The 56,013-nt window shown below is 69.2% G+C and carries 51 protein-coding genes and 1 riboswitch (2 of these 52 cut by a window edge); of the genes, 34 read left to right on the forward strand and 17 right to left on the reverse strand.

Annotated elements, in window-relative coordinates; all coding sequences use genetic code 11:
* The 4 genes in view from AC07RM_RS10725 to AC07RM_RS10740 are tightly spaced (at most 10 nt apart) and all read left to right on the forward strand, a layout consistent with a single transcriptional unit that may run on beyond the window.
* Positions 1-252 carry the final stretch of a KpsF/GutQ family sugar-phosphate isomerase gene (locus tag AC07RM_RS10725; protein ID WP_261212095.1) on the forward strand. The gene continues 750 nt to the left of window position 1, outside the view, so the window shows 252 of its 1,002 coding nt (coding positions 751-1,002); the start codon falls outside the window, past its left edge; it ends in the stop codon at positions 250-252.
* Positions 252-800 carry a KdsC family phosphatase gene (locus AC07RM_RS10730; RefSeq protein WP_093343582.1) on the forward strand — a complete coding sequence of 183 codons (549 nt, stop codon included), beginning with the start codon at positions 252-254 and terminating at the stop codon, positions 798-800. The genes AC07RM_RS10725 and AC07RM_RS10730 overlap by 1 nt, the downstream gene beginning before the upstream one ends.
* Complete coding sequence (gene lptC / locus AC07RM_RS10735; RefSeq protein WP_093343580.1) at positions 797-1,444, forward strand: LPS export ABC transporter periplasmic protein LptC; 648 nt, start codon at positions 797-799, stop codon at positions 1,442-1,444. The genes AC07RM_RS10730 and lptC overlap by 4 nt, the downstream gene beginning before the upstream one ends.
* A 10-nt stretch (positions 1,445-1,454) precedes the next feature.
* Positions 1,455-2,243 carry an SDR family oxidoreductase gene (locus tag AC07RM_RS10740; RefSeq protein WP_495334434.1) on the forward strand — a complete coding sequence of 263 codons (789 nt, stop codon included), beginning with the start codon at positions 1,455-1,457 and terminating at the stop codon, positions 2,241-2,243.
* 71 nt (positions 2,244-2,314) lie between these two features.
* Here the strand turns inward: AC07RM_RS10740 and rbp are convergent, their stop codons facing one another.
* Entirely contained in the window at positions 2,315-2,851 is a 537-nt protein-coding gene (gene rbp, locus AC07RM_RS10745) for an RNA-binding regulator (RefSeq protein WP_495334435.1), read from the reverse strand.
* 266 nt (positions 2,852-3,117) lie between these two features.
* Positions 3,118-3,225, forward strand: a riboswitch (yybP-ykoY riboswitch).
* 90 nt (positions 3,226-3,315) lie between these two features.
* On the opposite strand from rbp, the gene AC07RM_RS10750 reads away from it, so the two are divergent.
* The 4 genes from AC07RM_RS10750 to AC07RM_RS10765 all read left to right on the forward strand — a co-directional run bounded on the left by AC07RM_RS10750 (position 3,316) and on the right by AC07RM_RS10765 (position 6,384).
* Positions 3,316-3,879: a TMEM165/GDT1 family protein gene (locus AC07RM_RS10750; RefSeq protein ID WP_057597363.1), complete on the forward strand. Its 564-nt coding sequence runs from the start codon at positions 3,316-3,318 to the stop codon at positions 3,877-3,879.
* A 156-nt stretch (positions 3,880-4,035) separates the two neighbouring features.
* A complete protein-coding gene (gene metX, locus AC07RM_RS10755) occupies positions 4,036-5,196 on the forward strand; it encodes a homoserine O-succinyltransferase MetX (protein WP_208508942.1) in 1,161 nt (386 codons plus the stop codon).
* Positions 5,193-5,780, forward strand: coding sequence for a methionine biosynthesis protein MetW (metW, locus tag AC07RM_RS10760; RefSeq protein ID WP_057597361.1), 588 nt, complete (start codon positions 5,193-5,195; stop codon positions 5,778-5,780). The genes metX and metW overlap by 4 nt, the downstream gene beginning before the upstream one ends.
* 16 nt (positions 5,781-5,796) lie before the next feature.
* Positions 5,797-6,384: an IMPACT family protein gene (locus AC07RM_RS10765; RefSeq protein WP_296775609.1), complete on the forward strand. Its 588-nt coding sequence runs from the start codon at positions 5,797-5,799 to the stop codon at positions 6,382-6,384.
* Here the strand turns inward: AC07RM_RS10765 and AC07RM_RS10770 are convergent.
* Positions 6,329-7,282 carry an ion transporter gene (locus AC07RM_RS10770; protein ID WP_495334436.1) on the reverse strand — a complete coding sequence of 318 codons (954 nt, stop codon included), beginning with the start codon at positions 7,280-7,282 and terminating at the stop codon, positions 6,329-6,331. The genes AC07RM_RS10765 and AC07RM_RS10770 overlap by 56 nt on opposite strands.
* Positions 7,283-7,548: 266 nt before the next feature.
* Here AC07RM_RS10770 and AC07RM_RS10775 point away from each other — a divergent pair, with 266 nt between their 5' ends.
* A complete protein-coding gene (locus tag AC07RM_RS10775) occupies positions 7,549-8,070 on the forward strand; it encodes a bactofilin family protein (RefSeq protein ID WP_256222563.1) in 522 nt (173 codons plus the stop codon).
* Positions 8,071-8,101: 31 nt separating this feature from the next.
* On the opposite strand, the gene AC07RM_RS10780 is transcribed toward AC07RM_RS10775, so the two are convergent.
* Positions 8,102-9,004, reverse strand: a complete 903-nt coding sequence (locus AC07RM_RS10780) for a DUF72 domain-containing protein (RefSeq protein WP_495334437.1) — start codon at positions 9,002-9,004, stop codon at positions 8,102-8,104.
* Positions 9,005-9,099: 95 nt separating this feature from the next.
* On the opposite strand from AC07RM_RS10780, the gene AC07RM_RS10785 reads away from it, so the two are divergent.
* Both AC07RM_RS10785 and AC07RM_RS10790 read left to right on the forward strand, forming a co-directional pair.
* Positions 9,100-10,611: a M20 family metallopeptidase gene (locus AC07RM_RS10785; protein ID WP_093343569.1), complete on the forward strand. Its 1,512-nt coding sequence runs from the start codon at positions 9,100-9,102 to the stop codon at positions 10,609-10,611.
* A complete protein-coding gene (locus AC07RM_RS10790) occupies positions 10,608-11,471 on the forward strand; it encodes an alpha/beta hydrolase (protein WP_495334438.1) in 864 nt (287 codons plus the stop codon). Before AC07RM_RS10785 ends, AC07RM_RS10790 begins: the two co-directional genes overlap by 4 nt.
* Positions 11,472-11,481: 10 nt before the next feature.
* On the opposite strand, the gene AC07RM_RS10795 is transcribed toward AC07RM_RS10790, so the two are convergent.
* From AC07RM_RS10795 to AC07RM_RS10820, 6 genes are all read right to left on the reverse strand, one after another.
* Positions 11,482-14,418 carry a DUF4132 domain-containing protein gene (locus tag AC07RM_RS10795; protein WP_495334439.1) on the reverse strand — a complete coding sequence of 979 codons (2,937 nt, stop codon included), beginning with the start codon at positions 14,416-14,418 and terminating at the stop codon, positions 11,482-11,484.
* 54 nt (positions 14,419-14,472) lie between these two features.
* Positions 14,473-15,642 carry an MFS transporter gene (locus tag AC07RM_RS10800; RefSeq protein WP_495334440.1) on the reverse strand — a complete coding sequence of 390 codons (1,170 nt, stop codon included), beginning with the start codon at positions 15,640-15,642 and terminating at the stop codon, positions 14,473-14,475.
* Positions 15,643-15,775: 133 nt separating this feature from the next.
* Entirely contained in the window at positions 15,776-16,237 is a 462-nt protein-coding gene (locus AC07RM_RS10805; protein ID WP_495334441.1) for a YidB family protein, read from the reverse strand.
* A 99-nt stretch (positions 16,238-16,336) separates the two neighbouring features.
* Positions 16,337-17,704 carry a M20/M25/M40 family metallo-hydrolase gene (locus tag AC07RM_RS10810; protein WP_495334442.1) on the reverse strand — a complete coding sequence of 456 codons (1,368 nt, stop codon included), beginning with the start codon at positions 17,702-17,704 and terminating at the stop codon, positions 16,337-16,339.
* A gap of 109 nt (positions 17,705-17,813) precedes the next feature.
* Positions 17,814-18,548: a 16S rRNA (uracil(1498)-N(3))-methyltransferase gene (locus AC07RM_RS10815; RefSeq protein WP_495334443.1), complete on the reverse strand. Its 735-nt coding sequence runs from the start codon at positions 18,546-18,548 to the stop codon at positions 17,814-17,816.
* A gap of 87 nt (positions 18,549-18,635) precedes the next feature.
* Positions 18,636-19,754, reverse strand: a complete 1,119-nt coding sequence (locus AC07RM_RS10820; RefSeq protein WP_495334444.1) for an aminoglycoside phosphotransferase family protein — start codon at positions 19,752-19,754, stop codon at positions 18,636-18,638.
* A gap of 235 nt (positions 19,755-19,989) precedes the next feature.
* On the opposite strand from AC07RM_RS10820, the gene AC07RM_RS10825 reads away from it, so the two are divergent.
* Genes AC07RM_RS10825 through rsmA form a run of 3 tightly spaced genes read left to right on the forward strand, consistent with a single transcriptional unit; the run spans position 19,990 to position 24,814 of the window.
* A complete protein-coding gene (locus tag AC07RM_RS10825) occupies positions 19,990-22,602 on the forward strand; it encodes an LPS-assembly protein LptD (protein ID WP_495334445.1) in 2,613 nt (870 codons plus the stop codon).
* 21 nt (positions 22,603-22,623) lie between these two features.
* Positions 22,624-24,036: a peptidylprolyl isomerase gene (locus tag AC07RM_RS10830; RefSeq protein ID WP_093343557.1), complete on the forward strand. Its 1,413-nt coding sequence runs from the start codon at positions 22,624-22,626 to the stop codon at positions 24,034-24,036.
* 10 nt (positions 24,037-24,046) lie between these two features.
* A complete protein-coding gene (rsmA, locus tag AC07RM_RS10835) occupies positions 24,047-24,814 on the forward strand; it encodes a 16S rRNA (adenine(1518)-N(6)/adenine(1519)-N(6))-dimethyltransferase RsmA (RefSeq protein WP_495334446.1) in 768 nt (255 codons plus the stop codon).
* 97 nt (positions 24,815-24,911) lie between these two features.
* Here rsmA and AC07RM_RS10840 read toward each other — a convergent pair whose 3' ends face one another.
* From AC07RM_RS10840 to AC07RM_RS10855, 4 genes are all read right to left on the reverse strand, one after another.
* Entirely contained in the window at positions 24,912-25,169 is a 258-nt protein-coding gene (locus tag AC07RM_RS10840; protein ID WP_143129161.1) for a hypothetical protein, read from the reverse strand.
* Complete coding sequence (locus tag AC07RM_RS10845) at positions 25,148-25,573, reverse strand: barstar family protein (RefSeq protein ID WP_093344142.1); 426 nt, start codon at positions 25,571-25,573, stop codon at positions 25,148-25,150. The genes AC07RM_RS10840 and AC07RM_RS10845 overlap by 22 nt, the downstream gene beginning before the upstream one ends.
* 50 nt (positions 25,574-25,623) lie before the next feature.
* Positions 25,624-26,040 (reverse strand): guanyl-specific ribonuclease, encoded by a 417-nt coding sequence (locus AC07RM_RS10850; protein ID WP_093344141.1) that lies wholly within the window; start codon positions 26,038-26,040, stop codon positions 25,624-25,626.
* Positions 26,041-26,241: 201 nt separating this feature from the next.
* Positions 26,242-28,590 carry an NADP-dependent malic enzyme gene (locus AC07RM_RS10855; RefSeq protein ID WP_093343554.1) on the reverse strand — a complete coding sequence of 783 codons (2,349 nt, stop codon included), beginning with the start codon at positions 28,588-28,590 and terminating at the stop codon, positions 26,242-26,244.
* 180 nt (positions 28,591-28,770) lie between these two features.
* On the opposite strand from AC07RM_RS10855, the gene AC07RM_RS10860 reads away from it, so the two are divergent.
* The 11 genes from AC07RM_RS10860 (at position 28,771) to AC07RM_RS10910 (ending at position 46,820) form a co-directional block, all read left to right on the forward strand.
* Positions 28,771-29,820 (forward strand): SPFH domain-containing protein, encoded by a 1,050-nt coding sequence (locus tag AC07RM_RS10860; RefSeq protein ID WP_495321339.1) that lies wholly within the window; start codon positions 28,771-28,773, stop codon positions 29,818-29,820.
* A gap of 103 nt (positions 29,821-29,923) precedes the next feature.
* On the forward strand, positions 29,924-31,417 hold the full coding sequence (locus tag AC07RM_RS10865) for a DUF4178 domain-containing protein (RefSeq protein ID WP_495334447.1): 1,494 nt from the start codon (positions 29,924-29,926) through the stop codon (positions 31,415-31,417).
* Between the two features lie 63 nt (positions 31,418-31,480).
* On the forward strand, positions 31,481-31,699 hold the full coding sequence (locus AC07RM_RS10870; protein WP_019653703.1) for a DUF350 domain-containing protein: 219 nt from the start codon (positions 31,481-31,483) through the stop codon (positions 31,697-31,699).
* A complete protein-coding gene (locus tag AC07RM_RS10875) occupies positions 31,696-33,261 on the forward strand; it encodes a polyamine aminopropyltransferase (protein WP_495334448.1) in 1,566 nt (521 codons plus the stop codon). Before AC07RM_RS10870 ends, AC07RM_RS10875 begins: the two co-directional genes overlap by 4 nt.
* A gap of 19 nt (positions 33,262-33,280) precedes the next feature.
* Positions 33,281-34,912, forward strand: a complete 1,632-nt coding sequence (locus AC07RM_RS10880) for an FAD-dependent oxidoreductase (RefSeq protein ID WP_495334449.1) — start codon at positions 33,281-33,283, stop codon at positions 34,910-34,912.
* A complete protein-coding gene (locus AC07RM_RS10885; protein WP_495334450.1) occupies positions 34,909-36,027 on the forward strand; it encodes a saccharopine dehydrogenase family protein in 1,119 nt (372 codons plus the stop codon). Before AC07RM_RS10880 ends, AC07RM_RS10885 begins: the two co-directional genes overlap by 4 nt.
* Positions 36,024-36,401 carry a DoxX-like family protein gene (locus tag AC07RM_RS10890; RefSeq protein ID WP_296795632.1) on the forward strand — a complete coding sequence of 126 codons (378 nt, stop codon included), beginning with the start codon at positions 36,024-36,026 and terminating at the stop codon, positions 36,399-36,401. Before AC07RM_RS10885 ends, AC07RM_RS10890 begins: the two co-directional genes overlap by 4 nt.
* Positions 36,398-36,874, forward strand: coding sequence for a DUF2269 family protein (locus tag AC07RM_RS10895; protein ID WP_208513843.1), 477 nt, complete (start codon positions 36,398-36,400; stop codon positions 36,872-36,874). The genes AC07RM_RS10890 and AC07RM_RS10895 overlap by 4 nt, the downstream gene beginning before the upstream one ends.
* Before the next feature lie 115 nt (positions 36,875-36,989).
* Complete coding sequence (locus AC07RM_RS10900; RefSeq protein ID WP_495334451.1) at positions 36,990-43,013, forward strand: alpha-2-macroglobulin; 6,024 nt, start codon at positions 36,990-36,992, stop codon at positions 43,011-43,013.
* 20 nt (positions 43,014-43,033) lie between these two features.
* On the forward strand, positions 43,034-45,391 hold the full coding sequence (pbpC, locus tag AC07RM_RS10905) for a penicillin-binding protein 1C (RefSeq protein ID WP_495334452.1): 2,358 nt from the start codon (positions 43,034-43,036) through the stop codon (positions 45,389-45,391).
* Positions 45,392-45,464: 73 nt separating this feature from the next.
* A complete protein-coding gene (locus AC07RM_RS10910; protein WP_495334453.1) occupies positions 45,465-46,820 on the forward strand; it encodes an esterase-like activity of phytase family protein in 1,356 nt (451 codons plus the stop codon).
* A gap of 9 nt (positions 46,821-46,829) precedes the next feature.
* Here the strand turns inward: AC07RM_RS10910 and AC07RM_RS10915 are convergent, their stop codons facing one another.
* The 4 genes from AC07RM_RS10915 to AC07RM_RS10930 all read right to left on the reverse strand — a co-directional run bounded on the left by AC07RM_RS10915 (position 46,830) and on the right by AC07RM_RS10930 (position 49,272).
* Positions 46,830-47,357 carry a Mor transcription activator family protein gene (locus tag AC07RM_RS10915; RefSeq protein WP_495334454.1) on the reverse strand — a complete coding sequence of 176 codons (528 nt, stop codon included), beginning with the start codon at positions 47,355-47,357 and terminating at the stop codon, positions 46,830-46,832.
* Between the two features lie 286 nt (positions 47,358-47,643).
* Positions 47,644-48,255, reverse strand: a complete 612-nt coding sequence (locus AC07RM_RS10920) for a DUF3164 family protein (protein ID WP_093343537.1) — start codon at positions 48,253-48,255, stop codon at positions 47,644-47,646.
* Positions 48,256-48,304: 49 nt separating this feature from the next.
* On the reverse strand, positions 48,305-48,757 hold the full coding sequence (locus AC07RM_RS10925; RefSeq protein ID WP_495334455.1) for a hypothetical protein: 453 nt from the start codon (positions 48,755-48,757) through the stop codon (positions 48,305-48,307).
* Positions 48,754-49,272 carry a hypothetical protein gene (locus AC07RM_RS10930; protein WP_495334456.1) on the reverse strand — a complete coding sequence of 173 codons (519 nt, stop codon included), beginning with the start codon at positions 49,270-49,272 and terminating at the stop codon, positions 48,754-48,756. The genes AC07RM_RS10925 and AC07RM_RS10930 overlap by 4 nt, the downstream gene beginning before the upstream one ends.
* A gap of 350 nt (positions 49,273-49,622) precedes the next feature.
* Between AC07RM_RS10930 and AC07RM_RS10935 the strand changes: the two genes are divergently transcribed.
* The 9 genes from AC07RM_RS10935 to AC07RM_RS10975 all read left to right on the forward strand — a co-directional run.
* On the forward strand, positions 49,623-50,303 hold the full coding sequence (locus tag AC07RM_RS10935; protein ID WP_177239340.1) for an XRE family transcriptional regulator: 681 nt from the start codon (positions 49,623-49,625) through the stop codon (positions 50,301-50,303).
* Between the two features lie 126 nt (positions 50,304-50,429).
* Positions 50,430-50,999 (forward strand): lysozyme, encoded by a 570-nt coding sequence (locus AC07RM_RS10940; RefSeq protein WP_208513531.1) that lies wholly within the window; start codon positions 50,430-50,432, stop codon positions 50,997-50,999.
* Positions 50,996-51,640 carry a hypothetical protein gene (locus AC07RM_RS10945; RefSeq protein WP_495334457.1) on the forward strand — a complete coding sequence of 215 codons (645 nt, stop codon included), beginning with the start codon at positions 50,996-50,998 and terminating at the stop codon, positions 51,638-51,640. Before AC07RM_RS10940 ends, AC07RM_RS10945 begins: the two co-directional genes overlap by 4 nt.
* Positions 51,637-51,906 carry a hypothetical protein gene (locus tag AC07RM_RS10950; protein ID WP_281078879.1) on the forward strand — a complete coding sequence of 90 codons (270 nt, stop codon included), beginning with the start codon at positions 51,637-51,639 and terminating at the stop codon, positions 51,904-51,906. Before AC07RM_RS10945 ends, AC07RM_RS10950 begins: the two co-directional genes overlap by 4 nt.
* Before the next feature lie 189 nt (positions 51,907-52,095).
* Positions 52,096-52,587, forward strand: a complete 492-nt coding sequence (locus AC07RM_RS10955; RefSeq protein WP_495334458.1) for a hypothetical protein — start codon at positions 52,096-52,098, stop codon at positions 52,585-52,587.
* 231 nt (positions 52,588-52,818) lie between these two features.
* Entirely contained in the window at positions 52,819-53,748 is a 930-nt protein-coding gene (locus AC07RM_RS10960; RefSeq protein WP_479671167.1) for a phage tail tube protein, read from the forward strand.
* A 37-nt stretch (positions 53,749-53,785) separates the two neighbouring features.
* On the forward strand, positions 53,786-54,136 hold the full coding sequence (locus tag AC07RM_RS10965) for a hypothetical protein (RefSeq protein ID WP_093343522.1): 351 nt from the start codon (positions 53,786-53,788) through the stop codon (positions 54,134-54,136).
* A gap of 17 nt (positions 54,137-54,153) precedes the next feature.
* On the forward strand, positions 54,154-54,504 hold the full coding sequence (locus tag AC07RM_RS10970) for a DUF1799 domain-containing protein (protein ID WP_479671166.1): 351 nt from the start codon (positions 54,154-54,156) through the stop codon (positions 54,502-54,504).
* Positions 54,505-54,594: 90 nt separating this feature from the next.
* Positions 54,595-56,013, forward strand: the 5' portion of a protein-coding gene (locus tag AC07RM_RS10975) for a phage tail length tape measure family protein (protein ID WP_495334459.1). The gene runs 795 nt beyond the window's last position; the window shows 1,419 of its 2,214 coding nt (coding positions 1-1,419); it begins with the start codon at positions 54,595-54,597; its stop codon lies off the right edge, out of view.

Here is a 56,013-nt window from a genome sequence, read left to right on the forward strand (position 1 = left end):
GGCCGCGCCATCGGCATCTTCACCGACGGCGACCTGCGCCGCAGGGTCGAGACCGGCGGGGACCTGCGCGGCCTTACCGCGGCCGACGTCATGCACCGCGGTCCGCGCACCTTGCGCGCCGACGCGCTGGGCGTCGAGGCGGCCGAGCTGATGGAACAGCATCGCATCACCAGCGTGCTGGTGGTCGACGCCGAGGGCCTGCTGATCGGCGCCCTCAGCATCAACGACCTGATGCGCGCGAAGGTCATCTGATGCCCTTCGAATTCCAGCCAGAGACATTGCTCGCCGCGCAGGACATCCGCATCGCCTTCTTCGACATCGATGGCGTGCTGACCGATGGCGGCGTCTACTTCACCGAGCACGGCGAGACCCTCAAGCGCTTCAGCATCCTCGACGGCTACGGCCTGAAGCTGCTGCGCAAGGCGGGCATCCTGCCCGCAGTGATCACCGGGCGCGATTCCAAGCCGCTGCGCGTGCGGCTCGAGGCGCTCGGCATCGAGCACGTGCGCTACGGCACCGAGGACAAGCTGCCGGCCGCCGAGGCCATGCTGCAGTCGCTGGGCTTCGGCTGGCCGCAGGCCGCGGCCATCGGCGACGACTGGCCCGACCTGCCGGTGCTGGGGCGCGTGGGCTTCGCGGCGGCGCCGGCCAATGCCCACGTCGAGGTGCGCGACGCCGTGCGCTACGTGACCCGCGCGCGCGGCGGCGAAGGCGCGGCGCGCGAATTCTGCGATCTGCTGGTCACGGCCAGCGGACAGTACCGGCGCCTGCTCGACGTCGCACGGAACACCGCCCTATGAAGCAGGCCTGGAACCTCCTGCGCGACGTCCTCGATCGCGTCACCATCTACCTGCCGATCATCCTGACGGCCGCCGTCGCGCTCGGCACCTACTGGCTGGTGCGCAATGCGCCCAAGCTGCTCGAGCCGACCGCCAAGGTCGCGCCCACCCACGAGCCCGACTACTTCATGCGCGGCTTCGTCATCAAGAACTTCCTGCCCAGCGGCGACCTGCGCAGCGAGCTGTTCGGCAAGGAAGGCCGGCACTACCCCGACACCGACACCATCGAGGTCGACGAGGTGCGCATGCGCTCGGTGTCGCCGCAGGGCTTCACCACCCACGCCACCGCCAACCGCGGGCTGTCGAACTCCGACGGCAGCGAGATCCAGCTGTTCGGCAACGCGGTCGTCATCCGCGACGCGGCCGTCGGCGCCAACGGCAAGACCTCGCCGCGCCTGGAGTTCCGCGGCGATTTCCTGCATGCCTTCCTCGACACCGAGCGCGTGCAGTCGAACAAGCCCGTCACGCTGATCCGCGGCACCGACCAGTTCACCGCCGACACGATGGACTACGACAACCTGACCGGCATCGCCAACCTCAACGGCCGCGTGCGCGGCACGATGGTGCCCTCGGCCAAGGCGGCCGGTGCCGCGGGCAAGCGCTGAGCGCCGCGCCATGACCACCGCGCCGTCGCCCCTCGTCTTCATCACCGGCGCCTCCAGCGGCATCGGCCAGGCGCTCGCCGCGCGCTTCTACGACGCCGGCTACCGGCTGGCGCTGGTCGCGCGTCGCACCGGCGAGATCGAAGCCTGGGCCAACGCGCGCGGACTCGACCGCGGCCGCTACCTGATCTACAGCGCCGACGTCGCGCGCACCGACAGCATCGTGGCCGCCGGCGCCGCCTGCATCGAGCGCCAGGGCGTGCCCGACGTGGTGATCGCCAATGCCGGCATCAGCGTGGGCATCGACACGGCGGAGCGCGAGGACCTCGACGTGCTGACGCAGACCTTTGCCACCAACAACGTCGGGCTGGCCGCCACCTTCCATCCCTTCGTGCGCGCGATGGTGCGGCGCGGCAGCGGGCGGCTGGTCGGCATCGCGAGCGTCGCGGCCATCCGCGGACTGCCGGGGCACGGCGCCTACTGCGCGAGCAAGGCCGGCGTGGTCGCTTACTGCGAGAGCCTGCGCGGCGAGCTGCACGGCAGCGGCGTCAAGGTCGTGACCCTGCTGCCCGGCTACATCGACACCCCGCTCACGCAGGGCAACCGCTACGGCATGCCGTTCCTGATGAAGCCCGAGGCCTTCGCCGACCGGGCGCTGGGCGCGATCGAGAGCGGCGCCAGCTATCGCGTGATTCCCTGGCAGATGGGCGTGATCGCCAAGATCATGCGCATGCTGCCCAACGCGCTGCTCGACCGCGCGGTGCAAGGACGCGGGCGGAAGAAGCGGCGCGGCGAAGGCTGAACCCGAGGCCGTACCGGCCGCGGCAACGAAAAAGGCTCCCGAAGGAGCCTTTTGTCTTTTTTGGAAAGCGATCAGTAGCCGCTGTTGCCGCCGCCACCGTAGCCGCCGCGACCACCGCCGCCGCCGCCACGCGGGCCGGCGCCGTAGGGGCTGCGGAAACCGCCATCGCCACCACCGCCGCCGCCGCCACTGCGGCCACCGCCGCCGTAGCCACCACCGCCGCCGCTGCGACCGCCGCCACCACCACCACCGTAGCCGCCACCACCGCCGCCGCCGTAGCCACCGCCACCACCGCCGCCATAACCACCACCGCCGCCGCCGTAGCCGCCGCCACCACCACCGCTGCGCGGGGGACGTGCTTCCATCGGACGGGCTTCGTTGACGACCACGCTGCGGCCGCCCAGGGGTTGGCCGTTCATGCCGTTGATGGCGGCCTGTGCTTCCGCTTCACTGCCCATCTCGACGAAGCCGAAGCCCTTCGAGCGGCCGGTATCGCGTTCCATCATGACCTTGGCGCTGGTCACAGCACCGAACTGACCGAATGCCTGCTCCAGATCACCGTCGCGCACCGAGTAAGGCAGGTTGCCGACGTACAGTTTGTTGCCCATCAAGGGACTCCTATAAACACATCAAGAAAAGCGATGGAGTCCCGATTAGCATCACTCAAACGAGAGCCGCCGAGTCGCGCGAAACTGTCCGATCACCCAGTGCCTCCAACCCGAAATGAAAAGGGAGGCTCGTGCATTATGGGTGAAATACAAGAAATGCAAGCAGGAATTTGCTTCTTGCGGTAGCACAGATTTTGGCTCTTGGAGTTAGCGCACGCTTACTAACCAGGCCCCGAACTGGGCCTATGACACTTAAGGGTTAGAATTCGCCCGTCATTGGGGAGTAGCCGCCTTCCGTCTACGAGAAGGGCCCGCGTCAACAGACTTGTCCTGCCCCACACAGGACATGGCGCGGGCAGTGAAGAACAACACCTGGCGAGACCATTGACCGTGCAACTTCGGGAAATTTGGCCGAAGGTGTTGCACGGTCAATTGCGTCCCTTCGGCCAAGGAACCGTTTTTTCATGGAAGCTTTTCTCGTCGCGACCGGCGTCGTCGCGCTCGCCGAAATGGGCGACAAGACCCAGTTGCTCGCCCTCCTGCTGGCAGCCCGTTTCAGAAAACCCTGGCCGATCGTGGCGGGCATCTTCGCCGCCACCGTCATCAACCACGCGCTCGCGGGCGCGGTCGGCAACTGGATCACCCACTGGCTCGGCCCCGACATCCTGCGCTGGATCCTCGGCGGCTCCTTCATCGCGATGGCGATCTGGATGCTGATCCCCGACAAGCTCGACGACGACGATGCCCCGCGCTCCTCGCACTTCGGCGTCTTCGGCACCACGGTGGTCGCCTTCTTCCTCGCCGAGATGGGCGACAAGACGCAGATCGCCACCGTGATGCTCGCGGCGCGCTTCACCGAGGCCTATTTCTGGGTCGTGGTCGGCACCACCTTCGGGATGATGCTGGCCAACGCGCCGGTGGTCTGGCTCGGCGACCGCATCGTCAAGCGCGTGCCGATCAAGCTCGTGCACTCGATCTCGGCCGTCATCTTCCTGGTGCTGGGCGTGGTCGCGCTGATCGGCTGGTAGCGCCGCCGTCCAAAGCCCGGGGCCTGCCGTCCCGGGCCCGCGGCGATATACTGCCGCTCGCGCCGATTTGCTCCAGCTTGCGGGCGCTTGATAAATACAGCTAAAGACGGATGCCGTGACCCGGCTCGTTTTTGGCGAGGCCGGGTTTTTCATTTCATGTCCTCGTTGGTCGTCACTCCCCAGTCGATGCAGTTCGCGGGCCCGCTGGCCCTGCGCAGCGGCGCGACCATCGGCAGCTACACGCTCGCCTACGAAACCTACGGCACGCTCAATGCCGAGCGCAGCAATGCGGTGCTCGTGTGCCACGCCCTCAACGCCTCGCACCACGTCGCGGGCGTCTACGAGGGCCAGGCCCGCTCCGCGGGCTGGTGGGACAACATGGTCGGGCCCGGCAAGCCGCTGGACACCGACCGCTTCTTCGTCATCGGCGTCAACAACCTCGGCTCCTGCTTCGGCTCCACCGGGCCGATGCACGTCAACCCCGCGACCGGCCGCGTCTACGGTGCCGACTTCCCGGTGGTCACGGTCGAGGACTGGGTCGACGCCCAGGCCGCGCTGCTCGACGCGCTCGGCATCCGCACGCTCGCGGCGGTGATGGGCGGCAGCCTCGGCGGCATGCAGGCGCTGTCGTGGACGCTGCAGTACCCCGAGCGCGTGCGCCACGCGGTGGTGGTCGCCAGCGCGCCCAACCTCACGGCCGAGAACATCGCCTTCAACGAGGTGGCGCGCCGCGCCATCGTGACCGACCCCGACTTCCACGGCGGCCACTTCTACGAGCACGGCGTGATCCCCAAGCGCGGCCTGCGCATCGCCCGCATGATCGGCCACATCACCTACCTCAGCGACGACGTCATGAACGCGAAGTTCGGGCGCCTGCTGCGCAACGCGGTCGAGGGCGAGGCGGCCCGCGACGACGCGGCCTACCGCTACTCCACGCAGGAGATCGAGTTCCAGATCGAGAGCTACCTGCGCTACCAGGGCGACAAGTTCAGCGAGTACTTCGACGCCAACACCTACCTGCTCATCACGCGCGCGCTCGACTACTTCGACCCCGCGCGCGAGCACGGCGGCAACCTCACGGCCGCATTCGCACGCGCCAGCGCCAAGTTCCTGCTCGTGAGCTTCAAGACCGACTGGCGCTTCTCCCCCGCGCGCAGCCGCGAGCTGGTGAAGGCGCTGCTCGACAACCGCCGCAACGTGAGCTACGCCGAGATCGACGCCCCGCACGGCCACGACGCCTTCCTGCTCGACGACGTGCGCTACATGGGCGTGGTGCGGTCCTACTTCGAGCGCGTGGCCCAGGAGATCGCATCGTGAGCGACAACGACATCCAGCGCCACATCGCCGCGCTCGTGCCCGAGGGCTCGCGCGTGCTCGACCTCGGCTGCGGCGACGGCGCCCTGCTCGCGCTGCTGCAGCGCGAGCGCGGCTGCACCGGCTACGGCGTCGAGATCGCCGACGGCAACGTGCTGCAGTGCATCCGCCGCGGCGTCGACGTGATCCAGCTCAACCTCGACGAAGGCCTGGCGATGTTCGACGACGCCACCTTCGACGTGGTGCTGCAGATCGACACCCTGCAGCACCTGCGCAATGCCGAGGTGATGCTGCGCGAGACCGCGCGCGTGGGCCGCTTCGGCATCGTGGCCTTCCCCAACTTCGCGCACTGGCCCAACCGCATCAGCGTGGCGCGCGGCCGCATGCCGGTCACGCGGCGGCTGCCCTACCAGTGGTACGACACGCCCAACATCCGCGTGGGCACCTTCAAGGACTTCGAGGTGCTCGCGCGCAAGAACAACCTGCGCGTGCTCGATGCCTTCGGCCTGCAGGACGGCCGCGACGTGCGCTGGCTGCCCAACGCGCGCGCCAGCACCGCGGTGTTCAAGTTCGAGCACGGGGGCTGAAGGCGCCCCGCCGCCCATGGCGTTCACGCTCGCCCAGCCGGTCCACAGCGAACTGCTGATCAAGAAGAGCCGCTTCATCGGCTGCGTGCAGTCCGTGCCCGACCGCGAGGCGGCGCTGGCCGTCGTCGCCGCGCTGCGCGCCGAACACCCGGGCGCGGCCCACGTGTGCTGGGCGCTGATGGCCGGCGGCCAGTCGGCCGCCAACGACGATGGCGAGCCGGGCGGCACCGCGGGCCGGCCGATGCTCGAGGTGCTGCGCCACCAGCAGATCGAAGGCGCGCTCGCGACCGTGGTGCGCTACTTCGGCGGCGTGAAGCTCGGCGCGGGCGGGCTGGTGCGCGCCTACACCGACAGCATCGCGCAGGCGCTGACCGGCGCGCGGCTGGTGCCGCTGGTGCGCCTGCGCACGCTGCGCTGCGAAGTGCCCTATGCGCTCGAGGGCCTGGTGCGGCGCGAGCTGGCCGCGGCCGGCGCGGTGCTCGAATCGGTGGCGCACGCCAGCACGGTGGCCTTCGTCTTCGCGCTGCCCGAGACCGCGGCCGAGGCCTTCATCGCGCGCCTCGACGATGCTGCCCAAGGGCGCGTCGCCTGGCCGCGGGCGTGATCCGCTTGCGCGGCACGGCCGGCGCATCGGCCGCGTCGGGCGCCAGCGCCGTCATCGCGAGCACGCCGCGCGCCGCCAGCGGCAAGGCCGCCGCGCCGCCCTCGTCGTCGAAGGGCCGTCGCGCCATCTCGGCCGTCACGATGCCGGTGGGCACCGCGAGCACGCCCCAGCCCAGCAGCATCATCACCGAGGCGATCGCGCGGCCCAGGTCGGTCTTGGGCACCAGGTCGCCGAAGCCCACGGTGGCCATGGTCGAGATCGCCCAGTACACCGCCACCGGGATGCTGGTGAAGCCGTGCTGCGGGCCCTCGACCACGTACATCAGCGTGCCCATCACCAGCACCACCAGCATCACGAAGCCGACGAACACGGTGATCTTGCGGCGGCTGGCCGCCACCGCCGAAACCAGCGCGCGGTATTCGGCCGAATAGCGCGAGAGCTTGAAGATGCGGAACACGCGCAAAAGCCGCAGGATGCGCACGTCGATCAGGTAGGCGAGCTCGGGCGTGAGGATGGCCAGGAAGGTCGGCAGCAGCGCCAGCAGGTCGATCACGCCGTAGAAGCTCAGCGCATAGCGCAGCGGCCGCTTCACGCAGGCCAGGCGGCCCAGGTACTCGAGCGTGAAGAGCGCGGTGAAGAACCATTCGAGCACGCTGAAGGTCGAGCCCCAGCGCTGGTGGATCGGCTGCACGCTGTCGAGGATCACCACCGCCACGCTGGTCACGATCACGGCGATCAGCACCAGGTCGAACAGCCGGCCCGCGCGCGATTCGGATTCGAAGATCACCGAGAACAGCGAGCGGCGCCAGCCGTGCGCGGGCTTGCCGAAGCGCGCGTCGCCGGCTGCGGCCTCGGCCGTGAGGGAAGCGATGGTGTCTCTCGAGAGGAAGGTCGTCATGGTGGCGGGTCGCTGGTGGGCTGCGGCGCATTGTCGATGCGCACGTGCATCGTTCGGGTCGGAGTCCGTCGCATACGGCGCGAACTGCGGGAACTTCCCGCGCTTCGCGCACCCGTGAAAGGACATCGTCCTTTGTGGTTGGCACCGCCAGCGAATCGGGCGATGATGGCGCGCGACCGATTTATTCGGTTACGCCTCTTGCGCAATGAAGTGCAGGAGGCCTCCAGCGCATTCTTACGATAGTCCTTTTCATGAGGAGCTCTCTTTTGGCCACTTCTTCCTCCCCTTTCTTCGGCAAGCGCGAACGCGAAAACGATGCATTGACCTCCAGGCCCGCGCCGCTCGTGGGCTCGGGCACCAACCTCTCGGGCTCCCCCGTCAATCCCTCCTCGTTGACCGCCCAGGCCGGCCTCAATGCCGCCGCCGCCGCACCCGCCGTGAAGGAAGGCGGCAGCAAGCTCACCGTCGGCCCCAACATCAAGCTCAAGGGCGTCGAGATCACCGACTGCGACACGCTCGTGGTCGAAGGCCTGGTCGAGGCCACGATGGACTCGCGCCTGATGCAGATCGCCGAACAGGGCGAGTTCAAGGGCTCGGCCGAGATCGACATCGCCGAGATCCGCGGCGTGTTCGACGGCAACCTCACGGTGCGCGAGAAGCTCGTGATCCATTCGACCGGCAAGGTCACGGGCAAGATTCGCTACGGCAAGATCGTGATCGAGGAAGGCGGCCAGATCTCGGGCGAAATCAGCTTCGGCGCGAAGCCCGCGGTGCAAGCCGCGGCCTGATCGGCCGTTTCCGATCGCCGCGCGGGCCGGGTCAGGCTTTCTTCGAAGCCGCCCCGGTCTTCTTTTTTTTGGCCGCCGTGCCCGCCGCCTTCTTCGCGGCAGCCGGCGGCTTCGGCGTTTTGGGCGCCTTCGGTGCCGCTGCCGGTTCTTCCGCCGGTGCCGGCGCTTCCCAGCCCAGGCGCTTGAGCAATTCCGCCGCCGCCGCTGGTGCGCGCTCCTTCGCCCCGTTGATGAAGTAGACGAACACCTCGCGCGGCTTCGCGCTCGTTCCGGCCCAGCCCTGCGCGCGTTCGGCCCAGTCGTCGAGCGCCTTCGCCGCATAGCCGGTCTTCTGTTTCGCGTCGGCCATCATGAGCCGCGCATAGGCGAACTCGCCCTCGGGCTCCTCGAAGGACGGAAACTTGTCGGCGTCGGTGAAGACGGTCGACACCTTGTGCTTCTTCGCGAGCGCCTTGTAGGCCGGCACGATGAAGCTCTCGTGGCGCACGTCCATCACGTGGCGCAGCGGCGTGCTGCCCTCCTTCTTCGGCAGCAGCTCGAGGAAGGCCTCGAAGTCCTCGGCATCGAACTGCTTGGTCGGCATGAACTGCCAGACGATCGGCCCGAGCTTGGGGCCGAGCTCGGTCACGCCGCTGTCGATGAAGCGCCGGATCGATTCGCCCGCGGTGGAAAGCAGCTTGCGGTTGGTCGCGAAGCGCGAGGCCTTCATCGAGAACACGAAGCCCTCGGGCGTGTCGTCGCGCCACTTGCGGAAGTTGTCGGGCTTGAAGGTGCTGTAGTAGGTGCCGTTGATCTCGATCGCGCTGACGTGGCGGCTCGCGTAGTTCAGTTCCTTCGCGTGCGCGAGCCCCTTGGGGTAGAAGTTGTCGCGCCAGGGCTCGTAGGTCCAGCCGCCGATGCCCACCTTGATCCGAGTCGTCGATGCCTTGCTCACGTCGCCCTCCAGGTTGATCGACCGCACTCTACGCGCCCGCGGCCATGGGCGCAAAATGCGGCTTTTGTCTCGCCACCCCACCGCGGAGAACCCCGATGAACGCTCCCCTGCACCGCGAAATTCCCGCCGGCCTGCTCGACGCCGAGCGGGCCCTGTCCGACGTCACCGCCCAGTGGGACGGCGACATCGTGCGCCAGCTCACCGACTACATCGCCATTCCGGCCAAGTCGCCGGGCTTCGACAAGGACTGGTCGGCCCACGGCCACCTCGAGACCGTGCTGCGCAATGCCGCCGCCTGGGTCGAGGCGCAGAAGGTCGAGGGCCTGAAACTGGAGATCGTGCGCCTCGAGGGCCGCACGCCGGTGCTGTTCTTCGAGGTGCCCGCCACCGGCACCGACATGCGCGAGACCGTGCTGATGTACGGCCACCTCGACAAGCAGCCCGAGTTCACCGGCTGGCGCAACGACCTCGGCCCCTGGACGCCCAAGTACGAGAACGGCCTGCTCTACGGCCGCGGCGGCGCCGACGACGGCTACGCGGTCTATGCCAGCATCGCGGCGCTGCAGGCCATCAAGCGCCAGGGCACGGCCCATCCGCGCATCGTCGGCCTGATCGAGACCTGCGAGGAGAGCGGCTCCTACGACCTGCTGCCCTACGTCGACGCGCTGCGTCCGCGCCTGGGCGAGGTCGAGCTGGTGATCTGCCTCGACTCGGGCGCCGGCAACTACGACCAGCTGTGGCTCACCACCTCGCTGCGCGGCATGGCCAGCGGCACGCTCAAGGTCGAGGTGCTGACCGAGGGCATCCACTCGGGCGATGCCTCGGGGCTCGTTCCCTCGAGCTTCCGCATCATGCGCCAGGTGCTCGACCGCCTCGAGGACAGCGCCACTGGCCGCCTGCTGCCCGCGAGCTTCCATTGCGAGGTGCCGCCCGACCGGCTGGCGCAGGCCAAGGCCACGGCCGCGATCCTCGGCGAGGAGGTCTACAAGCGCTTCCCGTGGGCGCACTACGACTGCGGCGGCTCCACCATGTTCGCACTGCCGACCACCACCGACCCGGTCGAGGCGCTGCTCAACCGCACCTGGAAGCCCACGCTGTCGGTGACCGGCGCCGAGGGCTTCCCGGCGCTGAAGGACGCGGGCAACGTGCTGCGCCCCTACACCGCCTTCAAGCTGTCGCTGCGGCTGCCGCCGCTGGTCGATGCGGCCGAGGCGGTCGGCAGCCTCAAGGCCCTGCTCGAGGACAACGCGCCCTACCAGGCCCGCGTCACCTTCGAAAGCAACGGCGGCGCCACCGGCTGGAACGCGCCCACCATCACGCCGTGGTTCGAGGACGCGCTCAACAAGGCCTCGCGCGCGCACTTCGGCGCCTCCTGCGGCTACATCGGCCAGGGCGGCACGATCCCGCTGATGAACATGCTGAGCGCCGGCTTCCCGACCGCGCAGATGATGGTCTGCGGCGTGCTCGGCCCGAAGAGCAATGCCCACGGCCCGAACGAGTTCCTGCACGTGCCCTACGCCAAGAAGCTCACGGCCGCCGTGGCCGAGGTGATCGCGGCGCTGCCGGCCGCGCACCGCGCCGCGCAGGAAGCACCGGCGGCCGCGTGAGCCCGCGGGCCGCGTTGCCCGAGCCGCAGCGCGTGTCGCTCGCCGCGCCCAGCGGCGAAACGCTGGTGCTGCGCCGCCTGCCCGCGCCGGGCCCGGCGCGCGCCGTGGTCGTGCTGGTGCACGGCCTCGGCGAGCATGCCGGGCGCTACCACGCGCTGGCCGAGCGGCTGCACGGCTGGGGCTTCGCCGTCTGGGCCCATGACCACCATGGCCATGGCGCCTCGAGCGGCGCACGCGGAGGCCTGCCGAGCGAGCTGCGGCTGGTCGACGACCTCGCGCTCGTGGTCGACGATGCGCGCACCGCCAACCCGGGCCTGCCGCTGGTGCTGCTGGGCCACAGCCTGGGCGGGCTGGTCGCGGCGAGCCTGGTGGCGCGCGGCGTGCGGCCGGTCGATGGGCTGGTGCTCTCGTCGCCGGGGCTCGATCCGGGCCTGAGCGGCTTCCAGAAGCTGCTGCTCGCGGTGCTGCCGCGCATCGCCCCCAACCTGCGCGTGGGCAACGGGCTCGACGACGACTTCCTCTCGCACGACCGCGCCGTGGTCCAGGCCTACCGCGACGATCCGCTGACCCACGACCGCATCGGCAGCCGGCTCGCGCGCTTCCTGGCCTACGAAGGCGAGACCGTGCTGCGCGCGGCGCCGCGATGGCCGGTGCCCACGCTACTGCTGTACGCGGGCGACGACCGGCTCGTGAAGCCGGCCGCCAGCCGGGCCTTTGCGCAGGCCGCCGCGGCCAGCGGGCAGGTCGAGGCGCATGGCTTCGAGACGCTCTATCACGAGCTCTTCAACGAACTCGAGGCGCAGCCGGTGTTCGATGCGCTCGAGCGCTGGCTGGAGCGGCGCTTTCCCGCCGCGGCCTGAGCGCGGGCGTTCAGGGCGCCGGCGCCCACACCGCGCGCTGCAGGTCGCGCTCGACCTCGCTCCACGCGATCGGCGCCACGTCGCCAAGGCAGCGGCCCTCGGCGCCCTCGAGCGCCACGCCCGCCACCGCCTGCTGCGCCTTCGGATCGGCCGCGCCCTGCACGTACCAGCCCTCCTCGACCCGCAGCCAGATCGCCAGGCCCTCGCCCACCGGCTTGCCGAAGCGATGGACCATTCCGCCGTCGCCGACCTCGCGCTGCCAGCCACGCGCTTCCAGGCCGAGCAGGCCGGCATTCGTCACCGTGCGGCCGGTCCACTGCGGCAGCGCGCGTTGCGTGCGCAGCGCCGGATCGAGCGCGAAGTGCGCCCGCGCGAGCTGCTCGAAGGGCTGCACGATCTCGTAGTCGGCCAGCACCGAGGCCCAGGCGGCGGCCAGCGCGGGGTTGCGTGCCGCGAACTCGAGCGGGTGCGCGATGCCGATGCGCGCGTTCTCGTCGTCGGGCAGCGCGAAGGGATCGTCGTGCGGATCGACCAGTTCGCCCTCGGCGCTCACGCGGAAGCTCGCTGCGAGTTCACCGCTCTCGTCGAACAGCCCCCACACCAGCTGCCGGACGAACACGCGCATCACCGGATGCCGCACCAGGAAGGCCATGAACTCGCCGTGCGTCCAGCGTCGCTGCTCGCACATCGCGGCCTCGAGCCGGCGCAGCTGCGTGGCCGCGACGGTCTTCGCCAGCTTGCGCAGTTCCTTGAGCTGCTCGGTCGCGGCGGCCGCCAGTGCCGCATCGTCGGCGGCATTGGGCTTGGGCAGCGCCTTCAGAGGCTTGCCCGCGCCGTCGCGCAGCAGGGGCTGCAGGCGGTCGTCCATCTGCAACGTGAAGCGGCGCGGGCCGAAGTCGAGCGCCAGGCCCGCGCGCGCATCGAGCCCGAACTCGGGCACCGTGCGGTCGGCCAGCTGCGCCAGGCTCAGGCCGCGCTGCGCCGCCACCTCGTCGAGCAGTGCCGAGGCCCGCGCGTTGAGGTCGGCGTAGCGCGTCTGGCGCGCGAGCTCGCCCAGGTGCATCAGCGCGGCGTCGCTGCCGATCTCGCCGAGCATCGCGAGCGCGTCGTAGGCGCGCACGCGGTCGAGCGCCGCGCGCCACTGGCGCAGCAGGCCCGCGAGCTGGCGCGCGGTCTCGTCGTCGCCGAGCCGGCCCTGCAGCGCGAACATCCAGCGCTCCTTGCCCGGGCGGCCGTTGCCGATCCACCAGGCCAGCAGCGCGCGTGCGAAACGCGCCAGCGCCTCGGGCGCGACCGCGGCCTGCAGCGCCGCGAGCCCCGGATACGGCGTCTCGGGCTTGCCGAGTGCCATCGTCATCAGCACGTCGGGCAGCAGCGCCGCCGGCAGCGCCCGCGTGGCGTCCGCCGCGAGCACCAGGCGCGGCAGCGTCGACAGCGGCAGTGACTTCGGCAGCGCCGGCAGCGTCTCGGGCAGCAGGTGTTCGGGTGCGATGGCGAGCAGCTGCGACACGGCCTCGGCCGCGGCCGAGCCGTAGGCCATGGCCTGCGCATGGACCGCATCGGCATGGCCGGCTTCGTGCAGCCAGCGCAGCGCGGCCTGCGCCGCATCGCGTGCGATGCCCGGCGCGCCGAGCGCGTCGGGCACTAGGCCGCGCGCGGCGGCCTCGGGATAGCGGCCGAGCCAGGCACAGGCTTCCTGCCGCACCCAGCGGTTGCCGTGGAAGCCCTTGGCGATCCAGGGCGCGAGCCGGTCCCATTCGATCACCGCGGCCAGCTCGAACATGGCGCGCGAGCCTTGCTTCAGATAGGGCGGCAGGCCCGGCAGCGCGGCGGTGCCGAAGCGGTGCAGCAGCGGCCGCAGGTAGCTCGCGTCGCCCATGGAGTGGCTCGCGGGTGGCAGCCGCGCGAACACCGCCATCGCCAGCGGCTCGGGCAATTGCCAGAGCTGGTCGCCGCAGCTCCACGAGTCGCCGGGCGGTTGGCCGAAGTCGTCCGCCGACAGGCTGGCGCCGTGGTCGCGGATCGCGTCCTCGATGCGCTCGGCCTTCAGGCCCAGCATCCACAGCGCCTTGCGCGGGCGGTCCCAGGCCCGGGCCTCGGGCGGCGGCTGCGTCGTGTGGTGCGGACGCGGGTACTCGGCCAACTGGCGTTCGCCGCGCTGCTGTGCGTCGCGCACTTCATCGGCCAGCCACTGCGCGGGTTCGCCGCCGACCGGCGGATAGCGCCGCGGCACCGCGTGCTGCCAGTGCAGGCGCGCAGTCCGTTCGACGACCTCGAGCGCCAGCACCGGGATCGCGGGCAGCGCCTGCCTGTCCTTCCAGGGCGGTGCGCGCAGGAAGGCCGGCCACTGCGCGGGTTCGGCATCGGCCAGTCCGCCGCCGTCGTCGGCCTGCAGCCGCGCGAGCGCCTTGCGCTGGGGCTCGTCGCAGGCCGCTTCGAGCGGCGCCTGCCATTCGGGATGCGCGGCCAGCAGTTCGAGCACCAGCGCCGCGCCGGCCTGGTGACGCGCCGGGTTGGCGGCCAGCAGTTCGCGCAGCACCAGCAGCGGCCAGCGCTCGGCCTGCTTCGCGAGCGCCGTCTTGCATTCGGGATGCCGGACCTGGCCCGCAAGGAAGCGCACCGCGTCGACGTGATGAATCGCGAGCAGGTCGGCCAGCGCCTCCTTGCGCGGCGCGGGCTCGAGGAACAGCGGCAGCGCGCCGGCGCCATGCAGTTCGAGCACGCTCAGTCTCTCCGGCCGCTGTTGCCAGGCGGGCTGCGGGTGGCGGCCGATGTGGTCGAGCTGCTCGTGCAGCGGCTGGGCCTCGGACAGCGTGGCGCCGCACTGGCGGCAGGGCGTGTTGCGGAATTCGGCGAGCGCGCCGCGCATCGCCGCGGTCCAGCGGACCGTGCCATCGGGCAACGCGCCCGGATCGTCACCCTGCTTCCCCTTGCGGCCAGCCGCCATCGCCTCTCCCCGTGGTTGATGCGGGCGGGATTGTCGGGGATGGCCGTGACCGCTTCAGGCCGCGCCGCGCGCGCGGCGGCGCGTGTGCGCAAGCCACAGCAGCGCGGCGCCGGTCAGCGCCACCGGCACCAGCGAACCGAGGTTCAGCAGCTGCCAGCCCTGGGTCGTCACCAGCACGCCCGAGGCGAAGGAGGTCAGCGCCAGCGTCGCGAACACGCAGAAGTTGAGCGCGCCCTGGGCCCGGTCGCGCTCCTCGGCCGTGTAGGCGGTCAGCGACAGCGTGGTGCTGCCGGTGAAGAGGAAATTCCAGCCCACGCCGAGCAGGCACAGCGCGATCGCGAAGTGCCGCAGCTCCACGCCCGACAGCGCGACCGCGATGCAGGCCAGGTTCAGCAGCAGCCCCGCGCCCATCACCGGCAGCGCGCCGAAGCGGCGGATCAGGTGGCCGGTGAAGAAGCCCGGCGCGAACATGCCGATCACATGCCATTCGAGCACCAGCGCCGCGTCCTCGAACGGCAGGCTGCAGATCTGCATCGCGATCGGCGTCGCGGCCATCAGCAGGTTCATCACGCCGTAGCCGAGCGCGCCCGCGGCGGCGGCCACGATGAACACCGGTTGCCGCGCGATCTCGGCCAGCGGCCGTCCGCCGCCCTGGGCGCGCGCGGAAGGCGCGGGGAACTCGATGAAGCGCATGAGCGCCACCGACAGCAGCGCCACCAGCGCGAGCGCGAGGTAGGCGCCCGCGAAGGGCACGGCGAACATCTGGCGCGTGGCGGCCGCGAGGTTCGGGCCGGCCACCGCGCCGATCAGCCCGCCGGCCATCACCAGCGAGACCGCCTTTTCGCGCCAGTCGGGCGCCGCGAGCTCGGCGGCCGCGAAGCGGTAGAGCCCCGCGTTGGCGTTGTAGTAGCCCGCGACCACGGTCGCGAAGCACAGCAGCCAGAAGTCCTTCGAGAACGCCGCATAGGCGCACAGCAGCGCCGAGCCCAGCGCCACGGCCAGGCCGATCTGGAACGCGCCGCGCCGGCCGAACCGGCGCTGGCTGCGCACCACCAGCCCGGTGGCGAGCGCGCTGCCGACCACATAGCCCATCACGGGCAGCGTCGCCATCCAGCCGCGCGGCGCGATCGCGAGGCCGACCAGGCCGTTGATCGCGATGAAGGTGACGTTGTTGGTCAGGAACAGGCCCTGGCAGATGGCGAGCAGCCAGAGGTTGCGATTCATGGGGGAGGAAGCGGCACGGGGGTTGCGGACGATGGGAGAGCCCGCGGTTCTACGCGAACGGGCCGGGCTGCGCCAGCGGGCCAAAAAAAAAGCGCCCTCGCGGGCGCCGAATCCTTGATCCGCTTCTTGCAATTCAGGACTGCCGGCCTTGCAGCAGGCCGCTGAGCGAACCCAGCAGATCTTCATGGTTGCCGAGCCCCTGCTCGGGCACCTTGCCGTGCGGCGTGAGCTGATCGATCAGGGCCGGCAGCATGGTGGCGAGCATCGGCAGCAGGGTCTGCGCATTGATGCCGAGCTTCGAGGCGATGTTGGCGATGGTGTCGCCGCCCAGCGCGTCCTGCAGCTGGCCGCCCGAGACCGGCAGGTTCTCACCCTTGCCGACCCACGAGCCGATGACGTCGCCGAGGCCCGCCTGCTCGAATTTGGAAACCAGGCCGCCGAGGCCGCCTGCACCGCCGTTGTTGGCGAGCAGGCCGCCCAGCGCGCCGGCCAAGTCTCCCAGATCGCCCAAGCCGCCGAGTCCTCCGCTTTGGGGCTGCTGCTGTTGCGCAGCGCCTCCAAGCACCTGACCGAGTACCGAGTCGAGCAATCCCATGGCTTTTTCCTTGGTGTGTGACAGAACCGCGGGATTTTCCCAGGCGGTGGAATGTTGCCGAAATCTTGCTTGCTGACTTTCGGCTTACAACGTGACAAATTACTTGGTACGTGCCGCGCGTTTGGGCAGCAGGGCCGGACTCACGCCCGGAACGCCAACCAGGCCGAGCACGGTGACCAGCGAATTCTGCGCGCCTTTCCATCCATCTGTCACGTCGATCCACTCGTTGGTCGAATGGGATCCGCCCGACTTGCCGCCGCCGCCGATGATGATCGCGGGGATGCCCAGCGAGATCGGCACGTTGGCGTCGGTGCTGCCGCCGCGCAGCAGCGTCTTGTGGCCGAAGGCGCTGTTCGAGCGCACCGCGGCCTCCACGATCACCGAGTCGGTCGGCGTGCGGCCGCCGGGCCGGTCGCCGATCAGCTTGGTGCTCACGCTCAGCGTGTTCACGTTCCAGCGCTTGTTCTCCTCGGCCACGGCCTCGTCGAGCGTGGCCAGGATCTTCTTCTCGGCTTCGAGCAGCGAAGCCATGTCGTCCGAGCGGATGTCGATCGCCATGCGCGCATCGGGCGCGATGGTGTTGACCGAGGTGCCGCCGCCGACCGTGCCGACCGTGAAGGTGGTCTTGGGGAAGCTCGGCGTGCGCACCTCGGCGATCTTGGCGATGGCGCGGCCCATGCCGTGGATCGCGCTGGGCACCTGGCCGAAGGCGCCGAAGCTGTGGCCGCCCGGGCCCTTGAAGTTCACCTCGTAGCGATGGCTCGCGGTGCCCAGCACCAGCACGTGGCCGTCGGGCGAGGGCTCGAGGCCGACCATGCCGTCGATGTCGAGGTGGTCGCGGAAGATCGCCTTCATGCCGCGCAGGTTGCCCAGTTCTTCCTCGCCGACGTTGGCGACGAACAGCAGGTCGCCCTGCGTCTGGACCTTGTTCTCGTTGAGCACCTTGAGCCAGGACAGCAGCACCGACAGCCCGCGCGTGTCGTCGGCGATGCCGGGCGCATAGAGCTTGCCGTCGCGTTCCTTCACCTTCACGTCAGTGCCGGCCGGGAACACGGTGTCGAGGTGGGCCGAGACCAGCAGCTTCGGGCCGTGGCCGGTGCCCTTGCGCAGGCCGACCACGTTGCCCTCGGCGTCGATGCGCGCATCCGACAGGCCGAGGGCCTTCATGCGCGCGAGGAAGGCCTCGGCACGCTTCTGTTCCTTGAAGGGCGGCGCCTCGATCTCGGTCAGCGTTTTCAGCTCTTCCACCGTGCGCTCATGGTCGGCCTTCACCGCGTCGAGCAGCTTCTGGATCGCGGGCGCGGCCATCAGCTGCGTGTAGGCCCGGTCGACTTCGGGGTTCACCTGCGCCGGCGTGGGTGCCACCGGCGCGCTCTGCGCCTTGGCGAGCTGGACGGTGCCGAAAGCCGCCAGTGCGACGGCGAAGGTCAGCGGGGCGAGCCGGGGCGCGCGAAGCGGTCGATGCATGGGCGAAGGATCCTTTGGAAACGATGCAATGGAACGTGACGCTCCATTGTTCCGAAAGGCCCGCGCTCGCGCGTCGCGGAAAACACCCAGGAGGATGCGGGCCGCCGGCTCAGGCGAGTCGCACCAGCGCCGCGAGCGCGGCGGTCTCGGCGCGCAGCACGCGCGGGCCCAGGGTCACGGGCGCGAAGCCGCGCGCGATGGCCTCGGCCTCCTCGGTGCCGCTCAGGCCGCCCTCGGGGCCGCTGAGCACCTGCACCGCGTCCGGGTCGCCACCGGCCTGCGCGAGCGCATCGCCGAGCGCGCGCGTGCCCTCGGCCAGGCTCAGCACGAGGCGCAGTGCCGGGCCGTGCCCGCCGTCATCCGGCGCCGCATCGAGCCAGCCGGGAAACGGCCGCACCGGATGGATCACCGGCACCTGGTTGCGCCCGCACTGCTCGCAGGCCGCGATCGCGATGGCTTCCCAGTGCGCGCGCTTCTTCTCGGCGCGCTCGCCGGCCAGCCGCAGCACGCCGTGCGCGGTGACCAGCGGCTGGATGCTCGCCACGCCGAGCTCGGTGGCCTTCTCGACCAGCCAGTCCATGCGCTCGTTGGCCGGCATGCCGACCGCCAGGTGTACGGCGCGCGTCGCCTCGCTCTCGCGCGCCGTGTGCGCACCGACGACCACGCTGACCTCGCTGCGGCCCATGCGCTCGACCGTGGCCGCGTACTCGCCGCCGCTGCCATCGAACAGCGTGATGGCATCGCCGGGCTGCAGCCGTAGCACCTGCACGTGGCGCGCGGCACCGGGCGGCAGCGCCAGCGTGGCGCCGGCATGCAGTGGAACGGAGCAGTGAAAACGCGGCATTGCTATGAGATTCGTAGCTGCATTCCCATGTTGCATGGGCGATACAGCGTCTCTTTCTTCAGATTCCGTTCAGCGCTTCTTCAGCGATCAGACCCGGCCGTAGGCGAAGCCGGTGGTCGCGGTCGTGCCCTCGACCTCGTCGATCACCCGCAGCAGCGGCGTGAGTTCGCTGTAGCGGCTGGCGGTGGCGCGGATGTAGGCGATGAAGCGCGGCGTGTCGGCGAGGTAGCGCGGCTTGCCGTCGCGCAGCGTGAGCCGCGCGAAGATGCCCGCGACCTTGAGGTGGCGCTGCAGGCCCATCCACTCGACCGCGCGGTAGAAGGCGCCGAAGTCCTCGTCGACCGGCAGGCCGGCCTTGCGGGCCTTCTGCCAGTAGCGCACGGTGATGTCGAGCACGAACTCCTCGTCCCAGCTCAGGAAGGCATCGCGCATCAGGCAGGCGATGTCGTAGGTGATCGGGCCGTAGACGGCGTCCTGGAAGTCGAGCACGCCCAGCGGCGTCTTCGCGCGCTCGGCGAGCGTGTCGCCCGGCGCCACCATGAGGTTGCGCGGCATGAAGTCGCGGTGCACGTAGACGCTGGCCGCGGCGAGGTTGCTGTCGACGATCAGCTTGAAGCTGCGCTCCAGCCGTTCCTTCAGCTTGCCCTCAATGGCGACGCCGCGGTGGCGACTCAGGTACCACTCGGGGAACAGCGACAGCTCGCGCTCGAGCAGCGCCCGGTCGTAGGGCGGCAGCACGCCGGGCTTCGACGAGAGCTGCCAGCGGATCAGCGCGTCGATCGCCTGGTCGTAGAGCGGGCGGCTGGTGTCGGGCTGCTCGGGGTCGAGCACCTCGAGCATGGTCTGGCGGCCGAGATCGTCGAGCAGCAGGAAGCCGTGGGCCTGGTCCCATTCGAGCACCCGCGGCGCATGCACGCCGGCCTCGGCCATGAGTTGCGCCACCTGGACGAAGGGCGCGCTGTTCTCCTTGTCGGGCGGCGCGTCCATCACGATGCGCGTGCCCTCGGGGCCGGTGCCGTCGACGCGGAAGTAGCGACGGAAGCTCGCGTCGGCGGAGGCGAGCCGCATGGTGTCGGGCAACAGGCGATGCGTCGTCGCGATGCCGGCAAGCCAACCCCGGAACGCTTCGGCCCGTTGCGGATCAGTCCAGGAAATGGCCCCATGGAGGGCTGGGGCCGTGGAGGCCGAGGGCGGGGGTGCTGTCATGGATAATCGATTCTACAAACCGCCTGGCACGGCAACCTCTGCGATCGGCGCCCGATCGGACCGGTTCGCCGCCGGCTCCTGCAACCGGCCGGCCTGCCGCGCCGCCTCCCCCGACGTTTCCTTTGTCCGAACCGATGCCTACGAATCCATGCCCCGACGCCTGGCACCTTGTGCGCTCGCTGCCTTCCTCGGGAGGACGCCGGGCTCTTCTCGGAACGGATCGGCGGGAGGCCTGATGAGCCGACGAGTCGACGTGCGCCGTTCCGGCCCGCCGCTGCCGCTGGCCCTCCTGACGCTGGCGCTGCTGCACGCGCATGGCGCGTCGGCGCAGGGAACGGGCCTCGACGGCCCGCTCACGCTCAAGCGCACGCCCCAGCTCGCCGAAACCATTCCGCCGCTGCTGCGCAGCCAGCTGCCCAGCCTCGTGAGCGGCGACCGCATCTCGGGCCGGCCCGACCTCGAGACCGTGGTGGAAGGCAATGCCAGCCTGCGGCGCGGCGAAACTTCCATCACCGCCGACCGCCTCGAGTACTACCAGCCCGACGACCGCGCGCGCGCCACGGGCAACGTGCGCGTCAACCAGGCCGGCAACGTCTACGAGGGCCCCGAGCTCGAGCTCAAGCTCGAGACCTTCGAGGGCTTCTTCAACAACGTGCGCTACTCCTTCCTCGCCAATGGCGGACATGGCGACGCGCAGCGCATCGACTTCGTCGACACCAACGTGTCGGTCGCGCGCCAGGCCACCTACACGACCTGCCGCCGCGAGGACTTCCCCGGCTGGATGCCCGCCTGGATCCTGACCGCCGCCTCGCTCACCACCGACACCGAGGAGAACGTGGGCGTCGCCAAGGACGCGCGGCTGAGCTTCATGGGCATCACCACGCCGGCGCTGCCCAGCATGAGCTTCCCGCTGTCGAACGAGCGCAAGAGCGGCCTGCTGCCGCCCACCATCGGCATCGACAACACCAACGGCATCGAGTATTCGCAGCCGTACTACTGGAACATCGCGCCGAACCGCGACGCCACCATCACGCCGACGCTGATGTCCAAGCGCGGCATCAACCTGGGTTCGGAGTTCCGCTATCTCGAGAAGGGATACAACGGCACGATTCGGCTCGACCTGATGGGCAGCGACCGGCTGGTGGGGCAGCGCTTCAACGAGGCGCGCGCCACGCAGTTGCAGCAACTGGCCAGCGGCCAGATCCAGGCCAAGGACCTCGACCTGCGGCAGCCCGGTTCCCGGCGCTGGGGCATCTGGGCCAACCATCGCCAGGATTTCGATGCCAAGGCGCTCGGCCTCGATTCGCTCTCGGCCTCCATCAACATCAACCGCGTCAGCGACAACGACTACTGGCGCGACTTCACCCGCACGCCCACGCTGTCGCAGCGCCTGCTGCCCAACGACGCCACGCTCAACTGGAGCAAGGGCGACTGGAACGGCGTGGTGCGCGCGCTGCGCTACCAGACGCTGCAGTACAGCCTGGCGCCGGTGGTGCCGTCGTACGACCGGATGCCGCAGATCACGGCCAACTACAACAAGTACGACTGGGGCGGCTTCGACTTCTCCTTCACCACGGACTACACGCGCTTTCGCGTGAACCGCATCGCCTCCGGCCAACCCGGCTATGACGCAGTCCAGCAGTCGCAGCCCGACGGCGATCGCCTGTATGCCGTGGCGGCGCTGAGCCGGCCCTTCATCACGCCGAGCACCTTCGTCATCCCGAAGGTGCAGCTGCACGCCACCACCTACAGCTACTACGTGCCGCAGGGCGACATCCCGAAGCTCACGCTCAACAACGTGCAGTACGTGAACGGCATTCCGTACGACCAGAATTCGCCGGTGTTCTGGTCCACGTCGTCGAACCGCACGGTGCCGACCTTCAGCCTCGACAGCGGCCTGATCTTCGAGCGCGACGCGAGCTTCTTCGGCCGCGCCTTCCGCCAGACGCTGGAGCCGCGTGCCTACTACGTCTACACGCCCTTCCGCGACCAGAGCAAGCTGCCGAACTACGACACGGCGGCCAACGACTTCAGCTTCGCGACCATCTACACCGAGAACGCGTTCTCGGGCAACGACCGCATCTCCGACACCAACACGCTCACCACGGGCGTGACCTCGCGGCTGATCGACCCCGACACCGGCGTCGAGGCCGCGCGCTTCGGCGTCGCGCAGCGGCTGCGCTTCTCCGACCAGCGCGTCACGCTGCCGGGCGCGAATCCGGTCACGGACCGCGCGAGCGACCTGCTGCTGGGCGGCCAGATCAACTGGACGCCCAAGTGGAGCCTGGACACGGTCATCCAGTACAACCCCGACACCCGCAAGTCCACGCGCAGCGCCATCAGCGCGCGCTACAACCCGGCGCCCTATCACAACGTGAACATCGCGTTGCGCTACCAGGCGCCCAGCGAGGCCTACCTCGCGGCCAAGGCGCTGAACCCGAACACCACCACCGTCAACGACGGCAGCAAGTCGATCGACGTCGGCTGGCAGTGGCCGCTCAACGACTTCTGGGGCGACAAGGGCAAGGACCTCGGTCCCGGCAAGGGCCAGGGCGGCGGACGCTGGTACGCGGTGGGCCGTCTGAACTACGACCTGCAGGACCGCAAGCTCACCGACGGCGTCCTCGGCGTCGAATACGACGGCTGCTGCTGGATCGGGCGCGTGGTGCTGCAGCGCATCACCACCGGCCAGGTGACGGCCAACACCCGCATCATGTTCCAGCTCGAATTCGTCGGTTTCGCCGCCGTCGGCTCGAGCCCGATGCAGGCCCTGCGCACCAACATCCAACGCTACCAGCCCCTGCGCACACCGGTCGAAGGGCCGAGCCGCTTCACCAATTACGACTGAGACGAGAGACCGAGCAACGCCATGAAACACATCCGTTCCATTCTCAGCCTGGCCTGCCTCGCCGCGCTGGCCGCAACTGCCGGCGCCCAGCAGGGTTTCCGCTCCGGCGGCGGCATCACCGACATCATGCGCGCCGGTCCGCGCCTGGCACCGCCGGCCGCCCGGCCCGCCGCGCCGGCCGCACCGGTGCAGCGCTCGGCCGAGTTCATCGTCGCGCTGGTCAATTCCGAACCGATCACCAACACCGAGGTGCTGACCCGCGTGCAGCGGCTGATCCAGGAGAACCCCGACGCCGAGCGCGTGCCGCGCCCCGAACTCGGGCGCATGGTGCTCGAGCGGCTGATCTCCGAGCGCGCGCAATTGCAGCTCGCGAAGGAAACCGGCATCAAGGTCGACGAGATCGCCATCGACCAGGCCGAACAGACCGTCGCGCGCCAGAACCAGCTGACCCTGCCCGAGCTGCGCCAGCGCGTGGCCGCCGAAGGCATCAGCCTGCAGGCCTTCCGCAACGACCTGCGCGACCAGCTCCTGCTCACGCGTCTGCGCGGCCGCGAGGTCGATTCGAAGGTCAAGGTCAGCGACGCCGAAGCCGACCAGTTCCTGCAGGACCAGCGCAACAGCGGCGGCAAGGGCGATCCGTCCATGCTGAACCTCAACCTCGCGCAACTGCTGGTGGCCGTGCCCGAGAACGCCACCGACGCGCAAGTGGCGCAGGCGCAGCAGAAGGCCCAGGGCCTGGCGCAGCGCGCGCGCGCCGGCGAGGACTTCTCCAAGCTGGTGCAGAGCAACTCCGACGCCCCCGATCGCGCCAATGGCGGCGCGCTCGGCATGCGCACCGCCGACCGCTATCCGCCGCTGTTCGTCGAGGCCGTCCAGTCCACGGCCGTGGGCGGCATCGTCGGGCCGGTGCGCTCCTCCGCCGGTTTCCACGTCGTCAAGGTGATCGCCAAGGAACAGGTCGGCTCGGCCGACGCGGTGGTCACGCAGACCCATGCGCGCCACATCCTGCTGCAGAACGATCCCAAGCGCACCACCGAGCAGGCGGTGGCGCAACTGGCCGAATTCAAGCGGCGCATCGAGGCCAGTGGCGGCAGCGTCGACTTCGCCAGCCTGGCGCGCGACAACTCGCAGGACGGCAGCGCCAAGGACGGCGGCGACCTCGGCTGGGCACGCCCGGGCATGTACGTGCCCGAGTTCGAGGAAGCCATGAACCGCCTCGCTCCGGGCCAGATCAGCGATCCCGTGGTGTCGCGCTTCGGCGTCCACCTGATCCAGGTGCTCGAGCGCCGCAACGTCAAGCCGAGCCAGGACGAGCAGCGCGAAGCCGCCCGTGCCGTGCTGCGCGACCAGCGCACCGAGGAAGCCTTCAACACCTGGGCGCAGGAAGTGCGCGCGCGCGCCTACGTCGAGTTCCGCGAGCCCCCGCAGTCCTGATCGACACACGATGGCGCACATTCCCAGGAAGCGCTTCGGTCAGCACTTCCTGTCCGACGGCGGCATCATCGATGCGATCGTGCGCGAGATCGCGCCGCAGCCCGGCGACCCCATGGTCGAGATCGGTCCCGGCCTCGCGGCGCTCACGCAGCCGCTGGTCGAGCGGCTCGGCCGGCTTACCGTGATCGAACTCGACCGCGACCTCGCCAAGCGGCTGCGCAGCCATCCGCAGCTCGAGGTGGTGGAGTCCGACGTACTCAAGGTCGACTTCGCGGCGCTGGCGGCGAAGGTGCCGACCACCGCGCTGCGCGTGGTCGGCAACCTGCCCTACAACATCTCCACACCGATCCTCTTTCACCTGCTGGGCTATGCCCACCTGGTGGCCGACCAGCACTTCATGCTGCAAAAGGAAGTGATCGACCGCATGGTGGCGCGGCCCGCCACCTCGGACTACAGCCGCCTGAGCGTGATGCTGCAGTGGCGCTACGAGATGGAGAACGTGCTGTTCGTGCCGCCCGAGAGCTTCGATCCGCCGCCGCGCGTCGACAGCGCCGTGGTGCGCATGGTGCCGCTGGCCGCGCCGCCGGCGGTCGATGCGAAGCGGCTCGAGGAGATCGTGCAGGTCGCGTTCAGCCAGCGCCGCAAGCTGCTGCGCCACACGCTGGGCAAGTGGCTCGACGAGCACGGCTTCGCCGGCGAATTCGACACGCAGCGGCGCGCCGAGGAAGTGCCGGTCGAGCAGTACGTGGCGCTGGCGCAGACGCCGGGGCTCGGCTGAGCGGCCGTTGCCTGCGGGAGAAACGAAAAAACCCGTCGATGACGGGTTTTTTCTTGCGGTGCCGGAACGCGCCCGGCGAGCGCTTCTTTCTTCTTGATTACGCCGCGGCGAGCCAGTAACCCGCGTTGAACGGGCTGCTCATGCGCAAGGCGAGTGGCGAGACGTCGACCAGTTTGTCGGTCGGCATTTTTTCGCCGGTGGGTTCGTCGGTCGCGGTGGCCGTCACCGCGGGGGGGACGGTCGCCGGGTCGATCTGGATGCCATCGAGGGTTGCCGCGCTGGTCGGCTGGGCCTCGTTCGCCCGTTCTGCTTGGCTGGTTTGTGCAGAACGGGCTACAGAAAAGAATAGAAGCACCGGAAGGGCACCTTGCGGTCGCCCCAGTAGTCCGACGCGTCGCGGAAGATGTCGAGCAGCTGCTCGCGCGCTTCCTTGTCGAACTTGCCGTTGGCCGGGATCTGTTCGAGAACGATCACGAAACCGGGCTGCGGGCCCGATTTATGCAATGGATCGGTCATGCAGTCGTACAGCGCGTCGAAGTTCTTGCCGAAGTGCGCCGGAAAGGTGAACTGCTGGGCGATCAGGTCGAGCACGTCCTGCTTGGTCTGTGCGTTGCCGAGGTTGGCATACAGGAAGTGCTGGCCCGCCGCATTGGCGGCGTCCTGCAGGTCGCTCACGCGGAACGCGCGAATCGATTGCACGATGTTCGGGCGTACGGCACGAAGGGATAAAGTCATCTCCGCTGGTCTTTCCATAGTCATCATCATTTCTTCGGGGCGCTTCGGTGCGCCGCTCAAGTCGTTGTCGTCGCTCATGGCGTGATCCGTCTGAAACTCGCGTAGTGGTCCGCCGTGTACCAGCAGGCCTCGGGTGCCGTTCGCTTCTCGCCGCCGCATACGATGCGCCGGGCACCGCGATCGCGCGATCCGGGCGTGCTCACCGTGTACTCGCGATAGTGGCCGCGCCGGGCCGAGGGCAGGAGCCGCTCGCGATTGCCGAACACCGAGCCGTCCTTGTCGTACCGGAAGGGACCGCCGTTCAGGATGGCTTCGTAGGTACGCTGGCCTTGCACCGGCAGCTCGGCCAGCGCAATCGTTTCCTGGGCGGTGGAATTCCCGGCGCCGAACCATCCGCGGGCCTCGGCCCCCGTCGTCGCCAGCGCTGCCAGCATGAAGCCGGTGAGCGCAAACTTAGCGACAGAGGACGTGATCGAGGCGCAAGACGCCATCGCCATAAAGAGGCACCACAAGAAAAGAGCGGGGGGTTCGGATCAGCGATCAACCTTGGGGTTAACCCGCAAATCCAAGCCCGCGAGTGTGCACCACGCTGGCGAAAATAGCAAGCGACTGCCCAAAGTTTGAGCAGCATCGAGGGCTTGACAGGGACGCCATAAGTTGGCGTCCACTCTCGAAGAAATGCTTGCTAAAGCTTAACGTTCTGCGTTGGCGTCGGCCACCGTGAGCGCCGACATGTTCACGATGCGCCGCACGGTGGCGCTCGCCGTGAGAATGTGCACAGGTTTGGCCGCTCCGAGCAGCACCGGGCCGATCGCGATGTTGCCGCCGGCCGCCGTCTTGAGCAGGTTGTAGGAAATGTTGGCCGCGTCGATGTTCGGGAAAACCAGCAGGTTGGCATCGCCGGCCAGCGCGCTGTGCGGCATGACCACCGCGCGCTGCTTGCTGTCGAGCGCCACGTCGCCGTGCATTTCGCCATCGACCTCGAGCCAGGGCGCCTGCACGCGCAGCAGGTCGAGCGTCTTGCGCATCTTCAGCGCGCTCGGCTCGTTGCTGGTGCCGAAGTTCGAGTGCGACAGCAGCGCCGCCTTGGGCTTGAGGCCGAAGCGCATCATCTCCTCGGCCGCCATGGTCGTGATCTCGGCCAGTTCCTCGGGCGTCGGGTCGTAGTTGACGTGGGTGTCGACCAGGAACACCTGGCGGTCGGGCAGCAGCAGGCCGTTCATGCAGGCATACACCGGCACGTCCTGCGGGGTGCTGGCGCAGCCGCCGGGGCGCTTGCCGATCACCTGGTCGATGTAGTGCAGGTGGATCAGCGTGGTGCCCCAGGTTCCGCAGATCATGCCGTCGACCTCGCCCTTGTGCAGCAGCATCGCGCCGATCAGCGTGAGGCGGCGGCGCATCTCGATCTTGGCGACCTGCACCGTGATGCCCTTGCGTTCGGTCATGCGGTGGTAGGTCTGCCAGAAGTCGCGGTAGCGGTGGTCCTGCTCGACGTTGACCACGTCGTAGTCGAGCTCTTCCTTCAGGCGCAGGCCGAACTTCTCGATGCGCTGGGCGATGATGGCCGGACGGCCGATCAGCGTCGGGCGCGCGATGCCCTCGTCGACCACGATCTGCGCCGCGCGCAGCACGCGTTCTTCCTCGCCCTCGCAGTAGGCCACGCGCTTCTTCGGCGCGCGCTTGGCGGCGTCGAAGATCGGCTTCATGGTGGTGCCCGAGGCATAGACGAAGCTCTGCAGCTTGTCGCGGTAGGCGTCCATGTCCTTGATCGGACGCAGCGCCACGCCGCTTTCCTCGGCCGCCTTGGCCACGGCCGGCGCGATCTTCATCATCAGGCGCGGGTCGAAGGGCTTCGGGATCAGGTATTCGGGGCCGAACGACAGCTTCTCGCCGACGTAGGCCGCCGCCACGCGCTCGCTCTGCTCGGCCTGCGCCAGCTCGGCGATGGCATGCACCGCGGCGATCTCCATCTCGTCGGTGATCGTGGTCGCGCCCGAGTCGAGCGCGCCGCGGAAGATGTACGGGAAGCACAGGACGTTGTTGACCTGGTTCGGGTAGTCGGTGCGGCCGGTGGCCATGATGATGTCGTCGCGCACCGTGCGCGCGTCTTCGGGCGTGATCTCCGGATTCGGATTGGCCAGCGCGAAGATCACCGGGCGCGTCGCCATCTTGGCGACCATCGCGGGCTTGAGCACGCCGCCGGCCGACAGGCCGAGGAACACGTCGGCCCCCTCGATCACCTCGGCCAGCGTGCGCGCCGTGGTGTTCTGCATGTACTGGCGCTTGTCGTCGTCCATCAGCTCGGTGCGGCCTTCGTAGACCACGCCGGCCAGGTCGGTCACGAACACGTTCTCGCGCTTCAGGCCGACCTTGAGCAGCAGGTTCAGGCAGGCCAGCGCCGCGGCGCCCGCGCCCGAGGTCACGAGCTTCACGTCGGCGATGTCCTTGCCGGCGACCTTCAGGCCGTTGAGCATGGCCGCCGCCACGGTGATCGCCGTGCCGTGCTGGTCGTCGTGGAAGACCGGGATCTTCATGCGCTTGCGCAGCTCGCGCTCGACGTAGAAGCAGTCGGGCGCCTTGATGTCCTCGAGGTTGATCGCGCCGAAGGTGGGCTCAAGCGCGGCGATCACCTCGACCAGCTTCGCGGGGTCCTTCTCGTCGATCTCGATGTCGAACACGTCGACGCCGGCGAATTTCTTGAAGAGAACGCCCTTGCCTTCCATCACCGGCTTGGAGGCCAGCGGGCCGATGTCGCCGAGCCCCAGCACCGCGGTGCCGTTGGTGATGACCGCCACGAGGTTGCCGCGCGCGGTGTACTTGAAGGCGTTGGCCGGGTCCTTGACGATCTCCTCGCAGGGCGCGGCCACGCCGGGCGAGTAGGCCAGCGACAGGTCGCGCTGGTTGACCATCTGCTTGGTCGCGGCGATCGAGATCTTTCCGGGGACCGGGAACTCGTGGTACTCGAGGGCGGCACGTCGAAGTTCGGCGCGTTTGTCTTCGGGCGAGGGAGTCGAGGATGACGAAGGGGTCGTGTCAGACATGTGCCGTTGCTCCTGAGGCGCTTCTTCTGGGGGCGCCGATTGTAGACCTCGGACGATGACGGACTATGACGCCTGGCCAGGGTGCAGCCATGACCAAAATGACCAAAAGCACGGGTCCGCGGTCAAGTCGCTGTGGCAATATGCCAAGTCCGCACAAAAACCCTCTAGAGGAGCGCAGCCATGGCCCTGATGGATTTCATCAAGAAACAGTTCATCGACATCATCCAGTGGACCGAGTCCGGCGATGGCACGCTGGCCTGGCGCTTCCCGATGGCGGAAATGGAAATCCAGAACGGCGCCTCGCTGACGGTGCGCGAGTCGCAGGTCGCGGTGTTCGTCAACGAAGGCCAGGTGGCCGACGTGTTCGGCCCCGGCATGTACAAGCTCAGCACGCAGACGCTGCCGGTGCTGACGTACCTGAAGAACTGGGACAAGCTCTTCGAGTCCCCGTTCAAGAGCGACGTCTACTTCTTCAGCACGCGCCAGCAGGTCGACCAGAAGTGGGGCACGCCGCAGCCCATCACCATCCGCGACAAGGACTTCGGCGCCGTGCGCCTGCGCGCCTTCGGTAACTACTCGTTCCGCATCGGCGACGCCAAGCTGTTCCACACCGAGATCTCGGGCACGCGCGACATCTACACGGTGGCCGACCTCGACGGCCAGCTGCGCGGCCTGGTGCTGCAGAACATCAGCAACGCCATCGCCTCCAGCGGCGTGCCCTTCCTCGACCTCGCGGCCAACCAGATCCAGTTCGCGCAGGCGCTGGCGGCCCAGCTGGTGCCCGAGTTCGCCAAGATCGGCATCAAGCTCGAGAACATCACGGTCCAGAACGTCTCGCTGCCCGAGGAACTGCAGAAGATCCTCGACCAGAAGATTGGCATGGGCATGGTCGGCAACGACATGGGCAAGTTCATGCAGTACCAGACGGCGCAGGCGATCCCCAAGTTCGCCGAAGGCGCTGCCAACGGCGGCGGCATCGCGGGCGACGCGATGGGCCTGGGCGCCGGCGTGGCGCTCGGTCAGGTGCTGGCGCAGAACCTCGCGCAGGGCCTGAGCCCGAACGCGGCGGCGCAGGCGGCCGCGACCCAGCAGCAGCCGGCGGTGGCGGTGGTGAACCCCAACGACGTGATGACCACGCTCGAGAAGCTCGGCGAACTCAAGACCAAGGGCATCCTGACCCAGGAAGAGTTCGACGCCAAGAAGGTCGAACTGCTCAAGAAGCTGGTCTGATCCGGCGCTATGTTCTGTATAGCGCCTGACGCCCGCTCGACGGGCGTGAGAGGCATGATCGGCTGGAAGAATGCTGCGGGCCTCGCGCCCGCGCGTGCGCGCCATGGCTGAGGAAGCCGGCGGCACCCAGCGCTACTACCGCGCGCCCTGCCCCGGCTGCGGCGCGCCGGTCGAGTTCCGATCGGCCCAGTCGACCCATGCGGTCTGCCCCTATTGCCAGAGCACCGTCGTGCGCCAGGGCGACACGCTCGCGCGCACCGGCAAGATGGCCGAGCTGTTCGACGACTTCAGCCCGCTGCAGCTGTTCGCCGCGGGTCGGATCCAGGACAAGCCCTTCACCATCGTCGGCCGGCTCCAGTACAAGTACGCCGGCGGCCGCTGGACCGAGTGGATCGCGGCCCTCGACGGCGACCGCACCGGCGTGCTCAGCGAGGACAACGGCGCCTACGTTTTCTCGCTGCCGTTCGAACTGCAGCGCACGGCACCGGCCGCGGCCGACCTGCGCGTGGGCGCCACCAGCGCCTTCAACGGCCAGAGCTACACCGTCGCCTCGAACGAGGAAGTGACGCTGGTCTCGGCGCAGGGCGAACTGCCGCACCTGCCCGAGCTCGGCCGGCCGTTCCAGGTGGTCGAACTGCGCAACGACAAGGGCCTGGTGCTGAGCCTGGACTACGGCTCGCAGCCGCCGGCCGCCTCGCTGGGCCGTTCGGTCGATCTCGAATCGCTGCAGCTCACCGGGCTGCGCGAGGACTCGGCCAAGGACGAGAAGGGCCGCAGCTTCAACTGCCCCAACTGCGGCTCGCCGGTCACGCTCAACCTGGCCGACAGCAAGAGCGTCACCTGCCGCTCGTGCAACAGCATCATCGACCTCACGCAGGGCATCGGCGGCGAGCTCAAGCATGCGGCGCAGAACGAGCCGGTGCGCCCGCTGATCGCGCTGGGCAGCATGGGCCAGCTGCAGGGCGCCCAGTGGCAGGTGGTGGGTTTCCAGCACCGCATGGGCAGCGAGCCCGGCGACGACGAGCAGTTCGGCTGGGACGAATACCTGCTCTACAACAAGAAGCGCGGCTTCAGCTTCCTGGTCGACGCCGAGGACGGCTGGAGCATGGTGCGCCCCACCACCGGCGCGCCGGTGATGGCCGAGAACGGCAGCACCGCCACCTACCTCGGCAAGCGCTACCAGCAGCAGTACGCCTACAACGCCGAGACCACCTACGTGGCCGGCGAGTTCTACTGGCAGGTCGAGCGCGGGCAGAAGACCTTCAACCGCGACTTCGCGGTCGGCGGCGCCCTGCTGTCGATGGAGCGCTCGGTCAACGAGCTCACCTGGTCCTCGGGCAGCAAGATCGACAGCGGCGCGGTCGCCACGGCCTTCAAGCTCGACGCCAAGAAGGACCTGTTCGAGCGCTCCGACGCGTCGCCGGTCAGCGCGGCCTCGGGGCTGGGTTGCGGCACGATCGTGGTGATCGCGATCGTGATCATCGTGCTGCTCATCATCCTGAGCACCTGCAGCAGCAGCAGCGGCGGTTCGGGCGGCGGCTACCGCAGCTCGGGCGGCTCCTACGGCGGCTCCTCGAGCGGCGGCGGCCACAAATGACGAAGATCGCGCTGCCGCTGCCGATTCATCGACTGATAGATACAGATACGACTGGAGGTCCCCATGGGATTTGAATGGCTGAAACCTGGCGTGGTCCTCGGATCGCTCGTGTACGCGCTGATCGGCGTGGTGATCTTCTGGCTCTGCTTCCTGATCATCGACAAGATCACGCCCTATGACCTCTGGGGCGAGATCGTCGAGAAGCAGAACGTGGCGCTGGGCCTGGTCGTCGCCGCGATGAGCCTGGGCATCAGCATCATCGTCGCCGCCGCCATCCATTGAGCGAGGAGCAGGCCCTGTCCGCGCGCCCGGCCGATGCGCGCGGGCCGCAGCCCGTCGAGATCGCGCTGCTCGCCAGCGTCTTCGTGGTCGCCGCCTGCGGGCTGGTCTACGAACTCAGCGCGGCGGCGCTCAGCTCCTACCTGCTGGGCGACTCGGTGCTGCAGTTCAGCACCATCATCGGCACCTACCTGTTCGCGATGGGCGTGGGCTCGTGGCTGTCGCGCTATTTCGACCGCCAGCTGCCGGCCCACTTCCTGCGCATCGAGCTGATGGTGGCGCTGATCGGCGGCGCGCTGCCGGCCGTGCTGTTCCTGGCCAACGCCTACGCGCCGGGCGCGTTCCGGCTGCTGCTGTACGGGCTGGTGGTCGTGGTGGGCACGCTGGTCGGGCTCGAGATCCCGCTGGTGATGCGCATCCTGCGGCGCAACGTCGCGCTCAAGAACCTGGTGTCGCAGGTGCTGACCTTCGACTACCTCGGCGCGCTCGCGGTGTCGGTGGCCTTCCCGCTGATCCTGGTGCCGCAGCTCGGCATGATCCGCACCGGCCTGCTGTTCGGCTTCATGAACGCGGCGGTGGCGGTGTGGGCGCTCTGGCTGTTCCGCCACGAGCTGCGGCGCGTGGGTGCGCATGCGCTGGCCTGCTTCCTGTCGCTGGCGGCGCTGCTTGGCGGCTTCATCGGCGCCGACCACATCACCACGCTGGCCGAGGACAAGTTCTACCAGGACCGCATCGTCTTCAGCGCCACCTCGCCCTACCAGCGCATCGTGGTCACGCGCGGGCTGCTCGGGCACCGGCTGTTCCTCAACGGCAACCTGCAGTTCGCCGAGCGCGACGAGTACCGTTATCACGAGGCGCTGGTGCACCCCGTGATGGCCGCGCACGGCGCACCCAAGAAGGTGGCGGTGCTCGGCGGCGGCGACGGCATGGCGGTGCGCGAGGTGCTCAAGTACCCCTCGGTGGAATCGGTCACGCTGGTCGAGCTCGACCCGAACATGACGAAGCTGTTCACCGAGCACGAGACGCTGGCCGCGCTCAACGGCCATTCGCTGTCGTCGCCGAAGCTCAAGATCGTCAACACCGATGCCTTCCAGTGGCTGCAGCAGCGCGGCGACGACGACCTGTTCGACGTGATCGTGGTCGACTTCCCCGATCCCACCAACTTCGCGATCGGCAAGCTCTACACCAACAGCTTCTACGCGCTGCTCGACAAGCGCCTCGCGGCCAGCGGCTACGCGGTGATCCAGACCACTTCGCCGCTGGTGGCGCGCAAGAGCTTCTGGACCGTGGCGCAGACGGTCGAGTCGGTGGGCCTGACCGCGACGCCCTACCACGTGCACGTGCCGAGCTTCGGCGAATGGGGCTTCATCATCGCGAGCCACCGCCCCTACCGGAAGCCCGACGCGCTGCCCGCGGGCCTGCGTTTCCTGTCCGCGCCCACGCTGCCGCTGATGTTCGACTTCCCGCTCGACATGGCGCGCGTGCCGGCCGAGGTCAACCGGCTTTCCAACCAGGTCCTCGTCACCACCTACGAACAGGAGTGGGGCAAGGTCATGGCACATTGAGCGCGCGGGCGATGCGGCCATGAGGCGGCGCAGCTTCCTCGGCACGGTCGGCGCCGCCGGCGCGCTCGCGCTCGCCGGCTGCGATGCGTCGCCGCCCATCGAAGGCGGCTTCACCGGCATCGACATGGCGCGCGGCCACGCGATGCGCGACGGCACGCTGAAGTCGCGCGCGCCCGCGAGCACCCGCAAGACCCGCGTGCTGATCGCCGGCGGTGGCGTCGCGGGGCTCGCGGCGGCGCGTGCGCTGCGCCTCGCGGGCATCGACGACTTCGCGCTGCTCGAGCTCGAGGACAGCGCGGGCGGCAATGCGCGCGGCGGCATGGTCAACGGCATCGCCTGTCCGCTCGGCGCGCACTACCTGCCGGTGCCCGGCGACGATGCGCGCGAGGTGCAGGACCTGCTCGAGGAACTGGGCCTGCGCCGGCGCGTGGCCGGCCGCTGGGAATACGACGAGCGCACGCTGTGCCACAGCCCGCAGGAGCGGCTGTTCTTCCACGGCGAGTGGCAGGACGGCCTGCTGCCGGTGCATGGCGTGGGCGCCGACACGCAGGCGCAGTACCGCCGCTTCGCGCAGCGCATCGACGCGCTCCAGCATGCGGCCCACTTCGCCATTCCCACGCTCAAGGTCGCGGTCACGCCCGAGCTGCTGGCGCTCGATGCGCAGGCCTTCTCGGCCTGGCTCGACCGCGAGGGCTTCAGCGACGACCACTTGCGCTGGTACCTCGACTACTGCTGCCGCGACGACTACGGCGCGGGCATCGAGCAGGTCTCGGCCTGGGCCGGCATCCACTACTTCGCGAGCCGGCACGGCTTCCACGCACCCGGCGATCCGTCGGGCAGCGCCAACGACACCAACCCCGAGCGCGACGGCGTGCTGACCTGGCCCGAGGGCAACAGCTGGCTCACGAAGCAGCTGGCCGCGCCGCTGGGCGAACGGCTGCGCACCGGCCAGGTGGTCGTGCGCATCGCCGAGGTGCGTGGCGGCGTCGAGGTCGATGCCTGGGATGCCGCCTCGCAATCGCTGGTGCGCTGGCAGGCCGCGCATTGCATCGTCGCGCTGCCGGTGTTCGTCGCCGCGCGCGTGGTCGAGAACGCGCCCGCGGTGCTCGCGCATGCCGCCGCGCATGTGCGCCATGCGCCCTGGCTGGTGGCCAACGTGCACCTGCGCGGCCCGCTGGTCGACCGCCCCGGCGCCGCACCGAGCTGGGACAACGTGGTCTACGGCACGCGCGGCCTCGGCTATGTCGATGCGCGCCACCAGACGCTCGACCCCACGCCCCGCGGCACCGTGCTGAGCTGGTACCGCCCGCTGGGCCCGAGCCGCTACGACGCGGGCGACGGCCGCCGCCTGCTGCTCGAGCGGCCGTGGACCGGCTGGCGCGACGACCTGCTGGCCGAGCTCTCGGTGCCGCACCCCGACCTGCCCGCGCTGGCCACGCGCATCGAGATCACGCGCTACGGGCACGCCATGGCCATTCCGCGGCCCGGCCTGCTGGCGCAGATCGGTTCGCAGCGCACCGCGCCCGACGACGCGCACCGCGGCAGCGTGATCGCGGGCCGGCTGTCGTTCGCGCATGCCGACTGGTCGGGCTATTCGATCTTCGAGGAAGCCTTCACGCGCGGGCACGTGGCCGGAGCGAGCCTGGCATGAAGACGCTGGTGCTCGGCGGCTACGGCAACTTCGGCGCGCGCATCAGCCGCGCGCTGGCCGCCGATGCGGCCATCGAGCTGCTGGTGGGTGGCCGTGATCTCGAACGGGCGACGGCCTTCACGCAATCACTGGCGATAGGGGCGCGCGCCGTCCGCGTCGACGCGCAGTCGCCGGATTTCGCGCAGGGCTTGCGCGAGCTGGGCGTCGAGCTCGTCATCCACACGGCCGGCCCGTTCCAGAACCAGGACTACCGCGTGCCGCAGGCGGTGGCCGCCGCCGGCGCGCACTACATCGACCTGGCCGACGGCCGTCGCTTCGTCTGCGACTTTCCCGCGGCGCACGATGAAGTGTTCCGCGCGGCAGGCCGCACGGCCGTCACGGGCGCGAGCACCGTGCCTGCCCTCTCCTCGGCCGTGGTCGACCACCTCGCGGCCGGCTGGCAAGGCGTCCGCAGCATCGACATCTGCATCGCCCCCGCCCAAGGCGCGCCGCGCGGCGAGGCCACGCTCGCGGGCGTGCTCGCCTACTGCGGCGCGCCGATCCGCGTCTGGCAGGACGGCCGCTGGACCGAGCAGCCCGGCTGGGCTCGACCGTCGACCGTGCGCTTCGCGCGCATGCGCCCGCGCCGCGGCGCGCTGTGCGATATCCCCGATCTCGAACTCTTCCCGGCGCGCCATGCCGGCGTGCAGTCGGTGATGTTCCGCGCCGCGCTCGAGGTGGGCCTCACGCAGCAGGCCTTCGCCTTCCTGGCGGCCCTGCGCCGCATCGGCCTGCTGCCCGCGCCGCAGAAGCTGGCGCCGCTGCTGCATGCCACGGGCGGCCTGTTCGATGCGTTCGGCAGCGCGCTCGGCGGCATGGTGGTGCGCGTCGAAGGCGTCGACGCACGAGGCGCCGCCGCGCACCGCGCCTGGCACATCGCGGCCGACGACAACCATGGGCCCGAGATTCCCTGCATGGCCGCCATCCTGCTGGCGCGCCGGCTCGCGCGCGGCGATGCGCTGCCCGTTGGCGCGCAGGCCTGCATGGGCTTGCTCGCGCTGCCCGAGTTCGAACCCGAGTTCGCGCGCTGGGGCATGGTGACGGACGTGGTCGACGAAACGCCGCGAATGCCATGACCCGCCCGGCCGACGACGACCGCCTGCTGCGCCTGAGCCTCGTCGCGGTCTGGCTGGTCACGGCCGTCGTCAGCATCGTCGAACTCGACGGGCAGAGCCGTCGGGTGCTGGCCGAGGCCGGCATCGCCTCGCCGCCCTGGCTGGTGCAACTGCTGATCGTCGGCGGCGCGGCGGCAGACCTCGTCGTCGGTCTCGCGCTGTGGTGGCGGCCGGGTCGCGCCAGCTACCTCGCTGCGCTCGGCCTGCTGCTGCTCATGACGGCGGTCGCCACCGGCCTGCAGCCGGCGCTGTGGCTGCATCCGCTGGGCCCGCTGCTCAAGAACCTGCCGATCGCCGCGCTGCTGTGGCACCTGTACCGGCGTGCCGTGCCATGAACACCTACCTGGTCCTCAAGTGGCTGCACATCGTCTCGAGCGTGCTGATGGTCGGCACCGGGCTGGGATCGGCCTTCTACATGTTCTTCGCCAACCGCAGCGGCAGCGTGGCGGCGCAGGCGGTGGTGAGCCGGCTGGTGGTGCGCGCCGACTGGTGGTTCACCACGCCCACCGTGATCCTGCAGCCGGCCACCGGCTTCGCACTCGCCCACATGGCGGGCTGGCCGTTGTCCACGCCGTGGCTCGCGCTGTCGCTGGGGCTGTTCGTGTTCGCGGGCGCCTGCTGGCTGCCCGTGGTGTGGCTGCAGATCCGCATGGCCGCGATCGCCGGGCAGGCGCAGCGCGACGGCCTGCCGTTGCCGCCGCTGTATGCACGCTATCAGCGCTGGTGGGAGTGGCTCGGCTACCCTGCCTTCGTGGCCATGGTCGTGGTCTTCTGGCTCATGGTGAACAAGCCCGCGCTCTCGCCCTGAGCCGGGCCGGGGCGCGGGCCTGTGCGGTTTTCACACAGACTTCACACACGCCGCCATGGGTTCACAGACCGCGGACAGACTGCCAGACGCCGACAAAAACACCGGGGGAGCCTCCATGCTTCAAGTTGCCAATCGAAAACTCGCGTCGCTCAGCGACGTGCTCTTCACCGGGCTGGGCCGCGCGCTCGGCTTCCTGCGCCCGCTCGCACGCGGGCTCATCGGTTCCTGGCGACCCCCGGGCTGGCTGCGCATCGCGGGTGCCCTGCTGCTGCTGGGACTGCAATGGCTGCAGCAGCGGCTCGCCTGGGTGCTGCTGCTGGTGCTGCTGGCGCTCGCGGGGTGGATGGCCAGCCCGCAGCTCCTGAAGTGGTGGCATGGCCTCACTCCCGACCGCGTCGAGCCCGTGGTGGCGACCGCGCAGATCGTGCCGCCGCCGCGCACGCAGATCGAGCTCGACAAGGGGCCCAATCCGGTCGTCATCAACTTCTCGGCCTCGGTCGCGCCGATCGCGCGTGTCGGCCAGGAAGCGACCGGCGTTGCCATCGAGCCCGCCATCGCCGGCCGCTGGACCTGGACCGATGCCAAGAAGCTGGAGTTCCTGCCCGCGCAGGACTGGCCGGTGGGCCAGGCCTACAAGGTGCAGCTCTCGAAGGAGGCGCTCGCGCCGCACATCGAGATCGAACAGCGCAAGTACGACTTCAGCTCGGCCGAGTTCAGCGCCCGCATCGCGAGCGCCGAGTTCTACCAGGACCCGGTGCAGGCCAACGTACGGCGCGCGCTGTTCCAGGTGCGCTTCTCGCATCCCGTGAACACCGCCGAGTTCGAGAAGCGGCTGGTGCTGACCTACGACCAGGCCTGCAGCAGCTCGTTCTTCAGCGTCGGCAAATGCGCGAGCGAGAAGTTCACGGTCAGCTACGACAAGCTGCGCCTCACGGCCACAGTCCAGTCCGAGCCCCTGCCCATTCCCGAGAAGACCCGCCCCGTGCTGCTGAGCCTCACCGCCGGCGCGGTGGCGCAGAAGGGCGGCCCGGGCCAGCGCAACGACGTCTCGCGCGCGGTCGACATCCCCGGCCTCTTCAGCCTCGACATCGCGAGCGTCGAACCCACCATCGTCACCGGCGAGAACGGCGAGCCCGAGCACGTGATGCATGTCAGCGCCTCGATGCCGGTGCACGAGCGCGAGATGGCGCGCCTGGTGCAGGCCTGGCTGCTGCCGGCCACCGAAGATCCCAAGGGCGACCCGGAAGACAAGTTCGACTGGTCCGCCGATCCCGCGAAGATCACCGACGCGGTGCTGCGCCGCGCGAAGAAGATCGGCCTGCAGCCCATCGCCAGCGAGCGCGAGGTGACCGAGACGGTCAGCTTCCGCCTGCCGCAGGCCGAGGGCGGGCGCTACCTGCTGGTGCGCGTGGCCAAGGGCCTGAAGACGCCCGGCGGCTACCAGCTCGGCACGGCCTTCCAGAGCGTGCAGCTGCTCAAGACTTTCGCGCCCGAGCTCACGATCATGAGCCAGGGTTCGCTGCTCGCGCTGTCGGGCGAGCGCAAGCTGCCGATCCTGGTGCGCGACCTGCCGGGCGTGCGCGTCGAGATCGGACGCCTGCTGCCGCAGCAGCTGCAGCACCTGGTGACGCAGAGCAACGGCGATTTCTCGCATCCCAAGTTCTACGGCGGCCTCGGCACCGACAACCTGGTCGACCGCTTCGAGAAGCAGATCCCGCTCGCCATTCCGCCCGGCAAGGCGCACTACGAGACGGTCGATTTCGCCGAGTACCTGCGCAGCGACATCAGCGACCGGCGCGGCGTGTTCCTGCTCAAGGTGCAGGGTTTCGATCCCAAGGCGAAGAAGAAGCCCGAGGGCGAAGCGGACGCCACCGAGGCGTCGTCCGAGGACGAGGAGCAGCAGTCCTCGGGCGAGGACGAGGGCAACCCCGAGAGCGGCAACCCCGAGGACCAGAAGGACGAGCGGCTGGTGCTGGTCACCGACCTGGGCATCGTCGCCAAGAAGTCGCTCGACGGCACGCGCGACGTGTTCGTGCAGAGCATCGCCAACGGCCAGCCCGTGGGCGGCGCGCTGGTCGAGGTGTGGGGCCGCAACGGCATGATCGTGGCGTCGCAGGCCACCGACGCCACGGGCCGCGCGAAGCTGCCGAACCTCGCGGGTTTCCAGCGCGAGAAGCAGCCGGTGGTGCTGGTGGTGCGCAAGGACGGCGACCTGAGCTTCCTGCCCTTCAACAAGACCGACCGCACGCTCGACATCTCGCGCTTCGACGTCGGCGGCCTGCGCGCGGCCGGCGTGCCGAACCAGATGACGGCCTACGTCTTCAGCGACCGCGGCATCTACCGCCCGGGCGACACCATGCACATCGCGATGATGGTGAAGGCCGGCAACTGGGGCACCTCGCTGCGCGACCTGCCGCTCGAAGCCGAGATCATCGATGCGCGCGGCCTGAGCGTGCGGCGCGAGAAGCTGCGCCTCGGCCCTGGCGGCGCGGCCGAGATCGCGCACGCCACGCAGGACACTTCGCCCACCGGCAACTACACCGTCAACCTCTACCTGCCGCGCGAGTCCTCGCCCGGCGCGCCCGAGGTGCAGGGGCTGCTGCTGGGCAGCACCACGGTGAAGGTGCAGGAGTTCCTGCCCGACCGCACCAAGGTCACGGCCAAGCTCAGCAGCGAGATCGCCGAAGGCTGGGTCAAGCCGAAGGACATGAAGGCGCTGATCGACGTGCAGAACCTGTTCGGCACGCCCGCGCCCGACCGCAAGGTCGAGGGCACGCTCACGCTGAGCCCGGCCTTCCCGGTGTTCCGCGCCTTCGCCGACTACGCCTTCTTCGATCCGCAGCGCGCGGCCGAGAAGCAGGTGGACGACCTCGGCAGCGTGCAGACCAGCGCCGAGGGCAAGGCCGAGTTCGACCTGCGGCTGTCGCGCTTCGAGGCCGCCACCTACCAGGTGCACGTGCTGGCCAAGGCCTTCGAGCCCGAGGGCGGGCGCAGCGTGTCGGCCGAGGCGCGCACGCTGGTGAGCGACCTCCCCTACCTGGTGGGCGTCAAGGTCGACGGCGACACCGGCTACGTGAGCAAGGGCGCGGCGCGCAACGCGCACGTGATCGCGATCGACCCGCAGGCGAAGAAGACCGCGGTGGCCGATCTCGTGCTGCAGCGCGTGGAGCGCAAGGTGCTGTCGGTGCTGATCAAGCAGGACAACGGCCTGTACCGCTACGAATCGCGCCGCAAGGAGATCGTGCTCGACGAGAAGCCGCTGACCATCGCCGCGGCCGGCAACAACGTGGCGCTCGACACCGGCACGCCCGGCAACTTCGCCTACGTGGTGCGCAATGCCGGCGGGCTCGAGCTCAACCGCGTCGAGTACAGCGTGGCGGGCAACGCCAACGTCAGCCGCTCGCTCGACCGCAATGCCGAGCTGCAGCTCACGCTGGACCGCAAGGACTACGAGCCCGGACAGGAGATCGAGGTCAGCATCCGCGCGCCCTACGTTGGCGCCGGCCTGATCACCATCGAGCGTGACAAGGTCTATGCGCATGCCTGGTTCAAGACCGACAAGACCGCCTCGGTGCAGAAGATCGTGCTGCCCAAGGACTTCGAGGGCACCGGCTACATCAACGTGCACTTCGTGCGCGACCCGGCCTCGGACGAGGTCTACATGAGCCCGCTGTCCTACGGCATCGCGCCCTTCGCGACCAGCCTGTCGAAGCGCACGGCCAACCTGCAGCTCACGAGCACCGAGCTCGTGAAGCCCGGCCAGACCGTGAAGATGAAGCTCACCAGCGACCAGCCCACGCGCGCCGTGGTGTTCGCGGTCGACGAGGGCATCCTGCAGGTGGCGCGCTACAAGACGCCCGACCCGCTCAAGCACTTCTTCCAGAAGCGCGCGCTCGAGGTCGGCACCCTGCAGACGCTCGACCTGATCCTGCCCGAGTTCAAGAAGCTGATGCAGGGCGCCGCGCCCGGCGGCGACGGCGAAGGCGAGCTCGGCAAGCACCTGAACCCGTTCAAGCGCAAGCGCGACAAGCCGGTGGCCTACTGGTCGGGCCTGGTCGACGTGAACGGCAGCCGCGAGTTCAGCTACACCGTGCCCGAGAGCTTCAACGGCAGCCTGCGCGTGATGGCGGTGGCCGTGAACGACGAGACCACCGCCGCGAAGAGCACCCGCACCACGGTGCGCGGCGACATGGTGATCCTGCCGAACGCGCCGCTCGCGATGGCGCCCGGCGACACGGTCGAGGTCGGCGTGGGTCTGGCCAACAACATCGCGGGCTCGGGCAAGGAAGCGCCGATCGCGCTCACGCTCACCGTCTCGGGCGGGCTCGAGGTGGTCGGCGACGCGACGCAGACGCTCAAGGTCAACGAGCGCGGCGAGGCCAGCACGAAGTTCAACGTGCGCGCCAAGCCCGGGGAGCAAGCGGTGCTGGGTTCGTCGGCGCTGGTGTTCACCTCCACGCACAAGAACTTCAGCGCGCGGCTCGCCACCGAGGTGAGCGTGCGACCCGCCTCGCCCTTCGTCTCGCTGGTGCAGGCCGGCAGCTTCCAGCGCTCGGGCGAGATCGCGAGCAAGGGCGACTTCTATCCGAATTTCCGCCGCAGCGACCTCGCGGTGTCGGCCGCGCCCTGGGCCTTCGCCACCGGCTTGATGCAATACCTCGAGGCCTATCCGCATGGCTGCACCGAGCAGATCACGAGCCAGACCTTCCCGGCCGTGCTGCTCGCGAGCCGGCCCGAGCTGCTGAAGGAAATGGCGCGCGGCCGCACGGCCGACCAGGGCCCGCTGCCCGAGGCGCGCAAGACGCTCGAGCGCTACCTCGTGCAGCTGCGCGCGCGCCAGACGGCCGACGGCGGCTTCTCGCTGTGGCCCGGCGCGGGTGCCGACCCGTTCGCGACGCTCTATGCGGTGCACCTGCTGGTGGAGGCGCGCGACCACAAGCTGCCGGTGCCGCAGGACCTGCTGCAGCGCGCCAACACCTACCTGCAGGGCTGGCTCGGCAGCGGCGACCCGTCGCTCGACGGCTGGCGCCAGCGCACGCAGGCCGCCTACCTGCTGACGCGCCAGGGCATCGTGGTGCCGGCCGCGCTGGCCAACCTGCGCGAGACCTGGCGCAACCAGCAGGCCAAGCAGACCGCGGGCTGGAGCGACGACCTCGGCGCCGTCTACCTCGCGGCGAGCTACCAGCTCGTGAAGCAGGAGCAGGTGGCCAACGAGCTGCTCAACCCCGTGTGGGCCGACCTGCTCGCGCGCAGCGAGAAGAACCAGCGCCGCAACGTCTGGGGTCGCTACTACGACCCGCTGGTGCACGACAGCATGATGCTGCACCTGGTGGGCCGGCACTTCCCCGCGCGGCTCAAGACGCTGAAGCCCGCCGTCTGGGAAGGCATGGCCGGCATGGTGCGCGACGGCTGGTACAACAGCCTGTCGTCGGCCGCGATGCTGATGGCGGTCGATGCCTACTTCGATGCGGTGGCGCAGAACGCCGAGGGCAAGCTCACGGCCTCGGCCATCGATGCGCAGGGCAAGGCCGCGGCGCTCGCGCTCGGCGCCGTCAACCCGGTGGCGCGCGCCGCGGTGCCCGCCGGCACCGCGAAGCTGGGCCTCTCGAACGACAGCGACTTCAACCTCTACTACAGCTGGACCGAGCAGGGCTTCGAACGCAAGCTGCCCGACACCGCGGTGAACCAGGGACTCGAGGTGTTCCACGAAGTGCTCGATGCCAAGGGCAACCCGGTCACCAAGGTGAAGCTCGGCGAAGAGGTCACCGTGCGGGTGCGTGTGCGCAGCCTCGAGCGGCCGCAGATCTCCGACGTCGCGCTGGTCGACCTGCTGCCCGGTGGCCTCGAGCCCGTGCTGCAGGCCGTGGGCGACGACGCCGAGGGCGAGAACGCGGACGCGCCGGTCTGGAAGAAGCGCCTGGGCGGCAACGGCTCGTGGAAGGTGCAGTACGCCGACATCCGCGAGGACCGGGTGGTGTTCTACGGCAGCGTCGACAAGAACCTGCTCGAGGTGACCTACAAGGCACGCGCCACCAACGTCGGCGACTTCGTGGTGCCCGCGGCCTACGGCGAGGCGATGTACGACCGGCGCATCTACGCGCGCTCGGCCGGTGCGCGCTTCCAGGTGGTCGCGAACTGAGGCGAGGCGGGAGCGAACCCATGACCGCGAAGAGCACGCGTTCCGCATGGCGAGGCCGGGGTCGCCGCCTGCTGATCGCGGGCGTGCTGCTGGCCCTGCTGCTCGCGCTGCTGCGGCTGTGGCCGCATGCGCCGCTCAGCGAGACCGTGGGCAGCTCGCGCGCCGTCTATGCGCGCGGCGGCGAGCTGTTGCGGCTCACGCTCGCGGCCGACGAGCAGTACCGGCTGTGGGTGCCGCTAGCGCGCATCTCGCCCACCCTGATCGACGCGGTGCTGCTCTACGAGGACCGGCGCTTCTACGCCCACCCGGGCGTCAATCCCGCGGCGCTGGTGCGCAGCGCCTGGCGCATCGCGAGCGGCGAGCGCCGCCAGGGCGGCTCCACCCTCACGATGCAGCTCGCGCGCCGGCTCTACGGCATCGACAGCCGCACGGCCGGCGGCAAGATCGCGCAGATCGCCGCCGCGCTGTGGATCGAGGCGCGCCACGGCAAGCGCGAGATCCTCGAGGCCTACCTCAACACCGCGCCCTATGGCGGCAACATCGAGGGCGTGCAGGCCGCGAGCCTGATCTACTTCCGCAAGGATGCCGCCAGGCTCAGCCTGCCCGAGGCGCTCACGCTCGCGGTGATTCCGCAGAACCCGGTCAAGCGCATCGCCGAGCGCGGCCGCAACACCGAGCTGCAGGCCGCGCGCGAACGGCTCTGGGCGCTGTGGGCCGAGCGCGATCCCGCCGCGCGCCAGCATGCGCCCGATGCGCAGCTCGTGCTCTCGGCGCAGTCGCGCGGCAGCCTGCCCTTCCTGGCGCCGCACCTCACCGACATGCTGCTCGCGCAGCCGCGAAGCGATGCCGGCGTCGCGGCGCCGGTCGAGATCCGCGCCACCATCGACCTGCGCATGCAGTCCACGCTCGAGCGCGTGATGGCCCAGTACCTGCGCACGCATGCCGACGTCGGCATGAACAACGCGAGTGCGCTGCTGCTCGATGCCTCGACCATGCAGGTGCGCGCGCTGATCGGCTCGGCCGACTGGCACGACGATGCCATCGCGGGCCAGGTCAACGGCACCCAGGCCAAGCGCTCGCCGGGCTCCACGCTCAAGCCCTTCATCTACGCGCTCGCGCTCGACCAGGGCCTGCTGCATCCGAAGACCATGCTGAAGGACGCACCGACCGCCTTCGGTCCCTACACGCCCGAGAACTTCGACCATCGCTTCGCGGGGCCGCTGTCGGCGCAGGAGGCGCTGATCCGCAGCCGCAACGTGCCCGCGGTGGCGGTGGCCGCGAAGCTCTCGAAGCCGGGCCTCTACGACTTCATGCGGCTGGCCGGCGTGCAGAAGCTGCAGAGCGAATCGCACTACGGCCTCGCGCTGGTGCTCGGCGGCGGCGAGGTCACGCCCGAGGAGCTCGCGGGCCTCTACGGCACCCTGGCCAATGGCGGCATCGCGCAGCCGCTGCGCTACACCGAGCCCTCGCCCGACGAGCGGCCCGCACAGCCGCTGCGGCTGCTGAGCGAAGAGGCTTCTTTCATCACGCTCGACATGCTGCGCCAGACGCCGCGCCCCGACACCACCCTGCCCGCGCGGCCCGCCATCGCCTGGAAGACCGGCACCTCCTGGGGCTTTCGCGATGCCTGGACCGCGGGCGTGTTCGGCCGCCACGTGCTGGTGGTGTGGGTCGGCAACTTCGACGGCAGCAGCAACCCCGCGCTGGTGGGTGTCGACGCGGCCGCGCCGCTGTTCCTGCGCATGGTCGACGCGCTGCGCGCCGAGCGGCTCGATCCTGGCGAGGTTGCCGTCACGCAGCCGGCCAACCTGCGCCAGGTCGAGGTCTGCGCCGCCACCGGCGGCCTGCCCGATGCGCTGTGCCCGGTGCGCACGCGCACCTGGTTCATCGCCGGCAAGTCGCCGATCCAGGTCAGCAACTTGCACCGCGCCGTGTGGGTCGACGAGACCACGGGCAAGGTGGTCTGCGGTCCGCAGCCGAACGCGCGCCAGCAGGTGGTCGAGCAATGGGGCAGCGACATGCGCCGCCTGTTCCGCCAGGCCGGCCTGCCGCGCGCCAGCGTGCCCGCCGACGGCTGCGAGCAGAAGGACGCGGGCGCGCCCGAGGCCGCCCCGCTCATCAGCTCGCCGCTGCGCGGCGTGCGCCACACGCTGCGCGTGGCCAGGCCCGAGCCGCTGGTGCTGCGCGCCGAGGCCGCCGCGGGCACGCAGACCCTCTACTGGTTCGCCGACGATGCGCTGGTCGGCCGCGCCGCGCCCGGGGAAGGCATCGCCTGGATGCCCGACCTGGCCGAGTCGGGCCGGCGCTATGTGCTGCGCGTCGTCGACGACCAGGGTCGGGCCGAGTCGCGTGAAGTGATCGTCGATATCGCACCTTAGTGGCAGTCATGTCACCGCGGCGTCACGCGTGGTCGGCAAGGTCTCGCGTTTTCGACTCGGACTCCCGACCTCCATGAAGAAGACGCGCCTTTCCCTCCTCGCCCTGGCCGCCGCCGCTGCGTTCGCCGCCACCGGTGCCTCGGCCCAGACCGCCTTCCCCGCCACCCTCGCCGGCCATGCCGTGCTGCCGGCGCAGAGCTTCGTCGCCGCGCCCAAGGATGCGCCGGCCGACCTGCAGGTCAGCGGCAAGTTCACCACGCCCAAGCGCGTGGAAGCCATCGGCAGCGTCGAGGGCCTCTCGGGCGGCCGCGGCACCGGCGTGTCGCTGCCCTTCAAGGGCCAGCCGCTGCAGGGCCACTCGGGCATCAAGAAGATGGACGACGGCAGCTTCTGGATCCTCACCGACAACGGTGCCGGCGCGAAGGCCAACTCGCCCGACTTCATGCTCTACCTCAACCACTACAAGGTCGACTTCAAGAGCGGCAAGTTCCAGCGCCTGGCCACCGTGTTCCTGCACGACCCCGACAAGAAGGTGCCGTTCCGCATCGTCCACGAGGGCAGCAAGCAGCGCTACCTGACCGGTTCCGACTTCGATCCCGAGAGCTTCCAGTTCGCCGGCGGCGCGCTGTGGATCGGCGAGGAGTTCGGTCCCTACCTGATCAAGGCCGACCTCAAGGGCAAGGTGCTCTCCGTGTTCGACACCCAGGTCGACGGCAAGGTCGTGCGCTCGCCCGACAACCCGGCCGTGACCACGCCGGGCGTGCCCGGCGGCGCGGTCGACTTCCAGATCAAGCGCTCCAAGGGCTTCGAGGGCATGGCCGCCTCGAAGGACGGCAGCAAGCTCTACGCGCTGCTCGAAGGCCCGGTGTGGAACGCCGAGGCCAAGGACTTCGAGAAAGTCGAGGGCAAGGAAGCGCTGCGCGTGCTCGAGTTCGACGTGGCGGGCGAGAAGTGGACCGGCCGCCACTGGAAGTACGTGCTCGAGGCCAACGGCAACGCAATCGGCGACTTCAACATGATCGACGGCACCACGGGCCTGATCATCGAGCGCGACAACGGCGAAGGCACCAGCGACAAGGCCTGCCCCGAAGGCCAGAAGCGCACCGACTGCTTCCACGACATCGCGAAGTTCAAGCGCGTCTACAAGGTCGAGCTCAGCGACGCCAACGTCGGCGGCCCGGTGCGCAAGATCGGCTACATCGACCTGCTGAACATCGCCGACCCCGACAAGCTCGCGCGCAAGCCGCTCAACGACGGCGTGCTCAAGTTCCCGTTCTTCACCATCGAGAACGTCGACGTGGTGGATGCCACCCACATCGTCGTCGGCAACGACAACAACCTGCCCTTCTCGAGCAGCCGCGAGCCGAACAAGGCCGACGACAACGAGCTGGTGCTGCTCGAGGCGGGGGCGCTGCTGCAGGCGAAGTGAGGGCGGCGCTCATCCGTGCGAAGCCTCCGCGACGATCCGCGAGATCTGCCGCTCGACGAGCCGGTGCTCGGCGGCCAGCGCGCGGATCGACTTGCCCGCGTCGAACTCCGCCCGGATCCGGTCGTTGCGCGCGGCATTGAGGGCCCTGCGCCCGGTCGGCAGCTCGAAGCGCAGCCCGATCCCGTCGATGCCGTACTCGGCGCTCAGCGTGCGCAGGTTCTCGAAACCGATCACCGCGACGAAGGGATGGTCCTCGGCGGGATGGGCGGGGATGTAGATCCTCGAGCCGCCGAAGCGCTCGACGAAGCGCATGGTGGCCGGCAGGCCGATGAGGCGGATGAGCTCCTGCAGCCTCGGCGGCAGCAGATCGGTCGTCGAGCGGCCGGCGCTCGGCTCCGCGCGGCGCGGCGCCGTCGCGCCGCAGCGGTTCGAGCGCGGTGCGGACCGGACGCAGCTCGCCGGCGAACGCGGCGTGCCGTCCCGGCCCTGCATCAGGCCGCTCCACATGCCGCCGCTGTCCGGCGCGTCGTCCTCCATGGCATGCACGGGACACGGGGTTCTGCTCACAAATTCCGGGGGATTCATTTCTGTCGATCTCGTGTTGCGGTCGGTGGAGGGGCGCGCCGGCGCGCCGGCGTGGCGGCGTGGCGGCGGGACGGCGGGACGGTGGGTCAGATGTCGGTCGGGCCGATCTGCACCTTGGGCGGTGCAGGCGGAGCCGGGTCGCTGGTTTCATGCGGCGGTCCGCATGTCTCGCATGCCGCGGGCGGTGCGCCCGGCTCGAGCGGGCGGCACCAGGCGCAGAGGGTGTGCGCGGGCGCCGTCATGCCGCCGCCACGTCGAGGTGGATGGGCGTGTACTCGCCCGTTGCGTCATCGCGCTCGTAGAAGCGGATGTAGGGCTTGGTCCCGGCGATCCTCATGCTGTCGCCGATGGCCTGCATGGCCTGCTGCCATTTCTCGTCGGCGATCTCCAGCCGTCGCAGCGCGAGCACGCGGGCGGTGTTGATCCGGCCCTGCCGGTCGATGCGGAAGGCATCGTTGACCAGCAGGCGGATGTTGGCGTTGATGTCCTTGCTCCAGTTCTGGATGCATTCGTCGATCAGCGCCTTGGCCGCCTGCAGCCGGCCGTCGAACGAAATGGTGTCCTGCACGCGGCGCTCGACCTTGTGCCGCCCGTCGGCGCTCACCAGCGTCACGTTGCCTTTCTTGCCGCCCCGGTGCACGTCGTAGTCCATGAGGCTGCGCTCGAGGAACTCGTGCACCGTGCTCATCGCCGCGACCTTGAAGCCCACCAGCGCCGCGCTCTGGCGCTTGGCTTCCTCGCAGAGCTGGCGGACCACGTGGTGGCGGTCGCGGTCGATGGGCTTGATCGTCGGGCGCGGCATCGACGCCTCGAGCTGCCGATGGCCTGGATGTGCGTGCATCTGTTGCATGTGAACTCCTCTGGAATGGTTGGAAAAAGGGCGGGGCGCTCGGATGGCGTCAGCCACCCGGCGCGGAAAGCGGCGACGGTGCGCGATAGGGACAGCGGCGCCCGAGCAGGACGCTGGGGATGCGGGTGAAGTCCATCGCACCCTGGCGTACCGCGGCCGGAACCGGCGGCCGGTAGACGCTGGTGCCGAGCATCGGGATCTGGCGCGCCGCGGCGATCCGTTCAGTCAGCGGCCCGGTTCCCGATTTCCACCGGCGCTTGCCCCGCGCTCCGATGCGATGGATGTGGCCGGCCCTGGCCAGCAGCGACAGCAACTGGCGCAGCCCCGAGCAGGCCGGGTCGTCGCGGTGGTCGGCGATGCGCGTCCGCAGCACGCGATCGAGCTCCGTCTGCGAAGCCGCGCCGCGGTCCTGTAGGTGGCCGAGGATCGCGCGCCGCGCCGCATCGGCGTGCCGCCCGAAAGGCAGGGGAACGGAATGCCCGCAAGGGCATGGCTGTGTCATGCGAAAGCTCCTTCGGAACTGAATGCGCAGGCGCGGAGTGCCACGTGTTGCGCGGCGATGGCATAGGTCGGCTGCTGGGGCGCCGAAGGCAGCAGGCGGCACTGGAGAAGGCCGCTGGCATGCAGCGCCTGCAGCTGCGTCTCGATGGCCTCGAGGTCGCCGGCCGAAGACCAGTGGCGCGCCAGATTCGGCGCCGACCACCAGCCGCCTTCCTTGCGCAGCGTCGCGCAGATGCGCCGGGCCAGGACGCTGCCTGCCGCGTGGTCCGCCGCATGGCGGGACGGCTTCGCGCCGGCCGGGCCTTCGCCGCCGTGACCCAGCACCTCGAGCACGCGCCGGGCGATCCGGGTGGTCGTGGCCTGGCCCGTGCCGTATTTCCCGGTGCCGTTGAGCACCTGGCTCACCGTGCCGCCGCTCAGGCCGAGCCGGGCGGCGATGGCGGCCTGCCTGCGTCCGTGGCAGGCGGCGCGCAGCAGCACGAACCACCGTTCGTCCATGTAGCCGGGCGCGTTCATCGGATCATCTCCCCGCTCCGGCGACCTTCCACAGACCCGAAAGCACGCACTTCGGCCTGAAGTTCAAAACCGGCTAGAGTGCGGAGGAGACAAAAAAACACCATAAACAGTGTTTTTCCGACTCTGATGAGACACATGGTCATTGCTTAATCGCATTTTGTGTTTGTTACCGTAATGATAAACACAAATCGAGTTAAACATTTGGGATGAAACCTATGAAAGGTGTCTCGTGGATAAAAGTCGTGTTTCGTGTTGACTGAAACCTGATTTATGTCTAGTGTTGATGCTATGAAGTCGAATCGAGGTTTGTCTTGACACCGCCACCGTCTCCTCCCGTCGACGAAGGCCACGTGAAATCGCGCGTGGGCGAACTGGCGCACGCCCAGGGCGGCCGCGTACGGGATCTGCGCAAGCAAAAGGGGCTGACGATCGAAGACCTGGCCCAGCGCAGCGGCCTGCACTTCAATACCGTCGGCCGCATCGAGCGCGGCGTGAGCGATCCCAGCCTGGAACAGCTCTACGTGATCGCGCTGGCGCTCGGCGTCGATCCCGCCGAGTTCAATCCCTTTCCCGCCGGCAAGGCGGGCGCGCCGCCCTCGGGGCTCGATGACGAGCTGTTCGTGCTGATCGACCTGCTCGATGTCCAGGTCAGCGCGGGAAACGGCGCCTTCAATGGATCGCAGGAAAACATGGGCCGCTTCGCGTTCAGCCGCTCCTGGATGACGCGCAAGGGCGTCAAGCCGGCCAGCGCGAGGATCGTGCATGCGCGCGGCGATTCGATGGCCGACAAGATCAACGACGGCGACATCCTGCTGGTCGACACCGCCATCCGGTCGCTCGAGCAGGACGGCGTCTATGTCATCCAGCTCGACGGCCACGACTACGTCAAGGTCCTGCAACGGGACTTCTCGACCGGCGGCCTGCAGATCATCAGCTACAACCCGGCCTACAAGCCGCAGATGCTGAGCGCGGAACAGGCGGCCGACCTGCGGATCAGCGGCCGCGTCGTCTGGCACGGCGGCGAGATCTGACCCCGCGCTTCATGGGCCGGAGGCCGCCGCCGGCATAGCGCCGCGGCCTTGCCCGCGCCCTTCGCACCCCCTCGGCGGACACCTGTCCGCCTCAGTGTTCGATGCCCTTTGCCAGACCATCTGGTCATGGGCAACAACAACATCCATCCATCGAATGCGTCGCGTCCGCGAGCGCGAGGCGGCATCACCCGGCAGGCACTCGCCACGCTGGCGTTGAGCGCGGCGGGCCTGGTCGGCATCGTCGCGCGCGAGGGTTACAGCGACCGGGCCTACCCGGATCCGGTTCACGGCAGCGCCGTCCCCACGATCGGCTTCGGCTCGACCGACGGCGTGCGCATGGGCGACACCACCACGCCGGTGCCCGCGCTCGAGCGTGCATTGCGCGACATCCGCAGCTACGAGGGCGCGCTCAAGCAATGCGTGAAGGTGCCGCTGCACCAGGCCGAGTACGACGCGTACGTGAGCCTGGCCTACAACATCGGTGCCTTCAATTTCTGCACGGGCGGACGCGAAGGCCGCGTGTCCACGCTCGTGACCCGGCTCAATGCCGAGGACTACGAAGGGGCCTGCAACGCCATCCTGGACTGGAAGTACGCGGGCGGCACCGACTGCTCCGCGCCGGGCAACAAGGTCTGCGCGGGCCTCTGGAAAGACCGCCTGCGCCTGCATGCGCAATGCCTGAAGGCCGCCGGATGAGCAGCAGCTCCAGGGCCTGGCTCCGTCTCGCCGGGGCGATGCTGGCGATCGGCCTTCTCGCGGCGCTCGCCGCCGCCATCCACGAGGCCGGCGCGACACGCGAGCGCCTGGTCTGGCAGGGCAGGGAGGCGCAGCGCAATGCCGCCGCCGCCGAGGCCCTGCGCAAGGAATACGAACGCGGCCGCGCCGCCTCCACCCGCTATCAGCTGGACGCGGGCGCGCTGCAGACCCGCTATCTCGCTCTCGAAGGAATCTCCCATGAACTGCGCCAGCGCGTGGCTCTCGTGCTCCCTCCCGTCACTGCGCGTGATCGCCCTGATCGGGTCCCACGCGGCGCGCAGGCTCCTGCGCCGTTGCCGCACGATGCCGTCGAGGCGGCACCGCCAGGCGCTGTCGGCGACGATCGCCATCGCCTCAGCCTCGCTGCTGTGTGGATGTGGAACAGCGCGCTGGCGGGAACCGATGTCCCTGCCGGTGCCTGCGGATCTGCTGATACCTCCGACGCGGCCTGTGCTGCTGACTCCGGTCTTGCCGTCGACGACGCGTGGGACAACCAGCGGCTCAATGCGCGTGCCTGCGCCGCCGACCGGCTCCGCCACGCCGCGTTGATCGAGTTCCTCACGCAGAGGCCCGTGCCATGAACGATCCGGAAATCCGCGCCCAGGAGCTGTTCTTGCTCGGGCAGATCCACGGCCTGGTGTCGGCGCTCAAGGAGGGCCAGGACCGGCAGAACAGGCGCATGGACGCCGTCGACGCGCGCTTCGACGCACTCGACAGCCGCCTGCGCGCGGTGGAGCAGCGTGCCGCGGCCTTCGGCGCCGCATCGGGCGGTGCCATGGCCATCGCGACCGCCCTGCTCGCGGAGAGCCTCAAGCAATGGTTTCGCAGCAATGCCAGCGGCAACTGATGAGCGTCGCGCGGCCATCGGCGGACAGATGTCCGCCTCGGCGATCGGGGCTTCGTCGGAGACAGTGGACCCAACGACCGAGAAGAACGCCACCGCATCTTTCTGCCGCCCCGTTCGTCGCCGTTCGATGACTTTTCTTATTGCAACTGCCGTGCATCGTGTGCATGGCATGACCGTCGGAGCCTACGCATGACCTCTCTCGCCGCCATCCGCACCGCCATCGTCCAGACGCTGGGTACCGTGCCCGCCATCGGCCGCGTGCACGACCGCGAGCGCTATCTCGCGGACGAGGCGGCGCTGCGCGCACTCTTCCTGCACGAGCTGCCCGATCACGCCCTGCAGCTGCGCGGCTGGTGGCTGCGCCGCGCGCAGACCAGCGAACACGCGCTGAATGCGGTGCGTGGTGTCGCCATCGACACCTGGACCCTGCGCGGCTACCTCGCCTTCGACGACGCCGCGGGTTCCGAGCTCGTGTTCGATGCCCTGATCGAAGCCATCCGCGATGCGGTGCGCGCCGATCCGACGCTCGGCGGCGCCTGCGCGCTCTCGCCGCTGAAGGACGAGGACGAAGACACCGAGGACACCGACGGCGTGCAGGTCGCGGAGGTGGGTCTCGTCGATTTCTCCGGCCTCAAGTGCCATGGCGCCACGTTGCGATTGAGGACCTGGCGCTACCTCTGAGCGTCCGCGCTTTTTCCACCCGCTGATGGCGGGTGCCGAACGGCGATGTGTCCGTTCGGTCCCGCCGCTCTCCATCTGCGCCGCATGCACGCATCGGCAAGGACGGCATCGACGCGCCCGTGTGAACCGGGCGGTCGTGCCAGGCGCATCGCGCAATCGGTGCGTGTTTTTCGGCTCTTTCGATTCCATCCCTTTTTCACCCGCTTTTTCAACCAACGGAGAAACGCAGACATGCCCAAACTCATGCGCAAGATGGCCATCCTGGCCAAGGCCGAAACCGTGCGCGGCACCGACGCCGCACCCACCGGCGCCGCCAACGCGATCCTGGTGAGCGAAGTCACGCTCACGCCCATCGAAGGCGACGTGATCCAGCGTGACAACGTGCGTCCGTACTTCGGTTCGCGCGGCTCGGTGCTCGTGACCCAGTACAGCAAGATCGCCTTCTCGGTCGAGATGGCGGGCGTGGCCGCGGCAGGCGACGTGCCGGCCTATGCTCCGCTGATGCGCGGCTGCGCGATCAGCGTCACCACCGCGGCCGGCGTCAGCACCACCTTCGCGCCCACCACCGACGTGCTGGAGTCGCTGACCATCTACGGCAACGTCGACGGCACCGTCTACAAGATGACCGACGCCCACGGCAACGTGAAGGCCGCCGTCGATGCCAAGGGCATCCCGAAGTGGCAGTTCGAATTCACGGGCCTGTTCGTGCCGGCCGCCGATGCACCGCTGCCGACCGCCGACTACAGCAAGTTCATGGACCCGCTGGGCGTGAACAAGGCCAACACCACGCTGAGCCTTGACGGCCTGGGCGTCGCGGCCAGCGCCTTCGCCTTCGACGCGGGCAACACCGTCGTCAAGCGGGACCTGATGACCATCGATGCCGTCGACATCACCGCGCGTGTGTCGACCGGCTCCGTCACCTTCGAGAACACCGCGGTGGCCGTGAAGGACTGGATCGGCATGGCGCGCAGCGGCGCGCGCGTCGCGCTCGCGCTCAAGCATGGCCAGGGCGCGACCAACGTGGTGGAGATCAAGTCGCCGCGCGCCCAGATCGGCAAGCCCACCTACAGCGACGTCGATGGCGTCCAGATGATCACCGTGCCGCTCGAGTTCGTGCCCAGCGGCGCGGGCAACGACGAGTGGTCGATCGTCGTGCGCTGAGCGACGGGTTCATCGGAAGACGAAAGGAACACACCAGATGCCCCAGAAACTCAAGCTCGCGATCAAGCCCACCTTCGCCGCGCCTGTCCTCATGCGCGTGCCGGGCGACGGCCAGGTCGAGGAGGTGCGCTTCGACGCGGTCTTCAAGCGATTGACGAAGACCGAGAACGACACCCTGCAGCGTCGCCTGGACGACCGCAGCCTCAACGACCGGGAACTGCTCGACATGGTGCTGGCCGACTGGAAGGGCCTGGCCGGCGACGACGGCCTGCCCTTCATCTGCACGCCCGAGAACCGTGCCGCGGCGGTGGAGGAATGGCCGGGCTTCGAGGCGGCCATCACCTACAGCTACTTCGAGCACGCGTACCCGGCCGCCGTAAAAAACTGAGGGGCGCCGCGCGCTACGTGCTCGGCGCCGACACACGTGTTCACGACGAACTCGACGACGAGTTGCGCACCCAGTGTGCGTCGCTCGGACTCGATCCGGTCCGGCTGGTCTCGCCGGCGGCCGGCAGCGAGGAGATTCGCATCTTCGAGCTCTGGCCGGAACACCAGGAGGCCTTCGAGGTGTTCCACGCCTGCCGCACGCAGTGGCGCGTGGTCGCGGGGCCCGCGGGCACGTGGCACCAGGGGCTCGACTTCGGTGCGGTCGATGTGGCGATGCGGCGCCTCGGCATTCCGCGTGCGCGGCAGCGCGAGGTTTTCCTGCAACTGCAGGTGATGGAGGACGAGGGGATCGGCGTGCTGAACGCCTAGCGGCGGCACGGGCCCTCGGCCCATCGAAGAAGCGTGGGGCTGACGGATGTCGGCCTCATTTTTTCTTTCTCTCGAAAGGACCATACGGACATGGCTCTCCCATCAAGAAACACAACCGCGGCTTCAGGCGCCTCCGCAGCGCCGGGCCAACTCCAGCAGGTCGGCCAAGCCATCGAAACCCTCGCCAATCTGGTTGCCGGGAACAGGTTGCAGGCTGCCCTCGATACCCTCGCCTATGGCTACAAAGCCGGACTCAAAGGCAGCCGAGAGGACGTCGAATACACCAACGCGAAGATCCCGTCGGGCAACTACGCAGGCCTCTCGAACAGCGAGCTTCAGAAGATTGCCAGCGATATCGCGAAGCAGGGCGCCACGCAGGCCCTTGCATCGGAGGCCCTGGTCAAGCTCGTGCAGTCCGGAAAGGTGTCCGGCTCCGTGATGCCGGTTGCGGCGACGGCCGTCGTGGAGATGAATCGACTCGGGAAGGTGCCGATCGAGGATGCGACGGAACTGTTCTCCAAGATTCGGGACGAGCCGACGAAGTCCTCGCGTGAACTGAACAGGGAGCGCCGGTTTCTCGGTCCGGCGGAGTACGAGCGGATAGGCAAGCTCGAGGCGGGCGGCCAGAAGGAGGCGGCCGGCGACCTGGCTCAGAAGCTCTTCGCCGAAGCGCGGATCCGTGAAGCGAGGACCGCGGCGGCAAACCGGGGTTTGTTCGATCGCTTGGTGCAGTCGGGGACGGATTTCATAGCATCCATCGATGATGGCGCGCGCGAATGGGGGCGGCGAAAGACCCCGCAGCAGAGACTGGACGAAGCATCCCGACTGCAGAAGCGCTTCGACGAGCGGGAAACCGAAGAGGGCAGGAGGTTCGCTGTGACCGGTGGCAATGCCGTGATCGGTTTCCCGAATCGTTCCTCGGCGGCGAAAAGAGCGCGGGAGGACGTCGCGCTGCGTGCGGAGATCGTGCGAGCGGATGCGCGCGGCAATGCGGCGCAGAGCGAAAGAACCCGGCAGGCCAACTCGGCCATCGATTCGATTCAACAAGACGCGGATCGGAAGTCCGAAGAGGAACGCGAGAAAAGCCTTGCCGGACGGATCGTCGAGGGGCTGAAGCAACCCAGCGTCATCGGTGTCGACCGCGCTCGTGCCGATCGCGGTGCAAACCTTCCGGGCAAATCCCTGCCGGTGAGCAGGGTGGACGCCAGCGCGCGCTCGATCTCACGCGAGGGCGTAAATGCCGGCGCGACGGTGATCTGTGCACAGTGCACCGGCGAGGCGCCCGAGCGTTCGCGCAAGGGCGAAGAGGCCACGATCGGTGCCACTACGGTCAAGGATTCGGCGGGAGAACGGCAAGACCCGTCCGTAGAGTCGATGCGCCGGGCCACCTCGAGCGTTCTCGACCAGACGGCGGCCTTGAAAGCGAGGAACGAGGAGCAGGGCAAGTCCCAGGTTGTCCTGCGGGAGCTGGGCATCGCGCAGCTCGAACAGCAGTACCGCGACCTCGAA

Source organism: Variovorax sp. GW821-FHT09B05 (genome assembly GCF_059418265.1).

What these genes read in the sequence shown, in the direction of transcription:
- AC07RM_RS10730 (WP_093343582.1), top strand. Translation starts at nt 252, where the DNA reads ATGCCCTTCGAATTCCAGCCAGAGACATTGCTCGCCGCGCAGGACATC.
- lptC (WP_093343580.1), top strand. Translation starts at nt 797, where the DNA reads ATGAAGCAGGCCTGGAACCTCCTGCGCGACGTCCTCGATCGCGTCACC.
- AC07RM_RS10740 (WP_495334434.1), top strand. Translation starts at nt 1,455, where the DNA reads ATGACCACCGCGCCGTCGCCCCTCGTCTTCATCACCGGCGCCTCCAGC.
- rbp (WP_495334435.1), bottom strand. Translation starts at nt 2,851, where the DNA reads ATGGGCAACAAACTGTACGTCGGCAACCTGCCTTACTCGGTGCGCGAC.
- AC07RM_RS10750 (WP_057597363.1), top strand. Translation starts at nt 3,316, where the DNA reads ATGGAAGCTTTTCTCGTCGCGACCGGCGTCGTCGCGCTCGCCGAAATG.
- metX (WP_208508942.1), top strand. Translation starts at nt 4,036, where the DNA reads ATGTCCTCGTTGGTCGTCACTCCCCAGTCGATGCAGTTCGCGGGCCCG.
- AC07RM_RS10765 (WP_296775609.1), top strand. Translation starts at nt 5,797, where the DNA reads ATGGCGTTCACGCTCGCCCAGCCGGTCCACAGCGAACTGCTGATCAAG.
- AC07RM_RS10770 (WP_495334436.1), bottom strand. Translation starts at nt 7,282, where the DNA reads ATGACGACCTTCCTCTCGAGAGACACCATCGCTTCCCTCACGGCCGAG.
- AC07RM_RS10785 (WP_093343569.1), top strand. Translation starts at nt 9,100, where the DNA reads ATGAACGCTCCCCTGCACCGCGAAATTCCCGCCGGCCTGCTCGACGCC.
- AC07RM_RS10795 (WP_495334439.1), bottom strand. Translation starts at nt 14,418, where the DNA reads ATGGCGGCTGGCCGCAAGGGGAAGCAGGGTGACGATCCGGGCGCGTTG.
- AC07RM_RS10800 (WP_495334440.1), bottom strand. Translation starts at nt 15,642, where the DNA reads ATGAATCGCAACCTCTGGCTGCTCGCCATCTGCCAGGGCCTGTTCCTG.
- AC07RM_RS10805 (WP_495334441.1), bottom strand. Translation starts at nt 16,237, where the DNA reads ATGGGATTGCTCGACTCGGTACTCGGTCAGGTGCTTGGAGGCGCTGCG.
- AC07RM_RS10810 (WP_495334442.1), bottom strand. Translation starts at nt 17,704, where the DNA reads ATGCATCGACCGCTTCGCGCGCCCCGGCTCGCCCCGCTGACCTTCGCC.
- AC07RM_RS10815 (WP_495334443.1), bottom strand. Translation starts at nt 18,548, where the DNA reads ATGCCGCGTTTTCACTGCTCCGTTCCACTGCATGCCGGCGCCACGCTG.
- AC07RM_RS10820 (WP_495334444.1), bottom strand. Translation starts at nt 19,754, where the DNA reads ATGACAGCACCCCCGCCCTCGGCCTCCACGGCCCCAGCCCTCCATGGG.
- AC07RM_RS10825 (WP_495334445.1), top strand. Translation starts at nt 19,990, where the DNA reads ATGAGCCGACGAGTCGACGTGCGCCGTTCCGGCCCGCCGCTGCCGCTG.
- AC07RM_RS10830 (WP_093343557.1), top strand. Translation starts at nt 22,624, where the DNA reads ATGAAACACATCCGTTCCATTCTCAGCCTGGCCTGCCTCGCCGCGCTG.
- rsmA (WP_495334446.1), top strand. Translation starts at nt 24,047, where the DNA reads ATGGCGCACATTCCCAGGAAGCGCTTCGGTCAGCACTTCCTGTCCGAC.
- AC07RM_RS10845 (WP_093344142.1), bottom strand. Translation starts at nt 25,573, where the DNA reads ATGACTATGGAAAGACCAGCGGAGATGACTTTATCCCTTCGTGCCGTA.
- AC07RM_RS10850 (WP_093344141.1), bottom strand. Translation starts at nt 26,040, where the DNA reads ATGGCGTCTTGCGCCTCGATCACGTCCTCTGTCGCTAAGTTTGCGCTC.
- AC07RM_RS10855 (WP_093343554.1), bottom strand. Translation starts at nt 28,590, where the DNA reads ATGTCTGACACGACCCCTTCGTCATCCTCGACTCCCTCGCCCGAAGAC.
- AC07RM_RS10860 (WP_495321339.1), top strand. Translation starts at nt 28,771, where the DNA reads ATGGCCCTGATGGATTTCATCAAGAAACAGTTCATCGACATCATCCAG.
- AC07RM_RS10865 (WP_495334447.1), top strand. Translation starts at nt 29,924, where the DNA reads ATGGCTGAGGAAGCCGGCGGCACCCAGCGCTACTACCGCGCGCCCTGC.
- AC07RM_RS10870 (WP_019653703.1), top strand. Translation starts at nt 31,481, where the DNA reads ATGGGATTTGAATGGCTGAAACCTGGCGTGGTCCTCGGATCGCTCGTG.
- AC07RM_RS10880 (WP_495334449.1), top strand. Translation starts at nt 33,281, where the DNA reads ATGAGGCGGCGCAGCTTCCTCGGCACGGTCGGCGCCGCCGGCGCGCTC.
- AC07RM_RS10885 (WP_495334450.1), top strand. Translation starts at nt 34,909, where the DNA reads ATGAAGACGCTGGTGCTCGGCGGCTACGGCAACTTCGGCGCGCGCATC.
- AC07RM_RS10890 (WP_296795632.1), top strand. Translation starts at nt 36,024, where the DNA reads ATGACCCGCCCGGCCGACGACGACCGCCTGCTGCGCCTGAGCCTCGTC.
- AC07RM_RS10895 (WP_208513843.1), top strand. Translation starts at nt 36,398, where the DNA reads ATGAACACCTACCTGGTCCTCAAGTGGCTGCACATCGTCTCGAGCGTG.
- AC07RM_RS10900 (WP_495334451.1), top strand. Translation starts at nt 36,990, where the DNA reads ATGCTTCAAGTTGCCAATCGAAAACTCGCGTCGCTCAGCGACGTGCTC.
- pbpC (WP_495334452.1), top strand. Translation starts at nt 43,034, where the DNA reads ATGACCGCGAAGAGCACGCGTTCCGCATGGCGAGGCCGGGGTCGCCGC.
- AC07RM_RS10910 (WP_495334453.1), top strand. Translation starts at nt 45,465, where the DNA reads ATGAAGAAGACGCGCCTTTCCCTCCTCGCCCTGGCCGCCGCCGCTGCG.
- AC07RM_RS10915 (WP_495334454.1), bottom strand. Translation starts at nt 47,357, where the DNA reads ATGGAGGACGACGCGCCGGACAGCGGCGGCATGTGGAGCGGCCTGATG.
- AC07RM_RS10920 (WP_093343537.1), bottom strand. Translation starts at nt 48,255, where the DNA reads ATGCAACAGATGCACGCACATCCAGGCCATCGGCAGCTCGAGGCGTCG.
- AC07RM_RS10925 (WP_495334455.1), bottom strand. Translation starts at nt 48,757, where the DNA reads ATGACACAGCCATGCCCTTGCGGGCATTCCGTTCCCCTGCCTTTCGGG.
- AC07RM_RS10930 (WP_495334456.1), bottom strand. Translation starts at nt 49,272, where the DNA reads ATGAACGCGCCCGGCTACATGGACGAACGGTGGTTCGTGCTGCTGCGC.
- AC07RM_RS10940 (WP_208513531.1), top strand. Translation starts at nt 50,430, where the DNA reads ATGGGCAACAACAACATCCATCCATCGAATGCGTCGCGTCCGCGAGCG.
- AC07RM_RS10945 (WP_495334457.1), top strand. Translation starts at nt 50,996, where the DNA reads ATGAGCAGCAGCTCCAGGGCCTGGCTCCGTCTCGCCGGGGCGATGCTG.
- AC07RM_RS10950 (WP_281078879.1), top strand. Translation starts at nt 51,637, where the DNA reads ATGAACGATCCGGAAATCCGCGCCCAGGAGCTGTTCTTGCTCGGGCAG.
- AC07RM_RS10955 (WP_495334458.1), top strand. Translation starts at nt 52,096, where the DNA reads ATGACCTCTCTCGCCGCCATCCGCACCGCCATCGTCCAGACGCTGGGT.
- AC07RM_RS10960 (WP_479671167.1), top strand. Translation starts at nt 52,819, where the DNA reads ATGCCCAAACTCATGCGCAAGATGGCCATCCTGGCCAAGGCCGAAACC.
- AC07RM_RS10965 (WP_093343522.1), top strand. Translation starts at nt 53,786, where the DNA reads ATGCCCCAGAAACTCAAGCTCGCGATCAAGCCCACCTTCGCCGCGCCT.